Source organism: Amphritea sp., from assembly GCF_050300915.1.
In the GTDB taxonomy this organism is placed as follows: Bacteria; Pseudomonadota; Gammaproteobacteria; order Pseudomonadales; family Balneatricaceae; genus Amphritea.
In genome coordinates this window covers 1-56,572 of sequence record NZ_JBNKYN010000017.1, presented here as the reverse complement: position 1 = coordinate 56,572, position 56,572 = coordinate 1, and the positions used below count along the sequence as shown (strand labels likewise).

The 56,572-nt window shown below is 51.9% G+C and carries 57 protein-coding genes (1 of these 57 cut by a window edge); 43 read left to right on the top strand and 14 right to left on the bottom strand.

Features of this window, described 5'->3' with window-relative positions; translation table 11 throughout:
- On the bottom strand, positions 1–928 hold the 5' portion of the coding sequence (locus ACQY8X_RS06815) for a leucyl aminopeptidase (RefSeq protein WP_428034391.1). Its footprint begins 572 nt before the window's first position; the window shows 928 of its 1,500 coding nt (coding positions 1–928); its start codon is at positions 926–928; the stop codon falls past the left edge of the window.
- 179 nt (positions 929–1,107) lie between these two features.
- On the opposite strand from ACQY8X_RS06815, the gene lptF reads away from it, so the two are divergent.
- The gene (gene lptF / locus ACQY8X_RS06810) at positions 1,108–2,211 is read left to right on the top strand and encodes an LPS export ABC transporter permease LptF (protein ID WP_428034390.1); all 1,104 of its coding nucleotides are present in this window, start codon (positions 1,108–1,110) and stop codon (positions 2,209–2,211) included.
- Positions 2,201–3,262 (top strand): LPS export ABC transporter permease LptG, encoded by a 1,062-nt coding sequence (gene lptG, locus ACQY8X_RS06805; protein WP_428034389.1) that lies wholly within the window; start codon positions 2,201–2,203, stop codon positions 3,260–3,262. Before lptF ends, lptG begins: the two co-directional genes overlap by 11 nt.
- A gap of 393 nt (positions 3,263–3,655) precedes the next feature.
- Here lptG and ACQY8X_RS06800 read toward each other — a convergent pair whose 3' ends face one another.
- From ACQY8X_RS06800 to gloA, 3 genes are all read right to left on the bottom strand, one after another.
- On the bottom strand, positions 3,656–4,096 hold the full coding sequence (locus ACQY8X_RS06800; RefSeq protein WP_428034388.1) for an RDD family protein: 441 nt from the start codon (positions 4,094–4,096) through the stop codon (positions 3,656–3,658).
- Between the two features lie 178 nt (positions 4,097–4,274).
- Positions 4,275–5,081, bottom strand: a complete 807-nt coding sequence (locus ACQY8X_RS06795; protein WP_428034387.1) for a tetratricopeptide repeat protein — start codon at positions 5,079–5,081, stop codon at positions 4,275–4,277.
- Positions 5,082–5,328: 247 nt separating this feature from the next.
- A complete protein-coding gene (gloA, locus tag ACQY8X_RS06790) occupies positions 5,329–5,709 on the bottom strand; it encodes a lactoylglutathione lyase (RefSeq protein WP_428034386.1) in 381 nt (126 codons plus the stop codon).
- A gap of 126 nt (positions 5,710–5,835) precedes the next feature.
- On the opposite strand from gloA, the gene ACQY8X_RS06785 reads away from it, so the two are divergent.
- Positions 5,836–6,165, top strand: coding sequence for a phasin family protein (locus ACQY8X_RS06785; RefSeq protein WP_428034385.1), 330 nt, complete (start codon positions 5,836–5,838; stop codon positions 6,163–6,165).
- A 37-nt stretch (positions 6,166–6,202) separates the two neighbouring features.
- Positions 6,203–6,721 (top strand): flavodoxin FldB, encoded by a 519-nt coding sequence (gene fldB, locus ACQY8X_RS06780; RefSeq protein WP_428034384.1) that lies wholly within the window; start codon positions 6,203–6,205, stop codon positions 6,719–6,721.
- A gap of 57 nt (positions 6,722–6,778) precedes the next feature.
- Here the strand turns inward: fldB and nhaD are convergent, their stop codons facing one another.
- Complete coding sequence (gene nhaD, locus ACQY8X_RS06775; RefSeq protein WP_428034383.1) at positions 6,779–8,224, bottom strand: sodium:proton antiporter NhaD; 1,446 nt, start codon at positions 8,222–8,224, stop codon at positions 6,779–6,781.
- Positions 8,225–8,437: 213 nt separating this feature from the next.
- Between nhaD and prfB the strand changes: the two genes are divergently transcribed.
- The 4 genes from prfB (at position 8,438) to ung (ending at position 12,547) form a co-directional block, all read left to right on the top strand.
- Positions 8,438–9,532: a peptide chain release factor 2 gene (prfB, locus tag ACQY8X_RS06770; protein ID WP_428034382.1), complete on the top strand. Its 1,095-nt coding sequence runs from the start codon at positions 8,438–8,440 to the stop codon at positions 9,530–9,532.
- A gap of 252 nt (positions 9,533–9,784) precedes the next feature.
- Positions 9,785–11,287, top strand: coding sequence for a lysine--tRNA ligase (gene lysS / locus ACQY8X_RS06765; RefSeq protein ID WP_428034381.1), 1,503 nt, complete (start codon positions 9,785–9,787; stop codon positions 11,285–11,287).
- A 102-nt stretch (positions 11,288–11,389) separates the two neighbouring features.
- The gene (locus tag ACQY8X_RS06760; protein ID WP_428034380.1) at positions 11,390–11,839 is read left to right on the top strand and encodes a hypothetical protein; all 450 of its coding nucleotides are present in this window, start codon (positions 11,390–11,392) and stop codon (positions 11,837–11,839) included.
- A gap of 18 nt (positions 11,840–11,857) precedes the next feature.
- Positions 11,858–12,547 (top strand): uracil-DNA glycosylase, encoded by a 690-nt coding sequence (ung, locus tag ACQY8X_RS06755; protein WP_428034404.1) that lies wholly within the window; start codon positions 11,858–11,860, stop codon positions 12,545–12,547.
- A 120-nt stretch (positions 12,548–12,667) separates the two neighbouring features.
- On the opposite strand, the gene ACQY8X_RS06750 is transcribed toward ung, so the two are convergent.
- A complete protein-coding gene (locus ACQY8X_RS06750; protein ID WP_428034379.1) occupies positions 12,668–13,192 on the bottom strand; it encodes a MarR family winged helix-turn-helix transcriptional regulator in 525 nt (174 codons plus the stop codon).
- A gap of 512 nt (positions 13,193–13,704) precedes the next feature.
- Between ACQY8X_RS06750 and ACQY8X_RS06745 the strand changes: the two genes are divergently transcribed.
- From ACQY8X_RS06745 to ACQY8X_RS06735, 3 genes are all read left to right on the top strand, one after another.
- The gene (locus ACQY8X_RS06745) at positions 13,705–14,673 is read left to right on the top strand and encodes a TauD/TfdA family dioxygenase (protein WP_428034378.1); all 969 of its coding nucleotides are present in this window, start codon (positions 13,705–13,707) and stop codon (positions 14,671–14,673) included.
- Positions 14,674–14,696: 23 nt separating this feature from the next.
- Positions 14,697–15,476, top strand: coding sequence for a class II aldolase/adducin family protein (locus ACQY8X_RS06740; protein ID WP_428034377.1), 780 nt, complete (start codon positions 14,697–14,699; stop codon positions 15,474–15,476).
- Positions 15,477–15,639: 163 nt separating this feature from the next.
- Positions 15,640–16,194 carry a hypothetical protein gene (locus tag ACQY8X_RS06735; RefSeq protein WP_428034376.1) on the top strand — a complete coding sequence of 185 codons (555 nt, stop codon included), beginning with the start codon at positions 15,640–15,642 and terminating at the stop codon, positions 16,192–16,194.
- A gap of 173 nt (positions 16,195–16,367) precedes the next feature.
- Here ACQY8X_RS06735 and efpL read toward each other — a convergent pair whose 3' ends face one another.
- The 6 genes from efpL to rsgA form a co-directional block, all read right to left on the bottom strand.
- Complete coding sequence (gene efpL, locus ACQY8X_RS06730; RefSeq protein ID WP_428034375.1) at positions 16,368–16,934, bottom strand: elongation factor P-like protein EfpL; 567 nt, start codon at positions 16,932–16,934, stop codon at positions 16,368–16,370.
- Between the two features lie 138 nt (positions 16,935–17,072).
- The gene (locus tag ACQY8X_RS06725; RefSeq protein ID WP_428034374.1) at positions 17,073–18,113 is read right to left on the bottom strand and encodes a YgfZ/GcvT domain-containing protein; all 1,041 of its coding nucleotides are present in this window, start codon (positions 18,111–18,113) and stop codon (positions 17,073–17,075) included.
- A gap of 139 nt (positions 18,114–18,252) precedes the next feature.
- Positions 18,253–19,098 (bottom strand): archaetidylserine decarboxylase, encoded by an 846-nt coding sequence (gene asd / locus ACQY8X_RS06720; protein WP_428034373.1) that lies wholly within the window; start codon positions 19,096–19,098, stop codon positions 18,253–18,255.
- A gap of 91 nt (positions 19,099–19,189) precedes the next feature.
- A complete protein-coding gene (locus ACQY8X_RS06715; RefSeq protein ID WP_428034372.1) occupies positions 19,190–20,017 on the bottom strand; it encodes a sulfurtransferase in 828 nt (275 codons plus the stop codon).
- Complete coding sequence (locus ACQY8X_RS06710) at positions 20,014–21,783, bottom strand: HDOD domain-containing protein (protein ID WP_428034371.1); 1,770 nt, start codon at positions 21,781–21,783, stop codon at positions 20,014–20,016. The genes ACQY8X_RS06715 and ACQY8X_RS06710 overlap by 4 nt, the downstream gene beginning before the upstream one ends.
- A gap of 28 nt (positions 21,784–21,811) precedes the next feature.
- Positions 21,812–22,834 carry a small ribosomal subunit biogenesis GTPase RsgA gene (rsgA, locus tag ACQY8X_RS06705; RefSeq protein WP_428034370.1) on the bottom strand — a complete coding sequence of 341 codons (1,023 nt, stop codon included), beginning with the start codon at positions 22,832–22,834 and terminating at the stop codon, positions 21,812–21,814.
- Between the two features lie 97 nt (positions 22,835–22,931).
- On the opposite strand from rsgA, the gene orn reads away from it, so the two are divergent.
- The 3 genes from orn (at position 22,932) to ACQY8X_RS06690 (ending at position 26,520) form a co-directional block, all read left to right on the top strand.
- Positions 22,932–23,474: an oligoribonuclease gene (orn, locus tag ACQY8X_RS06700; RefSeq protein ID WP_428034369.1), complete on the top strand. Its 543-nt coding sequence runs from the start codon at positions 22,932–22,934 to the stop codon at positions 23,472–23,474.
- 98 nt (positions 23,475–23,572) lie between these two features.
- A complete protein-coding gene (locus ACQY8X_RS06695; RefSeq protein ID WP_428034368.1) occupies positions 23,573–25,393 on the top strand; it encodes an EAL domain-containing protein in 1,821 nt (606 codons plus the stop codon).
- Positions 25,394–25,527: 134 nt separating this feature from the next.
- Positions 25,528–26,520 carry a patatin-like phospholipase family protein gene (locus ACQY8X_RS06690; protein ID WP_428034367.1) on the top strand — a complete coding sequence of 331 codons (993 nt, stop codon included), beginning with the start codon at positions 25,528–25,530 and terminating at the stop codon, positions 26,518–26,520.
- A 56-nt stretch (positions 26,521–26,576) separates the two neighbouring features.
- On the opposite strand, the gene queG is transcribed toward ACQY8X_RS06690, so the two are convergent.
- The gene (gene queG, locus ACQY8X_RS06685) at positions 26,577–27,701 is read right to left on the bottom strand and encodes a tRNA epoxyqueuosine(34) reductase QueG (RefSeq protein ID WP_428034366.1); all 1,125 of its coding nucleotides are present in this window, start codon (positions 27,699–27,701) and stop codon (positions 26,577–26,579) included.
- Between the two features lie 46 nt (positions 27,702–27,747).
- Here queG and ACQY8X_RS06680 point away from each other — a divergent pair, with 46 nt between their 5' ends.
- The 12 genes from ACQY8X_RS06680 (at position 27,748) to ACQY8X_RS06625 (ending at position 40,708) form a co-directional block, all read left to right on the top strand.
- Positions 27,748–29,250 (top strand): NAD(P)H-hydrate dehydratase, encoded by a 1,503-nt coding sequence (locus tag ACQY8X_RS06680; RefSeq protein WP_428034365.1) that lies wholly within the window; start codon positions 27,748–27,750, stop codon positions 29,248–29,250.
- An 11-nt stretch (positions 29,251–29,261) separates the two neighbouring features.
- Positions 29,262–29,732, top strand: a complete 471-nt coding sequence (gene tsaE, locus ACQY8X_RS06675; RefSeq protein WP_428034364.1) for a tRNA (adenosine(37)-N6)-threonylcarbamoyltransferase complex ATPase subunit type 1 TsaE — start codon at positions 29,262–29,264, stop codon at positions 29,730–29,732.
- An 88-nt stretch (positions 29,733–29,820) separates the two neighbouring features.
- Complete coding sequence (locus ACQY8X_RS06670; protein ID WP_428034363.1) at positions 29,821–31,173, top strand: N-acetylmuramoyl-L-alanine amidase; 1,353 nt, start codon at positions 29,821–29,823, stop codon at positions 31,171–31,173.
- Positions 31,174–31,195: 22 nt separating this feature from the next.
- Complete coding sequence (gene mutL, locus ACQY8X_RS06665) at positions 31,196–33,091, top strand: DNA mismatch repair endonuclease MutL (protein ID WP_428034362.1); 1,896 nt, start codon at positions 31,196–31,198, stop codon at positions 33,089–33,091.
- The gene (gene miaA, locus ACQY8X_RS06660; RefSeq protein WP_428034361.1) at positions 33,057–34,034 is read left to right on the top strand and encodes a tRNA (adenosine(37)-N6)-dimethylallyltransferase MiaA; all 978 of its coding nucleotides are present in this window, start codon (positions 33,057–33,059) and stop codon (positions 34,032–34,034) included. Before mutL ends, miaA begins: the two co-directional genes overlap by 35 nt.
- A gap of 118 nt (positions 34,035–34,152) precedes the next feature.
- Positions 34,153–34,389 carry an RNA chaperone Hfq gene (gene hfq / locus ACQY8X_RS06655; protein ID WP_091361235.1) on the top strand — a complete coding sequence of 79 codons (237 nt, stop codon included), beginning with the start codon at positions 34,153–34,155 and terminating at the stop codon, positions 34,387–34,389.
- Between the two features lie 8 nt (positions 34,390–34,397).
- Positions 34,398–35,717 carry a ribosome rescue GTPase HflX gene (hflX, locus tag ACQY8X_RS06650; protein ID WP_428034360.1) on the top strand — a complete coding sequence of 440 codons (1,320 nt, stop codon included), beginning with the start codon at positions 34,398–34,400 and terminating at the stop codon, positions 35,715–35,717.
- A 55-nt stretch (positions 35,718–35,772) separates the two neighbouring features.
- Positions 35,773–36,963 (top strand): FtsH protease activity modulator HflK, encoded by a 1,191-nt coding sequence (hflK, locus tag ACQY8X_RS06645; RefSeq protein WP_428034359.1) that lies wholly within the window; start codon positions 35,773–35,775, stop codon positions 36,961–36,963.
- Positions 36,963–37,844 (top strand): protease modulator HflC, encoded by an 882-nt coding sequence (gene hflC, locus ACQY8X_RS06640; RefSeq protein ID WP_428034358.1) that lies wholly within the window; start codon positions 36,963–36,965, stop codon positions 37,842–37,844. Before hflK ends, hflC begins: the two co-directional genes overlap by 1 nt.
- Positions 37,845–37,972: 128 nt before the next feature.
- Complete coding sequence (locus ACQY8X_RS06635; RefSeq protein ID WP_428034357.1) at positions 37,973–38,170, top strand: DUF2065 domain-containing protein; 198 nt, start codon at positions 37,973–37,975, stop codon at positions 38,168–38,170.
- A gap of 23 nt (positions 38,171–38,193) precedes the next feature.
- A complete protein-coding gene (locus ACQY8X_RS06630) occupies positions 38,194–39,378 on the top strand; it encodes an ATP phosphoribosyltransferase regulatory subunit (protein WP_428034356.1) in 1,185 nt (394 codons plus the stop codon).
- A gap of 34 nt (positions 39,379–39,412) precedes the next feature.
- Positions 39,413–40,708, top strand: coding sequence for an adenylosuccinate synthase (locus tag ACQY8X_RS06625; protein WP_428034355.1), 1,296 nt, complete (start codon positions 39,413–39,415; stop codon positions 40,706–40,708).
- Positions 40,709–40,868: 160 nt separating this feature from the next.
- Here ACQY8X_RS06625 and ACQY8X_RS06620 read toward each other — a convergent pair whose 3' ends face one another.
- Positions 40,869–41,681, bottom strand: coding sequence for an inositol monophosphatase family protein (locus ACQY8X_RS06620; RefSeq protein WP_428034354.1), 813 nt, complete (start codon positions 41,679–41,681; stop codon positions 40,869–40,871).
- Between the two features lie 129 nt (positions 41,682–41,810).
- Here ACQY8X_RS06620 and trmJ point away from each other — a divergent pair, with 129 nt between their 5' ends.
- The 17 genes from trmJ to der all read left to right on the top strand — a co-directional run bounded on the left by trmJ (position 41,811) and on the right by der (position 56,461).
- A complete protein-coding gene (trmJ, locus tag ACQY8X_RS06615; RefSeq protein ID WP_428034353.1) occupies positions 41,811–42,545 on the top strand; it encodes a tRNA (cytosine(32)/uridine(32)-2'-O)-methyltransferase TrmJ in 735 nt (244 codons plus the stop codon).
- Between the two features lie 134 nt (positions 42,546–42,679).
- Entirely contained in the window at positions 42,680–43,165 is a 486-nt protein-coding gene (gene iscR / locus ACQY8X_RS06610) for a Fe-S cluster assembly transcriptional regulator IscR (protein ID WP_428034403.1), read from the top strand.
- Between the two features lie 32 nt (positions 43,166–43,197).
- A complete protein-coding gene (locus tag ACQY8X_RS06605; protein WP_428034352.1) occupies positions 43,198–44,412 on the top strand; it encodes an IscS subfamily cysteine desulfurase in 1,215 nt (404 codons plus the stop codon).
- 35 nt (positions 44,413–44,447) lie between these two features.
- Positions 44,448–44,837, top strand: a complete 390-nt coding sequence (gene iscU, locus ACQY8X_RS06600; RefSeq protein ID WP_428034351.1) for a Fe-S cluster assembly scaffold IscU — start codon at positions 44,448–44,450, stop codon at positions 44,835–44,837.
- 33 nt (positions 44,838–44,870) lie between these two features.
- Positions 44,871–45,194: an iron-sulfur cluster assembly protein IscA gene (iscA, locus tag ACQY8X_RS06595; RefSeq protein WP_428034350.1), complete on the top strand. Its 324-nt coding sequence runs from the start codon at positions 44,871–44,873 to the stop codon at positions 45,192–45,194.
- A gap of 72 nt (positions 45,195–45,266) precedes the next feature.
- Positions 45,267–45,809 (top strand): Fe-S protein assembly co-chaperone HscB, encoded by a 543-nt coding sequence (gene hscB, locus ACQY8X_RS06590; protein WP_428034349.1) that lies wholly within the window; start codon positions 45,267–45,269, stop codon positions 45,807–45,809.
- Between the two features lie 6 nt (positions 45,810–45,815).
- Complete coding sequence (gene hscA, locus ACQY8X_RS06585; RefSeq protein ID WP_428034348.1) at positions 45,816–47,690, top strand: Fe-S protein assembly chaperone HscA; 1,875 nt, start codon at positions 45,816–45,818, stop codon at positions 47,688–47,690.
- The gene (gene fdx / locus ACQY8X_RS06580; protein ID WP_428034347.1) at positions 47,690–48,028 is read left to right on the top strand and encodes an ISC system 2Fe-2S type ferredoxin; all 339 of its coding nucleotides are present in this window, start codon (positions 47,690–47,692) and stop codon (positions 48,026–48,028) included. Before hscA ends, fdx begins: the two co-directional genes overlap by 1 nt.
- 45 nt (positions 48,029–48,073) lie before the next feature.
- The gene (gene iscX, locus ACQY8X_RS06575) at positions 48,074–48,268 is read left to right on the top strand and encodes a Fe-S cluster assembly protein IscX (RefSeq protein WP_428034346.1); all 195 of its coding nucleotides are present in this window, start codon (positions 48,074–48,076) and stop codon (positions 48,266–48,268) included.
- A gap of 165 nt (positions 48,269–48,433) precedes the next feature.
- Positions 48,434–48,841 (top strand): nucleoside-diphosphate kinase, encoded by a 408-nt coding sequence (ndk, locus tag ACQY8X_RS06570; protein WP_428034345.1) that lies wholly within the window; start codon positions 48,434–48,436, stop codon positions 48,839–48,841.
- Between the two features lie 53 nt (positions 48,842–48,894).
- Positions 48,895–50,028, top strand: a complete 1,134-nt coding sequence (rlmN, locus tag ACQY8X_RS06565) for a 23S rRNA (adenine(2503)-C(2))-methyltransferase RlmN (RefSeq protein WP_428034344.1) — start codon at positions 48,895–48,897, stop codon at positions 50,026–50,028.
- 40 nt (positions 50,029–50,068) lie between these two features.
- A complete protein-coding gene (pilW, locus tag ACQY8X_RS06560) occupies positions 50,069–50,830 on the top strand; it encodes a type IV pilus biogenesis/stability protein PilW (protein ID WP_428034343.1) in 762 nt (253 codons plus the stop codon).
- A complete protein-coding gene (locus ACQY8X_RS06555; RefSeq protein WP_428034342.1) occupies positions 50,827–51,810 on the top strand; it encodes a RodZ domain-containing protein in 984 nt (327 codons plus the stop codon). Before pilW ends, ACQY8X_RS06555 begins: the two co-directional genes overlap by 4 nt.
- 60 nt (positions 51,811–51,870) lie before the next feature.
- Positions 51,871–53,109 (top strand): histidine--tRNA ligase, encoded by a 1,239-nt coding sequence (hisS, locus tag ACQY8X_RS06550; protein WP_428034402.1) that lies wholly within the window; start codon positions 51,871–51,873, stop codon positions 53,107–53,109.
- 42 nt (positions 53,110–53,151) lie between these two features.
- Positions 53,152–53,799 (top strand): YfgM family protein, encoded by a 648-nt coding sequence (locus tag ACQY8X_RS06545; protein ID WP_428034401.1) that lies wholly within the window; start codon positions 53,152–53,154, stop codon positions 53,797–53,799.
- Between the two features lie 3 nt (positions 53,800–53,802).
- On the top strand, positions 53,803–54,951 hold the full coding sequence (gene bamB, locus ACQY8X_RS06540; RefSeq protein ID WP_428034341.1) for an outer membrane protein assembly factor BamB: 1,149 nt from the start codon (positions 53,803–53,805) through the stop codon (positions 54,949–54,951).
- 94 nt (positions 54,952–55,045) lie between these two features.
- Positions 55,046–56,461, top strand: coding sequence for a ribosome biogenesis GTPase Der (gene der, locus ACQY8X_RS06535; RefSeq protein ID WP_428034340.1), 1,416 nt, complete (start codon positions 55,046–55,048; stop codon positions 56,459–56,461).
- Positions 56,462–56,572: the final 111 nt, after the last annotated feature.

Genomic DNA, 56,572 nt, shown 5'->3' with positions numbered 1-56,572 from the left:
CGTTAAGGTCCAGGCCCAGTTGTGTCAGTGCTTCCATGGCACCCATGACACTGGCGGCACCGCACATATCAAACTTCATCTCGTCCATCTTCAGACCCGGCTTCAGGCTGATGCCGCCAGTGTCGAAGGTGATCCCTTTGCCCACCAGTACATGAGGCTGCTGGTCTGGTTCGCCACCCTGGTATTCCATGACAATCAGCTTGGACGCTTCGGAGCTGCCTTTGCCGACCGACAGCAGCGAGTGCATGCCCAGTTGTGCCATCTCCTCTTCGTCGAGGATAGTGGTGGTCAGCTCTTCGCATTCGGTTGCCAGTGCCAGCGCTTTCTCGGCCAGGTAGGATGGGGTGCAGATATTGCCCGGCAGGTTGCCCAGTTCGCGGGCGGTGTCGATACCGTTGGCGATGGCAGAACCATCACTAATGGAAAACTCGCCCAGCTCGGCGTCATCATGGCTTAGCAGAAACGCGATGCTTTCAAGGCTGAGTGGGTCAGCTTTTTTGCTCTTGGTTGCGTCATACTGATACAGCTCGGCGCTGGCCCATTCGGTGTTGTGACGCAGCTGACGGTAAAGGTCCTGATCCGCGCTTTCCTGGCCATCCAGCGCGATGACGGCGGTTTTGCAGCGGATCGCTTTCAGATTGCTCATGATGCTCTGGATTATTTTGACCTGATTGCGGTCGCTGCGTTCCTCTTTTTTGCCCAGACCGATTAACAGAACACGGCTGGCGCTGATGCCCGGAACCTTGTGCAGCAGCAGGGTTTCGCCGACTTTGCCCTGGTGATCTCCCAGCACCTCTTTCAGATAACCCGCTGATGCCTGGTTTATCAGATCCGCAGAGGGGGCAAGCTCGCCACCCGGGGCGACGCCGACGATTAAACAGTCAGTTTCAAGGGATTCTACTGAACCGGTAACGATTTCAAATTCCATGCTTTCTCCACACAAGACATCGTGCTTGGTTTATAAGATAATGACGCACCTGCTCAACCTGTATCTGTTGGGCCGATTTTAAATTGATACCCGGATTTTATCCTAATGCCGCAGAAACAAAACCCTGTTTTCGGTATCAGAGAGAATTCTTTATCTGCAATTACACAGGATATGGCAGTTTGATTATCTTTCGCTACCTGGCCAAAGAGGTGTTGATCAGCATGGCCGCAGTCACTCTGGTACTGCTGTTGATCATTATGAGTGGCCGTTTTATCAGTTATCTGAGTATTGCCGCCGCCGGTGAAATACCGATGGAGGCGGTATTCTACTACCTTCTGTTCCGGATGCCCGGTTTTCTTGAGCTGATTTTGCCGCTGGGGCTGTTTCTCGGTATTTTGCTGGCTTATGGTCGTCTGTATCTTGAAAGCGAGATGGTGGTGTTGCAGGCCACTGGCATGAGTCAGCGTCGCCTGACAATGTATACCCTCGGGCCAGCGCTGTTGACTGCGCTGCTGGTTGCGCTGATGAGCCTGTATCTGTCGCCTGTCGGGGCTAACCAGACCGAAATTATGCTGCAGAAGCAGCGTAATATTGGTGAGTTTGATGTGATCACCGAAGGGCGTTTTCAGACGATGCCCCGGGGTAACCGGGTTACCTATATTGAGAATCTGGATAAAACCAGTGGCACGATGCAAGGGGTGTTTATCTCCGAAAAAGTGACGCTGGATGACCGGGAGAAGGCGGTGATGGTGGTGGCTGAAAAAGGCCGCAGCTATACCAATCCGGACACCGGTATCCGCTATCTGGTGCTGGATAATGGTTATCGCTATGAGGGCAATCCCGGCGAAGCGGATTATCGCCAGATCGCCTTTGAAGAGTACGGCATCCGCCTGCCGGACCAGCAACCGATTCAGCAGGTGAATGAACTCTACTCGCTGCCCAGCTGGAAGCTTATCGATGGTAATGCGGCGGAAAAAGCCCAGCTGCACTGGCGTTTATCGCTGCCGATGCTGACGCTGATTGTAGCGCTGCTGGCGGTACCGCTAAGCCGGACTAATCCACGTCAGGGGCGCTATGCCAAGCTGATCCCCTCGATCCTGCTGTATATGGCCTATCTGATGCTGTTGACCAATGTGCGTAAATATATAGAACGCGATGGTGGTGAGGTGATTCTGCTGTGGCTGGTACACCTGCTGTTCTTCGCACTGGCAATGGGGTTATTAAGTACGGATGGTAAGTTGAAGAGACTGCTGAGCCGGCGGAGGGTTGATCATGCTGCTTAAGCTGGATCGCTATGTCGGTAAACAGGTTTTAATCAGCATTATGGTGGTGATGCTGATTGTTGTTGGTCTGGACTTTCTGTTTCAGGTGATCGACGAAATGTCGGAGCTGAATGAAGGCTATACCCTGTTGATTATGCTGGGGTATTCCGCGCTGAATATGCCCGCCGCCTTTTATGAATATCTGCCACTGGGGTGTCTGGTCGGCTGTCTGCTGGGCCTGGGAGGGTTGGCCAGCGGCAGTGAGCTCACGGTGATGCGGGCGGCAGGGGTGTCGGTCTGGCGGATGGTGGGGATGGTGTTGAAGCCGATCATCGTGTTGGCGGTTCTGGCACTGTTTCTGGGTGAGTATGTTGCGCCATATGCCGGTGCACTGTCAGAGAGTATTCGTGCACAGCACCTTAACCGGGGGACAATCTCTGCCCGCACCGGGGTCTGGCATCGGGAGAACGGCGAATACGTTCATATCAACGTGGTGACACCGGCTGGCGATATACAGGGGGTGACCCGTTTTGGTCTCGCCGCTGATAGCAGTCTGTCTTACAGCAGCTATGGCAAAACCGGTCACTATGCGAATGGCGTCTGGGTGCTGAAAGATGTGGTGGAAACCCGTTTTATCGACAACCGAACAGAGACCACCCATTATGACTCTCAGGAGTGGCGCATAGAGTTGAATCCGCAACGCCTTAAAGTGTTGCTGGTGAAGCCGAAAGAGATGTCGACCAGCGAGTTGTATCAGTACAGCCGCTATCTTGCCGAGCAGGAGTTGGATAACGACCGTTATATGCAGAGTTTCTGGCGCAAGGCTTTGCAGCCGTTGGCCATTATCGGTCTGGTGCTGGTGGCGGTGTCGTTTATCTTTGGCTCACTGCGCAGCGTCTCTTCCGGACAACGCATTATCACCGGCGTGGTGGTGGGGATGATCTTCAAAATCAGCCAGGATATCCTCGCGCCGATGAGCAGCCTCTACAATGTTGACCCGGTGTGGGCGGCATTGGTGCCGATCATGATCTGCATGATGCTGGGTAGTTGGTTGATTAAACGAGCAGGATAAATTGCGCAGCAATTTATCCTGCTCGTCAGACCGCCGAACAAGTTCGGCTAGCTAGACGTCACTGCGTGACTTGCTAGTGGTTAGAACGCTGCGCTTGCTAGAAAAAGATCAAAGCCACTCCGTGCTATTGCTCTTAATCTTTGCTTTTTCTAGCGAGCAACGCAACTACTAGCAGGAAGCGAAGCTTCCGTTCTAGACGTCACTGCGTGACTTGCTAGTGGTTAGAACGCTGCGCTTGCTGGAAAAAGATTAAAGCCACTCCGTGCTATTGCTCTTAATCTTTGCTTTTTCTAGCAAGCAACGCAGTTGCGTCTAACTACTAGCAGGAAGCGAAGCTTCCGTTCTAGCAACTTTATATTTAACATCCAGTTAACCCCGAAAAGCGTTCTTACTTCAGTTTTTAGGAAGGAGAACAATCTGCGTTTCTGAGAAGCTGTCATGCCAGGTGGCTTTGTTGGATGAAAACAGCATCCAGAAGAAGCCCAGGCCTAAGCAGGCGAATGAGACGATGGCGGTCATAAAGCGGATCAGGGCCTGGCGCAGGCTGATGTGTTTGCCATCCAGCGTCTGCACCCGTAGTTTCCAGGCTTGCATTCCGAGGGTCTGGCCCAGACGAACCCAGAAGTAGGCAAAAAAGGCGAAGGTCAGCAAAAAGAGCACGGTCTGGAACAACGGCCCGCTGACGGATTCTCCATGATTCAGGCCGACTGCTGCAAAGCCGGTACACATCCAGATAGCCACCACCAGAAAACCGTCATAGATCATCGCGGCAAAACGGCGCAGAAGGCTTGGTTGGCGCAGTTCGCCTTCAAGTTCAGGGAAAGGTATGCTCATCTTAATTCTTACTGTCTCTTGCTGCTTGGTCATGACTGGCTATGCCTGCATCGCGGATGCTGTTGTGGCATAACCCAGTGAACTGCGCAGACTATACCACCAAAATATGCTGTGTTGTTACCGGCAAAGGCATAAAAAAACCGGACGCCAGGGTCCGGTTTTCTGAAGCGTTTCGTGCTTACTTGAACGGTGTAACAAACTTATCTTTGTACTCTTTCGCCAGTGCCTTCGCTTGTTCCAGCTCGGCATCAGAGAGTTTCATCACGATCCGTGACTGGATTGCAGCGGCGGTTTGATTGCCCAGCTCCAGAGCGTTTTGTAACCAGGCATAAGCGATGATGTTGGTCTGCTTATCATTCTCTTCGCCGTGGTCATTGGAGTAGAGTGCGCCGAGGAAGAACATCGCATCCATGTGCCCCTGCTCAGCTGCTTTGCGGTACCAGTTTTCAGCCTGGGCAAAATCCTGCTGAACACCAGTGCCGAAGTTATATGCCCGGCCCAGGTTGTGTTGCGCGAGCACCAGGCCCTGATCGGCAGCCAGGGTGTACCATTTGATCGCCTGGGCTGCATCGCGGTTGACCCCATAGCCAAACTCATACATCTCGCCGAGACGGTTCTGAGCGGTCGGATCGCCGGATTCAGCGGCGGGCTCAACGGTTTTCAGCTCAACTTTGTAACCTTTGTTTTTGTAAGCGCGCAGACTGTTAACACAGTCCAGATGGCCCTGCATGCTACAACGATTATAAAGTTTCAAAGCTTGCTGTTCGTCGACTTCAACGCCCAGACCGAATTCGTACATCTGACCAACGATATTCATCGCGTCCAGATTGTTGTCATTGATCAGTGGCTTCAGCTCAGTCATAGCAGTGCTGTAGTCCTTGGCTTCAAAGGCTTTCAGACCTTTTGCCAGACTGGCGGCATATGCGGAGGCTGTGTTGAGAGTCAGTAGCAGCCCGGTCATGGCCAGTAGTAGTTTCTTACTCATCGAGTTACGCCCGTATGGTTAAAGGTAAAAATTTGGCGCCCATTATAGCGGCCTGCTTTCCGAAGTTGATAGGGACAAAACGGATCTTTTTGGCAGGCACTGTTGGCGCAGATCAGCAAATAGCTTAATTAGCAAGGTCTAATGTTGGGCGCATTCTACATGATCGGGGTTAAAAAATCATGACTTTGGTGAAAATTGCTGGCAGGTGCGGGGCCGGATAAGCTCGCAGACTGTTCCGGCGGCAGGCCTAATTGCCCAGCAGTTCGATCATATAGCCGTCAGGGTCGCGGACAAATGCCAGGATGGTCGAGCCATGCATCATCGGGCCGGGTTCCCGGACAACCTGTCCTCCGAGAGATTTTATTTTTTCACAGGAGGCGTATACATCTTCTACTTCGATGGCAATATGGCCGTAGGCGTTGCCCATTTCATAGCTATCGGTTTCCCAGTTATGGGTTAGCTCCAGTACGGTGTTGTCAGACTCAGGGCCATAGCCGAGAAAGGCGAGGGTGAACTTGCCGTCAGGAAAGTCCTTGCGACGTAACAGTTTCATATTCAGTATCTCAGTATAGAATGAGATTGATTTCTGCAGATCGGTAACTCTGAGCATGGTATGCAATAGTCGCATTTTGAGATCTCCTGTTTGTGGCCGGACAGTGGTTCATCGTAAACTATTCATCTGGCAGATTAAATCATACAGCGTGTAATATTTGGCTTTCTAAAGCACTGCCGAGTGGCGAGTGAGGATATTGTTATGTTTCAAGATATGTCTAAAGTATTGAGTCAGTCTATCGGTCCATTCAAAGAGCTGGTGAATATCCAGACAAAAATGCTGGAAGAGCTTACCCGGCAGCAGATGGAGTGTACTAAGGCTTGTATTGACGCCACTGTGGCACAAACCCGGCAGATGCAGAACTGCAACTCTGCCGAGGAGCTGATCCGGTCGCAGCAGGAATATGCTGCCCAGCTTGAAGAAACACTGAAACAGGCGAATGACAGAAATCTCAAGGCACTGCATAACGCCCGGGAATCGGTTGAGCGGCTGGCGGGTGATGCCTTCGATGCGTTTGCTCCAAAGCGATAATTGTTCTGCTCTGATCTGATGAATTAAGTGAGACGCAATGAGTAAAGAGGTAGGGCTTTTTTACGGCTCAACAACAGGAAACACGGAAAGCTGTGCGGAGCTGATAGCGGCTTACGTTGGCCTTGAACGGGTGAATATTCATGAGTTGGCCGCCGAAGGGGTGGAGCAACTGACTGCGTATCGTTATCTGATTCTGGGGATTCCCACCTGGGATTACGGTGAGCTTCAGGAGGATTGGTCTGATGTGTGGGCTGAACTGGATGACGTTGACCTGAAAGGGGTTAAATGTGCACTGTTTGGTCTGGGTGATCAGGTTGGCTATGGTGAGTGGTTTCTCGATGCGATGGGGGCACTGCATGACAAACTGGTTAGTCGGGGTGCCACTATGTGTGGCTACTGGCCGATCTATGGTTACAACTTCGAGGAGTCTAAAGCGCTGAATGCCAGTCAGGATTACTTTGTCGGCCTGGCACTGGATGAAGATTGTCAGAGTGAGCTGACCGCTGACCGAATCGCCCAGTGGGTACCCCAGGTGATGGAAGCGTTTGCGCTCTGAACGCTGAACAATATAGATAATCCGGGCGTCTTGATTTAATTAACTGCCGGGTAGCCGTCAGGCGCCATTCAGCCACAGGTGGGCGGCGATACTCAGCAGATATCCCAGCCCGATAGCCCAGCTCCATTTAAGATGGGTGTAAAAGGTATATACCCCCTGCGCCTGTCCCATCAGGGCGATACCGGCAGCAGAACCGATGGATAACAGTGAACCGCCGATGCCGGTCGTCAGGGTGACCAGCAGCCACTGATTGGTCGACATCTCGGGCTGCATGGTCAGGACGGCAAACATCACCGGAATGTTATCGATCAGTGAGGAGAGTATCCCGATCAGGCTGTTGGCCAGGGTCGGGCCTAAACTGCTGTAAATCAGATCTGAGAGTAAGCCCAGATATCCCAGCGTTGCTAATCCCCCCACCGACAGTACCACGCCATAGAAAAACATCAGCGTATCCCAGGATGAGCGTTCCACCACCTTAAAGATATCAAAGCGGCGGATAACATCGGTGTGATCGCCTTTCATCTGCCGCAGGTCGGTCAGATTATCAATGTGGTGATTATGGATATGGCCGGTATCACGGATGTTGGTGTCAAAGCGGCTGAGGTAATAACCATACAGTTTCAGAATGCCCAGTCCGGTCATCATCCCCAGCACCGAGGGCAGGTTAAGGACACTGTGGCTGCTGATCGTCAGTAGAATGGTGAGCAGAAAGAGTAGCAGAACCTGGAGCGCGCCGGGTTTCATACTGCGCTTTTCATTACGCTGTTCTGGCGGTGGGCTGGCTTTTTCGATGGCAAATGACATCAGGCCAGCGGGCACCAGCCAGCTGATAATGGCGGGGATAAACAGGAGGAAAAAACCACCGAACCCGATCACTCCTTTCTGCCATACCATCAGCGTGGTGATATCGCCAAAGGGGCTGAAGGCCCCGCCCGCATTGGCGGCTACCACGACATTGATACAGCCTACGGTAACAAACTTGATATTCTGCTGCCCCACGGCCATGACCACGGCGCCCATCAATAGTGCCGTGGACAGGTTGTCGGCGATAGGCGAAAGGAAAAACGCCAGTGCCCCCGTCGCCCAGTAGATCTGCACCAGCGTGAGTTTGCAGGAGATCAGCCAGGAGCGCAGGGCGGCAAACAGCTGTCGCTCTTCCAGGGTAGTGATAAAGGACATCGCCGCCAGCAGAAAGAAAAACAGTTCAGCATACTCAAGCAGGTTGTGTCGGAACGCTGCGGCGGCGGTTTCTTTATCTCCTTGCAGGGTAAAGGCCAGACCAATGAGCAGCCAGATCAGGCCTGCGGCAACAATCACCGGTTTCGATTTGCGCAGGTGAAAATACTCCTCGCCGAGTACAAACAGGTAACTGATCAGAAAAATGCATACACAGATGATGCCGATAAAACTATCGGTATAAGCGTGACCCCCCCCATCGGCGGCCATCAGGGAGGTCGGAAGTAAAGAGAAAAGCAGGCAGAACAGGATCGTCAGGGGATACATATTGTTATCGATTATCTCAAGGTTCCCTTTGGAGGCCCTAATTCTTGCTGATAAACGGGGCGGAAGTCGAGTTTTTTCAGTCCTTTGGATACACAGCTGCCGGGGAATCGGGTAAAATATGCTGCCTTTTTAAACGGTCCCGCTTTGGTGCAGAAGCCGCCCCGGTGCAGATATAGCGCAGTCAGCGCAGATAGAGAGAGTAAAGCGATTACGATGGAAATCAATCCGATCATCAACAGCCTGAAAGATATAACCGAACGTACCGAGGTGCTGCGTGGCTATCTGGAATACCCGGAGAAGCAGGAACGCCTGGAAGAGGTCAATCGGGAGCTGGAAGATTCTGCTGTCTGGAGTGAGCCCGAGCGGGCGCAGGCGCTGGGTAAGGAGCGCGCGATGCTGGAAGGTGTGGTGCAAACCATTGATGATCTGACCGCTGGGGTAACCGATGCTCGTGAACTGCTGGAGATGGCGGTTGACGAAGATGATGAAGATACCGTCGAGGAAGTACGCAGCGAAGTTGCCAAGCTGGAGGAGTTGCTCAACCAGCTGGAGTTCCGTCGGATGTTCTCTGGCGAAGCGGATGCTAACAACGCCTATCTGGATATTCAGGCGGGCTCCGGTGGTACTGAAGCGCAGGACTGGGCGGAGATGATGCTGCGGATGTATCTGCGCTGGGGCGAAGACAAGGGTTTCAAAACCGAGTTGCTGGAATGTTCGGCCGGTGATGTGGCCGGTATTAAGTCCGCGACTATCAGTTTTCAGGGCGCTTATGCCTTTGGCTGGCTGCGTACCGAGACCGGGGTTCACCGTCTGGTGCGTAAATCACCATTTGACTCCGGCGGTCGTCGTCACACCTCGTTCTCTTCGGTGTTTGTCTCCCCGGAGATCGACGACAATGTAGAGATCGATATCAACCCCGCCGATCTGCGGGTGGATGTGTACCGCGCTTCTGGTGCAGGTGGTCAGCACGTCAACCGGACTGAATCCGCAGTGCGTATTACCCACGGGCCGTCAGGCATCGTCGTGCAGAGCCAGAGTCAGCGCTCGCAGCACCAGAACAAAGACACCTGTATGAAGCAACTGCGGGCAAAACTGTACGAGATGGAGATGCTGAAACGCTCCGAAGCCGCGCAGGAACAGGAAGATAACAAGGCCGATATCGGTTGGGGCAGCCAGATCCGTTCTTATGTGCTGGATGACCAGCGGATTAAAGATCTGCGTACCGGTGTACAGAGCAGTAACTGCGATAAGGTGCTGGATGGCGATCTGGATCTGTTCATTGAGGCTAGTCTGAAGGCCGGACTTTAAGTTTTAAACACTGAGAAAGCTATTGCGCTTGTGCTGACGGCGTTAAAAACGCGCTCAACATGCTCACCTGCAGTCGTAGGCTCCGCTGTTTCGCATGTTTTTGCCTTGTCAGCCCTGCGCTTATAACGCTTTCACCGCGTTTAAGTGGCTGCGCTCGCTGGCGTAACGCTTAAGCGATTTAGCAAATATGAAGAGATTGTGATTTAGCGATCTCTGGAATTAAAGATTTAACCATTAAAGGTTGCACATAAAATGTCTGAAACTATTCAGCCGCAAGATGAAAACCGCCTGATTGCGGAGCGTCGTGAAAAACTCAACACGCTGCGCGAAGCGGGTAACGCTTTCCCAAACACTTTCCGTCGTGACAGTTATGCTCAGGATCTGCAGGATCAGCATGGCAATAAATCGAAGGAGGAGATTGCGGAAGAGGGCATTACCGTCAGTATTGCGGGCCGGGTGATGCTCAACCGTGGTGCCTTTGGTGTACTGCAGGATATGACCGGGCGGATTCAGTTTTATGTCAATAAAGAAGCACGCGCGTTTGCCAAGTCGCTCGATCTGGGTGATATCATCGGTGTGACCGGTGTGCTGCATAAGTCGGGTAAAGGCGACCTGTACGTTGACCTGGGTGAGTATCAGTTGCTGACTAAAAACCTGCGGCCACTGCCGGATAAGCACAAAGGTCTGCAGGATACTGAGATGCGCTATCGTCAGCGCTATGTTGATCTGATTACCAACGAACACTCACGCAAAGTATTTGAAACCCGCTCGAAAATCGTAGCCGGTATTCGTAACTTCCTCACGGAAAAACGTTTTATCGAAGCGGAAACGCCGATGCTGCAAGTGATTCCTGGCGGTGCGAGTGCACGTCCGTTTATTACCCATCACAATGCGCTGGACCGGGATATGTTTTTGCGGATCGCGCCGGAGCTGTATCTGAAGCGTTTGGTTGTCGGTGGTTTTGAGCGGGTGTTTGAGATCAACCGTAACTTCCGTAACGAAGGTCTGTCGACCCGTCACAACCCTGAATTCACTATGATTGAGTTCTATCAGGCGTATGCGGACTACCATGATCTGATGGACCTGACCGAAGAGATGCTGCGCACCGTGGCGCAGAACGTACTGGGCACCACGACCATCGTCAACACTGTGCGCAACGAAGATGGCGAGATTCTGGAAACCTTTGAATACGATCTTGAGAAGCCGTTTACCCGTCTCAGCGTATTTGATTCTATCCTCCACTATAACCCGGATATCACCGCAGAAGCCCTGGCGGATGACCATGCTGCCCGGCAGATTGCTGAGCGTATGGATATCGATGTGAAGGACAGCTGGGGCTTGGGTAAGGTGCAGATCGAGATTTTCGAAATGACCGTTGAGCACCGTCTGCAGCAACCAACCTTTATCACTGAGTATCCGACTGAGGTATCACCGCTGGCTCGTCGTAGCGATGCCAATCCGTTTGTGACCGATCGCTTTGAGTTCTTTGTTGCTGGCCGCGAGCTGGCCAATGGTTTCTCCGAGTTGAATGACTCTGAAGATCAGGCGGAACGTTTCCAGGCACAGGTGGCTGAAAAAGATGCCGGTGATGATGAAGCGATGCACTACGATGCCGACTACATCAACGCCCTGGAATATGGTTTGCCGCCAACCGCAGGTGAAGGTATCGGTATCGACCGCCTGGTGATGTTGTTCACCGACTCTGCATCGATTCGTGATGTTATCCTGTTCCCGGCGATGCGTCCCCGCGGCTGATGCGTCTTTGAACCGAACCGGTTAATCTATAAGGGCTGCCCACGGGTGGCCCTTTTTTCTTCAGGAATTTGTCGTCAGGAATATGCCTTCAGGAATATCTGTATGAGCTGGTTAATACCGCAACAGAAACGCCATCTGCCCGGTAAACGCTGGATCAGCATTATACTGCGCTCATTACATCTGGTGGGAATTGCCGGGCTGGGTGGTGCCTATCTGTTTCATCAGCCGCAGACGGTCTGGTTGCCCTACCTGATTGTTGGTGTTGGTAGCGGCATACTGATGGTGCTAAAGGAGCTGTACGTTGATGCTATCTGGCTGTATCAGTTGCGTGGCCAGCTGGTGTTGTTCAAATTGATATTGTTGGTGACCGGTATTTACTGGTTTTCCCAGCCCCAGGCCTGGATCTACATTCTGGTCATCCTGATCTCTGGAGTCATCTCCCATGCGCCGGGTAAAGTACGTTATTACTCGGTTATCTATGGTAAAACCCTGACTCGCGAAATATGGCAGGGTCAGGTTAATATAAAAATTCGTGACTGTGGTGATAACTGAATGAGTGAGGATTGTGTGATGGCACTGGAAAATGCCCCCAGCTGGCAACCCTGGTTAAATGCTGAGTTTGATGCCCCCTATATGCAACAGCTGAAACAGTTTTTACAGCAGGAGAAAGCGGCTAAAAAAATTATCTATCCCCATTCAAGTCACTGGTTTCATGCCCTGGAGGCAACGCCTCTGGATGAGGTGAAAGTAGTGATTATCGGGCAGGACCCCTACCATCAGCCGGATCAGGCCCATGGACTCTGTTTTTCGGTACGTCCGGGTATCAAAACACCCCCCTCGCTGGTGAATATCTATAAAGAGTTGCAAAGTGATCTGGGCGTTACACCGGTAAATCATGGTTATCTGGAAAGCTGGGCAAAGCAGGGGGTGTTGCTGCTGAATGCTGTGCTCACGGTTGAGGATTCACAGGCGGCCTCCCATCAGGGACGGGGCTGGGAGCAGTTTACCGACCGGGTGATCGCTACCGTGAATGAACAGTGTGAACATGTGGTCTTTCTGCTGTGGGGTAGCTATGCGCAGAAAAAAGGCGCCGTCATCGATCCGCAGCGTCATCTGGTGTTGAAATCTGCTCACCCTTCGCCGCTGGCCGCTTACCGCGGCTTCTTTGGCTGCAAACATTTTAGTCAGGCGAATGGGTATCTTGCGGCTCATGGTCGTCGCCCGGTTGACTGGCAGCTCCCGGGGGACATTAGCAGCTAGACGCGATTTCGTCGCTTGTCAGAACAGCGCTGCGCGCCTGCTGGTGGCTTTTCACGGCTAGAAAGAGCGGTAATAGGGCGTTACGTTAAGTTGAATTATTGCACTTCGAACTACGGCTTGTTAAGGCTGCATTATCGTGGAGGTGGTGTAATCGATGGCGGGATCTTGCTTGTCGCTATTCATTTTTTGTAATCGATTATTTGCACTTGCTTGTAGCTTATCGAGTATTTCAAAGAATATTGTTACTTCGCCGGGTGATAGAGAGGCTAAAGCGGCTTCATTTCTTAATCTGAGCGACTGACTGATTTCATCATAGATCGCCTGGCCTTTTTTACTCAGGGTCAGGGGGTTGCGACGAGCGTCAGATGGGTCGGTCTTTCTTATTATAAGTCCCTGATTTATAAGTTTTTTTATATTTCTGCTGGCGGTTGCTTTGTCAAAATTCATTGCTTTGACGATATCTACAGCAGAGGCTTCTTTTCTTGCTCCTAAGATAAGCAGATAACGTGCATCGTTCAGGTTTGTTTCTGGGAAAACTTCGGAATAATAATAATTGCTGAAATGATCCAGAGTGCTGCTGATGCGAGTCAGCTTTGCCGCTAACATCTGTTCCAGATCAAGTGGGCTTTGGTATTTATCTTTCATCTACGATGATACTTGAGTCGGTTTTTAATTAACTCAATAGTAATTGAGTACAAGTCGTTAGGATAAAGATTATTCGTTTTAAGTAAAGCGTGAACAGCTTCCTTTTAGCGGGTTTATGCGGGCAGCTGTAGGTGCCGATATTCTTGATGCGTCTTTTGACTATTCAATTGATCGTCTATTTGACTATGTGTAGAGCTTTTATGTTTTATATGAAACATAAAATTTCATAGGTGTTTTGCATAAATTTGCAATCCTTCTTGTTTTTGTGGGTTTTATCGACATGCTGCCTTATTTTTTTGCTTTTTAGGTCGATATTCTACTCTCAGGTATTTCTAAAATAGTTGCATGTGAAACTATATTTAATTATGGTTCGCTTGTCAGTTCTCACTTTCCAATGGGAGCAGGTTAATGCCAGCCCATGTTGTTTGGTCGGTGTGGGCTTTTGTTACATGGACTCAAGCCGGTATGTAGGAGCGTCATGCGCCGCATTTTGAATACTGAAGGAGTATTTTATGATTAATCGTTATGGGCAGAAAATTAATGGGCAAGCTGCCTGGGATGGGGATAGCCTTAAATCGAACCTGTCGTGGGTCTATTTGCTTTCAGAAAAGGAGCAGGAGGTGCTTGATCTGGCGCTGAAGCACCTGAATGATCAGGGCATTAAGGCGCCGATGTTTGAAAAAAGTGACTTCCCCATTGCTGAAATGCAGGAAGGCATTGAGCGCATTCTGGATGAGTTAGAAGAGGGGCGGGGGTTTATCCTGATAAGAGGGCTAAATGCGGATCGCTATGATGAGAGTGAGCTACAGTCTATCTATTACGGTCTGGGCTTACATCTTGGCCAGGCTGTGAAGCAGAATCCTAAAGGCGACCTGCTCGGTATGGTGATCAATGTCGGTGATCTTAACGACAAGAATACCCGGGTTTATGAGACCAACGCCTATCTGCCTTACCACACAGACCTGTCCGATGTGGTAGGGTTGTTGTCGATTAAAAAAGCCAGGGAGGGAGGGATGAGCAGCCTGGTCAGTGCGGCAACTATCTATAATACGATCCTGGATGAGGCGCCTGACCTCCTGGATGTGCTGTATCAACCGTTTTATTTTGCTCACCTGGGTGATGAAAAACCAACGTTGTCGCCTATCTTCAGTTATCACAAAGGCAAGCTCAGTTGTCGTTACTTACGCCAGTATATTGAGCTTGGACACGATATTGAGGGCGTGCCCTTGAGTCAGAAGCAGATTGAAGCGATGGATCTGTTTGACGATATCATGCACCGCAACGAGGTTAAGCTCGACATGATGCTGGAGCCGGGCGATATCCAGTTTGCTAACAATTACATGGTGCTTCACTCTCGAACCGGGTTCGAGGATTATGAAGAGCCTGATCGATACCGCAAGCTTGTCCGTCTCTGGCTGAAAATGCCCAATGCGCGAGAGCTTGCCCCTTCTTTTCCAGGCCGGAACGGCTTTTCTGATTAACTCTGTATCTAGGAAGTAATGCCATGTATAAAACTGATGATGTGGATGTCAGATTCGCTTGCCCGGAAGGTATGTCGGCTGGCGAATGGGAGCTAAGGGTAAAGCTGGCATATTGTTATCATTTGGTAGATTTTTTTGGGTGGACAGAGACCATCTTTAATCATATATCCGCTCGTGTTCCGGGTGAGGAGGGCTGCTATTTAGTTAATCCCTTTGGTCTTAACTACACAGAAGTCTCGCCGCAAAATTTGCTTAAAGTTGACCTGGAAGGAAATAAGGTTGAACCTTCTGAATATGACGCGAATCCGGCAGGTTTTGCCCTGCACAGCGCCATCCACGGAGCGCGTAGCGATATCCACTGTGTAGTGCATACTCATACCAATGAGGTTTCTGCCATAGCACAGAAAGTGAGGGGGTTTGGGCATGATGATTTTTATGGTGCGCAGCTATATAACCGGGTTGGTTACCATGAGTTTGAGGGTATTACTTTATTCAGGGAAGAGCGGGAGCGTATGCTCAAAAGCTTAGGTGATAAGCACATTTTAGTGCTTCGAAACCATGGTGTTGCGGTAGGCGAAGCGGATATTGAGCGAACCTTTTTCTTGCTCTGGACGGTACAGCGTGCGGCAGAAATTCAGTTGGCTGCTGGTGCTCTTGGTGGCGAAGATAATCTGCTTTTGGATGAGGTTAAGTCCCGGTGTGCGAGCTTGACTCAGCAGTTGATCTCGGAAAGTGGCTTTGCAGTCAAATTTTACGATGCAATGGTGCGAAAGATGATTGCTGAAAGGGGGGCATCTTGGTGAAGCCAGACCGGACGGCGCTTTTTGCCTGTTGGTGGCTGGGAAGATCAGGAACTTTAAAAAACGGATACAGTAAACTGCTGATTGTGTTACGCTTTTTCTAGCCACTAGCCACTAGCCACTAGCCAGCGGCGAAGTTTGTCTGTCGACTGAAAGGAGACTCCCTATGCCTGAGACGGTTCGTTTGAAAGTATTCCATCTGGATACAGATGCCCTGGAGACTCTTTCCCAGTTACTGGATCTGCGTCTGGATGAGATCTGGGCGGGTGGCTTGCATACCTGTCTGGGGCAGGATATGAACCGCGCCTGCTGGTTGCGATTCCGGTTGAGCGATGAACAGTGGATTGAGGTGAGCGTTGAGCGGCACCCGTTTGCCGATGGTTTTACTGTCGGCAGTCTGGTGGTTAAGGAGGTTGACGCGGTTGTCCCACGCCCTGAACAGTGCAGCTGGATCAGTCTGCCTGCGGCTGCCAGGGTCTCCTCTATTGATCTCTATGAGCAGCGGGAACTGATCGACATTGTCGCAGCAGAACTGAATATTCCCTCAGAATCCCTGAACTATGATGCGTTGCTGGTGCTGCATCTGGATAACGCTTCGGCGATTATGCTGGGGATGGAGCAGGACTTTGTCGATGGCGAGCTGGTTATTTTGCAAACACCTCACCCGGAAGCTCAGGTTGGGCCCAGTATGCGCCTCAGGCGTAAACTGGGAAGGAGTTAGAAACTTGCTAGTCTTGCTAGAACCAGCCTGTTAAGGCTGTTTTGCTCACCTCTGCAATCGAAAGGCCTATAGGAAAGTGCAACGCTGTATTTGCAGAAAAGGTAAAATCCAGGGGGCTACTCAATAGAAAAAAACCGCCTGATTCGGCGGTTTTTTATTAATGCATTATGTGATCAGGCGCGGCCGGTAAATTTACGCTCTTCGACATTAACCTTGATGCGGTCGCCGGTGGAGATATGTTCCGGTACCTGCACTACCAGTCCGGTAGACAGTTTCGCTGGCTTGGTGCGGGCCGTAGCAGAACCACCTTTAATTGATGGGTCGGTTTCGATGATTTCAAGCTCGACAATGCCAGGTAGGTCCAGGGCCACGGGTACATCGTTCAGTACCATCACATGCATCCCCTGCAGATCTTCGGTAATGAACAGCAACTCATCTTCAATCGCTGATCTGTTCATGCTGTAGGAGGTGTAATCTTCACTGTCCATAAAGACATACTCATCGCCGTCAGCGTAAGAGAAGGTGGCCGCGCGACGGCTCAGATCAGCCAGCGTCAGCATATCTGAATCTTTAAAGGTCTCATCTATCTTGGCATTGGTGGCAACATTGTACATCCGCATACGATAGAGACTGCCTCCGGCACGCCCCTGAGGAACCGAGCGCTCGATATCCCTAACAATATAGGCTTCGCCGTTAATTTCGATGGCGGCATTTCTTTTTATTTCGCTAGCTTTTGGCATGATCTGTTGTTCCAGGATAAAAATGTAAGCGTAGTATAATCAGGTCTTCAGTTGGAAAAAATGGGGCGGCAAACATTTTCTGCATAAAGATGATCTCTGCCCGGCAGGTTGTCGGGGTTTGTCCACTGGTGTTGCCGCTCAAAGTCGCTGGGGCCGCTCAAAAAGCTCAGGGTCGAGCTCATAGGGCAGGTCCAGTCGTTCCAGTGGCTGTTCGTTGTTCTCCAGCGTCAGTATGACACTGTCATCATCAACGCTGCTTTTCAGAATCACCGCCAGCAGTTCGCCTCCATTGTCTGTGCTCATTGCTGCGCTGACCACGGTGCCGACGCCAGCACGGTCTGGTGTATTGATTGCCGTCCCGGCGGCGGGAGCCTGATCCGCGGTAAACGCCAGTCGGTACATCGGCCGGTTGAGCTTGCCCCGGTGTTGCAGGCGGGTGACAACTTCCTGGCCGGTATAGCAGCCCTTGGAGAAGCTGACACCTTCAAAGACCTGCAGATTGGTCATCTGGGGGATAAAGGTTTCCAGGGTTTCTGTCTGCAACGAGGGGATACCGCTGCGAATCTCTGCCAGCTTCCAGCTGTCGGTATCTGTCAGTGATGCCGCTGTTAATAGCGAGGTTAACAGGGGGCCTGCCTCGGTTGCTGGCAGCCACAACTCAAACCGATCTCCCGGCACCCTGATTAGCACGCCACCTTTAGCAGGGGTCGTATCGTCGTTTGCGGCGGGGATGCTCAACCCCTGAGCAGAGAGCAGCGCGCTGGCCTGTGCACCACTGATTCCCAGGCCAACGATCTCATCTGAGCGGTCCTGGCTCTGTGCTTTGGAGAAGATCATATACTTTTTCAGATTGGCCATCGCGGTGTCCAGAATCGACCGCTCGGTGCGTAGCCAGAAGCCACCTGCAACCGGCATCAACCGGCTCAGGCTAACCATACTGCCTTTGATATTGCAGTGCGAACCCAGCAGGCTTTTACCCGCGCTGACTTTTTTTACATCACAGGAGAGTTGACCCTGAAGAAATTTCTCCGCATCCGGCCCGATCACATCAAACAGACCCAGATGGGTCAGCGGGGTGATCGTGACTGTCGCATCGCTGTTCTTTGCGGCTGAAACCTGGTAGTTTCCCCGCTCATCAACCTGAACACCCAGCGCATTAAGCGTTTCTAACCAGCTCATAATATAACCTGAAAAAGTGTAAGTTTGTGTATGTAAGCGCTTGCTAACCTATAGTGGCTTGTTTAATCTTTTTCTAGCCACCAGCAAGCGGCGAAGCCGCGTCTAGCGAGTCACGCAGTGACGTTCTTGAACGGCTTGTTCACGAGCCGCTTATCGCCTGTCCCAGGCGAACCGGATCGTCCGCTTTCAGTGTTTCTGACCACTCTATTGCGTCTTTGCCAAACAGCAGAATAACGGTAGAGCCCAGCTTAAAACGCCCCATCTCCTCACCCTGTTGCAGTATAACGGGCTCAACCGGTTTTTGATGGTCGATACGCCAGCTGTTTTTCTTTACCGGGGCGACCTGACCGCCCCATACCGTTTCAATTCCGGCGACGATCATCGCCCCGACCAGTATCATCGCCATCGGTCCCAGCTCGGTATCAAATATTGCCACCAGTCGTTCATTGCGGGCGAACAGGTTGTCGACCCCTTTAGCGGTGGTTTGGTTGACTGAATACAGGTCTCCGGGCACATAGATACTTTCCCGCAGGGTGCCGGTGACCGGCATATGTACCCGGTGGTAATCGCTGGGTGAGAGGTAGATGGTGGCAAAGTGGCCGTGGATAAACTGCTCCGCCAGGTCAGCGTGCCCGCCTAGCAGGGTGCTGAGTCCGTAACCGCGGCCTTTTGCCTGCAGAATACGGCCATATTCGATTGCACCGATCTGACTGATCGCGCCGTCGGCGGGGGATACCACTGCGGCGTCATCCAGCGGGCGCATGCCGGGTTTCAGTGCGCGGGTGAAGAAGGCGTTAAAGTTGTCAAACTGATCCAGGTCTTCGATCAGTGCTTCGGACATATTTACCCGGTATTGTTTGGCAAATAGCTTAATAAAAGGGCGCTTGATCCAGTTGCAGCGGCTTTCAGCCAGATAACCTACCGCCCGTGACAGCAGATGTTGAGGCAAAAGGTGTTGCAGCAGAATAAACAGGGAATCTTTCACAGTCTGGTTTCCGAAATATCGTCCGATAAAAATAGAGTTTTATTAATAAGTGTTCTGAAACGGGTTTGTCACGGTTGTGCTGGCCTAAGGCTCAGGATTCTATTGGGGTGTCTTCCTGATTGCCCCACTCAAACCAGGAGCCATCGTAGCAGCGTACCTTGTCGAACCCAAGGTGTTTTGTGAACAGATAGCTTAGTCCTGAACGGCGGTGGGTCTGGCAGTGGGTTATCACGGTTTTATCCGGGGTAACGCCAAGGGCTGCCAGCTCGGCCATTATCTCCCCGGCGGGGCGCAGTTGCGGGGTTTCAGCAGACACCAGCGCGCGGGTCCACTCATAGTTGACCGCGCCGGGGATATGCCCACCCCGTTTCGCGTTAATGACTTTTTCACCGGTGTATTCTTGCAACGAGCGGACATCCAGCACGATATGGCCGGGATCTTCAAGGTGGTCGGTGATGTAGGGTATATCTGCGAGATAATCGGGCTTCAGTACTACCGGATAGTGGCTGGGTTGGGCCGTATTTATCGCTGTTTCGGTGGCGAAGCCTGCGTTAACCCAGGCTGGCAGATGGCCGTTAAGAAACGAGCAGCGTTGGTGGCCGATACTGTGCAGGGTCCAGATCATCCGTCCGGCCCAGGGCCCCATCTGATCATCGTAGACGACAACATGTTTATCTGCGGTCAGGCCGATCTCACTTAGCAGGGCGCTGAGCTGATCTGCTTCAGGCATCTTGTTGGGCACATTGCCATGGCCGCGCAATAATCTGGCCGGATCCAGATGGATGGCCCCAGGGATATGCGCTGCGTGATAGTGCTCTGCAGAGGAGAGGTCAACGATCAGCAGCTCTGTGTTGGGCGCATCATCGTGCGTTAGCTGGTTAAATAGCTGCTGAGCAGAGATAACTAGGGGCAGGCTCATTTATTGGCTCCGGCGCGTAATTTATAAACATGATCCAGACAGCGCCCGGCGCTACGACACAGATCTTTAAATTTTTGATGGTGGAAATCCTGCACCCCTTCCGCAGTGCCATCCCGGTCAGCGTAGATAATTACCACCGATCTGTTCGAAGCAAACAGAGATATCATCAGATAGTTCTGGTCACTGACATAGGGGATAAAGGTGCTGGGTAGCATCGCTTTGATCTGCTCACGGTTACTCTGGTTGACCAGTAAACAGGCGGGCTTTTCATTGAGTCGGCTGAACAGGCTTTTAGGTCCCAGGGCGTGAGTGGAATTCAGCAGGCTGTGACTACCCCCGAAACCTGCGGTTTTTACCACTTTAATGGTTTTACTTTTGGGCGGCAAAATAATCAGTGCAGCCCGTTTGATGCCCAGGCCACTGACTAAACCTTTTAACAGATCACTCAGCACCTGGGTGCCTTGAGAATAGTAATCCCCCAGTTCGTTAAAGCGCTGCAGATACTGGCGGTAAGTATCCTTATCGATAAAATCATCAGCCGGGTTGGGGGTGTCTGCTGCCGGGGGGCTTGTCTCTGAAGCCGAGTCGCTTATCTCAATCACGAAATCGTCGGCGTTGTCTTTGTTTATATCATCTGCCGAAAGGTTAGCCGCCAGACTGTTAGGTGCATCAGTCGGGCGAGTGGGCGCGGCCGGGATATTTACTGCTTTTGCCGGGGCGGTTTGTTGCTGCGCGGTTGCTGGCAGGTTGAATAGTTTTCGATCAACGGCTGTCAGCCGGTAGTTTGGCGCCAACTCGGAATCCAGCATCAGCATCTCTGTAGCGGGAGACAGTATCCCCGCTACATGGTAGTTGCGCGCCGCTAACACGCAGTTCTGATGCAGGAACGCCGTGGTGTGGTCCAGCTCTGCCCGCAGGTAATCATTAATGATATCGATCAGGTGGAGCGTTGCTTCGTTACCCCAGCCATAGTTCGCTGCCAGTGCCAGCCAGTTGCCCAACTTAACGGGGAAAAACTTTTGTTGGGTCAGATGGTTCAGTTGACGAAGCTGGTCGCCATCCAGGCGGGGGTCGCTTAAGGCGCGCTGGTGAAGCTGGAGAATCATCTGCCGGTTCAGGGGCGTGCTGTTTTCCAGTGTGACTCTGGCCAGGTTGCTAGCGGGCCAGTGGGTTAGTAAGCGTTTGGAAATGCCGTCAATGGTACAGCCGAGAATGCGGGTTTCAGCCAGTTCCGGGCTGGCCTTCTTTTCGCGGATCATGATCTGAATTTTGCTCATGTGCAGCGGTGCGAAATACCACAGCATCCAGTGACCGATAGAGTAAAACAGGGCTGCCAGGTAGCTCTCTTCTGCAAACATGCCACCGCGGCACTGCTTTAACCACTGCTGTACCTGTGTTGCTGCATGGTGACTGTTTGCCACTGAGCGGAAGTACATTTTCTGCGCCGTGCTGGTCGGGTTCAGACGGGTCGTGGGCAGGCTATTGATCAGCTCATCCAGTTTGTGTAACCCGAGAGAGCCGATGGCGTGATCAATACCGGTGATTTCCGATTGCTTTTCGTGGTGCAGCGTACCGGCGGCGAGTGCGACATGAAAGCAGAGCAAAGGGTCACTTTTGATCAGTTTGCTCAGCTGGATGACCGAGCAGCCGGGTTCGCTCAGCTTGCCCTGCAACCGTTTGATCATGCTGAGCCTGACCGGCGGCAGCTTGTCGCTCAGAAAGCTATACCACTGTTCAGCATTCTGTGGATTATTTGGTTCGGTCATCCGTCCTTACTGTCCCTTACTATCGGCATCAATCCTGGTTAAGGGTATTCAGAATATGTTTGTAGCTGTTTACCCGCTGTGCGCTGATCTTACCCTCTTCTATCGCTGTTTTAATAGCGCAGCCGGGCTCCTGTTCATGATTACAGTCTCTGAATTTACAGTAGCCGATAAAAGGGGAAAACTCCCGAAAACCATCCAGAAGGTTGTCTTCGTTGATATGCCACAGTGCAAACTCACGGATTCCGGGGGAGTCGATCAAATCGCCACCCTCTGGAAAATGAAACAGCCGGGCGGTGGTGGTGGTGTGGGTACCCTTGCGGGTCGATTCAGACAAAGCCCCCACTTTGAGATCTATTCCTGGTAGTAGAGCGTTGATCAGTGAGGATTTACCCACCCCGGACTGGCCAACAAATACACTGATACGATCATTCAGCTGTTGTCGCAGGGGTGCAAGCCCCTCTTTATCTGTCGATGAGACCAGCATTACCTGATAGCCGATGCTGCGATAGAGATTGATCATCGCCTCAACCCGTGGCCGGTTTTCAGCATCAATCAGGTCGGTTTTGTTTAGCAGAATAATCGGTTCGATATCGCTGAGTTCGGCGGCGACCAGATAGCGGTCGATCAGATTGTAGTGGGCCAGAGGCTCAACGGCGATGGTGATAACGATCTGATCAATATTGGCCGCTACGGGCTTCAGCTCGCCATGGTTGTTGGGGCGTTGCAGAATTGATGTACGTGGTTGGGTTGCTACCACGACACCGTATTCGGCTCCGGCGCGCCAGATAACCCGGTCGCCGGTGACCAGCGTGTCCAGATTGGTACGCATATGACAGCGAAAGATCTGTCCGGCAGCTTCGCCATCCTGGGCTTCGACGTCAACCTGACGGCCAAAGTGGGAGATGATCTGGCCGTGCTGTTCCGGCCCCAGTTCGCCGCCCTCCAGTTGCTGGTCGATATCTGAGTCTTTGCGTGCCGCACGCTGGGTGCGCTCGTCCTGAATCTTTTGTACGCGCCAGGTTTGGCGCCGGGTAAGCTTTCGTTTCGACATTTATCAGCTAAATCAGGTGTAGGGGTGAATTTTTACAGCCTGCTAAGGTATTCTATTAAGCAATAAATTTACAGTACTGGTACTAAGGAATACACATATGTCACGGCAGAACAACCTTATCTGGATCGATCTTGAGATGACCGGTCTGGATCCGGAGCATGACAGAATCATCGAGATCGCAACCATCGTAACAGATTCTCAGCTGAATATACTGGCTGAAGGGCCAAATCTGGTGGTTCATCAATCTGACGAGCTGTTGGCGGGGATGGATGAGTGGTGTACCAAACAGCATGGTCAGTCTGGTCTGACACAGAAGGTACGGGATTCCCTGATCAGTGAACGGCAGGCAGAGCTTGATACGATAGAGTTTGTCAGCGAATATGTGGATAAAGGGGCGTCACCTATCTGTGGCAATTCCATTGGTCAGGATCGGCGTTTTCTGGTGAAGTATATGCCCGAGCTGGAAGCGTTTTTTCACTACCGCAATCTGGATGTCAGTACGATCAAAGAGCTGGCCCGGCGCTGGTCCCCCGGGGTGTTGGATGGCGTGGTGAAAAAGGGCAGCCATCTGGCGCTGGATGATATTAAAGATTCGATTAATGAGTTACAGCATTACCGTGAAACATTTTTTAACGTATAAATTAGAATAATACTGTGAGTGTAAAGTCTTGAGGTGGTTGAAGGCCTATACATTTTCTGCCATTTCTATGTTGGCGGAGCGGAATCGGATAAAGACTCATGATTGATGAAATTGATAGCGTAAACTCATTTGGTCTGCCGCTTGCTGCTGAAGAGCGGGAGATGTCGGTTGATGAGCTGGACAGGATTCTCAGTTTACAGCAATCTATTTTTTCTCAGGTCGCCAGTAATGTGTCCTGTGCCGATGTGTTGAATGCCTTGTGCCGGATGGCAGAGCAGTTGCTGCCCGCTTCTGTTGCCTCGATCATGCTGCGGGATGAACAGAGTGGCTTGCTTAATGTGTTGGTAGCACCGAGTGTGCCTCAAAGCGGCATTGAGGCATTGCAGGGGTTGTCTCCCGGTCCGGGCAGCGGCTCCTGCGGTAATGCGGTGATGCGTAATGAGCCGGTCTTCGTCAGAGACACTTTCAATGATCCCCGTTGGCAGGACCTTCGGCAGTTAGCTATCGATTTCAATCTGTGTGCCTGCTGGTCGATGCCCGTGCGCAATAATAACGGAAAGGTGATTGGCTCTTTTGCGCTCTCCTCATTTGAACACCGTTCGCCCTCGGCTTTTCATATTCGTTTATTGGATGTCGCCGCTTCGATGGCGAATATTGTTCTGGCAAAGCAGTATCAGGAGCAGGTGCTGGAAGAGCAGCGCAAGCAGCTGATTACTGCCCTCGAATACGATAGTCTGACCTCTCTGCCGAACCAGTCGAAGTTGAAACTGCAGCTGAAAAGCTGTATCTCGATGCAGTCGTTGCTGCTGATTAACCTGGATAACTTCCGTTTTATCAACACCGCTTACGGTCCATCATTTGGTGATCGCTTTCTCTGCAAGGTTGCCGAGCTGCTGGGGCAGCAGTTTCCAGACGCAGAGCTGTACCGTATCAATGCGGATGAGTTTGCCCTGTCTTACCGGCTGCCGGTAGACCTGCAACAGCAGATTGAACAGTTCAGAGCCTATCTGCTGAGTCACTCGCTGAAGATTGATGATCAGCTGTTTAGCATCACCTTTACTGCGGGTGGTGCCAGGGCACGTAAAAATCTGCTCGAACAGGCGGTGCAGGCCATGAGTCAGGCGAAAGCGCTGGGTAAAAATCGTTATCATATCTACAACGCTGAACGGGACGAACCTGATCAGGCGTTGCGCAGGGAGTATCTCCGTTGGAATGCGATGCTACATCAGGCTTTGAATGAGGGACGTGTAAAACCTTTTTTTCAGGGTGTGCGTGATAACACCAGTGGTGAAATTGTCAGCTATGAAGCGCTGGTCCGTCTGGAAGACAGCGGCACTATCTATACCCCCTATCATTTTCTCAATGCGGTTAAGCTGTCTGGTTTGTTTCCCACCATTAGCCGTCTGATGATAGATAGAGGTTTGGCGAAGATTGCCGGTACCGGGCTGACCCTGTCGGTCAATATCACAGAAGATGACCTGTTGATGGAGTATCTGGAAGGCTATCTGACAGAGAAAACCGCTGAATATGCCGTTGCGCCGCAGCAGGTCGTACTGGAAATACTTGAGGGTATCAGCGCGGCGGGCAAGAAAAATCATATTGCCCAGTTAAGCCGGCTTAAAGCACTGGGCTACAAACTGGCCATTGATGATTTTGGTACTGAGTATTCCAATTTTGAACGCATTCTTGAGCTGCATGTTGATTTTGTCAAAATCGATGCGAAGTATATAAAAAATATTGATAGCGATAGCAAGAGCTATGAGATTACCCGGGCAATTGTCTTCTTTGCCCGTAATTCCGGCATTAAAACAGTGGCTGAATTTGTCCATAATGATGCGGTGCAGCAGGTGGTTGAGTCGTTGGGGATAGATTATTCTCAGGGCTATCTGTTCAGCGAGCCCTCTCCTGATATTCTTTAGAATCAGGCGCTTCAGCAGCTGAATCCTGGCATTGCCAGCGTGTGTATTGTCCCTTCCTAAGAAAAGTATTCATCTTTAATTCATCTCTTTTGTGCTAGTTTTTGATGCGATGCACAATAATCTGAGAGGTGTTTATGAGGCCGGTTTCAATCAATCTTGCGTTGCAGGGCGGCGGTGCTCATGGGGCATTTACCTGGGGCGTGCTGGATCGTTTGCTGGAAGAGTCCTGGATCAGTTTTGATGGTATCAGTGGCACCAGTGCCGGGGCGATGAATGCGGTGATGCTGGCTGAGGGCTGGCGTCTGGGAGGTCGTGCTGGCGCCCGCCAACAGCTGGAAGCGTTCTGGCTGGCGGTGGCATCCAGCGATTACTCTATTCGCCTACCGGAGCAGCTTGAAGGGGCAGTCACCCGTTTCTGGTTGCATGCGATGCGCTATCTGTCGCCCTATGATGTCAATCTGCTGGATATCAATCCTCTTGAAGATCTGCTGAAAAAACAGGTGTGCTTTGAACAGTTAAGACTGGACTCGCCTTTTAAGTTGTTTATCGCGGCGACCGAAGTGGCCAGTGGCAAACTGAAACTGTTTAGTGAGCAGGAACTGGATCTGCCTCGTCTGCTGGCATCAGCCTGTCTGCCGAATATTCATAAAGCGATTGAGATTGATGGCGCGCATTACTGGGATGGAGGTTTTGCCGGGAATCCGGCGGTTTTTCCGCTGATCTATGAGTGTGCAGCGGATGATGTGCTGATCGTTCTGTTGCAGCCATTACTGCAGGAAAGCCTGCCTGTTTCCGCTGAGGATATTGCCGGGCGGGTTACGGAGTTAGGCTTTCAGAGCACTTTTATGCGCGAGATGCGGGCGGTGAGCAATATTCGTAAATACAGTTCAGGCTGGCGCTGGCGTCAGGGCTGGGCCGAGCGCAAAGTTAATGGGATGCGGTGTCATATAATGGCGAGTGACCCGCTGCTTGATGGGCTTAGTCGATCCAGTAAATATGATAACAGTAAGCAGTTTCTGACCGGGCTGATGATGGCCGGACGAGAAGCCTGTGATCACTGGTTACACGCGAATCAGAACGATCTGGGTAAGCGGGAGAGCTGTGATCTTCAAGGAATTTTTAGTTAAGCCTGCCGGGTTGCACTATGCCTGTTCATTATTTAAACAGGTTGAGTGGATATATATCAGTCCGGTAGCTTGCCTGCCCGGGGGTGGTTAAGAATGGGAGTACTGTTGACGGTGGTGTCGCTTTGCAGCTGAGCCAGTGCCCAGAGCGCGTGTTCTCTCACCAGCGCATCCTCGCCATCGGCCATTGTCTGCAGGGCGCTGAGAACGGCTTGCCCGCCACGGCTGTTACCCAGCGCAACGGCGATATTTCGCTGCCAGCCACGGTAGCCAGTACGCCGGATCGCTGAGCCTTCGGTACGTTTGAGAAAGGTTGCCTCATCCCACTGCTGCAGTTCCAGCAGTGAGACAGTGTCCAGGTGGTGACGGGGGCTGAAATCAGCTTCATCGCTGTATTTGGCAAAGCGGTTCCAGGGGCAGATCAGCTGGCAATCGTCACAGCCAAAGATACGGTTGCCGATCAGTGGCCGAAACACTTCGGGAATCGAGCCTTTCAGCTCTATCGTCAGATAGGAGATGCAGCGGCGGGCGTCCAGCTGATAGGGGGCTACGATTGCCTGAGTGGGGCAGATATCGATACAGGCCTGGCACTGACCGCAATGCTCCTCGCTGTAGGGGGCGTCGACGGGTAGTGGCAGATCAACGAACAGCTCGCCCAGCAAAAACCATGAGCCCGCTTCCCGGTTTAAAATCAACGTATGTTTGCCCTGCCACCCCAGTCCGCTGTTGCGTGCCAGTGGTCGTTCCAGAATCGGTGCGCTGTCAACAAAGGCGCGATAACCAAACGTTCCGGTCAGGCTTTCTATCTCTTTGCCCAGCTGGGTGAGTTTTTTTCGCATCACTTTATGATAATCACGGCCCAGCGTATAGCGGGATATATAGGCCTGATCCGGGTTCTTCAGTACCCGAACCGCTTGTGTGTCCGGTGGCAGGCAGTTCATCCGAACGCAGATAATACGCTGGGTGCCCGGCGTTAGCAGGGCGGGGTTGATGCGCTTCTCAAAATGATTTTCCAGGTAGGTCATCTCGCCCTGATAGCCTTTATCCAGCCAGGTTTGCAGTGGCTGTGCTTCCGCGCTCAGGTCCGTACTGGTGATACCGCACTGCTGAAACCCCAGCGATGAGGCGAGTAGTTTGATCTGATCAGCCAGATTTTGCAGTATTTCAGGGTCGTATTGAGTCATCGGCACTATATAATAAAGTTAGGAAAAGCCTTTCAGAGAACATGTTATGTCACATTCTGACCTGCCGGCGTCATTATACACAGCGGAACAGACCCGCGCTCTTGATCGCACTGCGATAAATTCCGGGGTGCCCGGTTTTAAGCTGATGCAGCGCGCTGGTCATGCAGCATTTGACCGGCTACGACAACGCTGGCCTGAGGTGCGCAAACTGACACTGCTTTGCGGTGGCGGCAACAATGGTGGTGACGGTTTTATCGTGGCAGTATTGGCGCAGCGCCAGGGGATGCAGGTGCAATTGCTCTGCGTTGGCGGGGATGATTTTGTCGCACGCTTATCTGGAGAGGCGTTGCAGGCCTGGGAGTGGTTGCAGGCTGAGTCTGTTGCCTGGCAGCTCTATCAGGAGCAGCCCTTTATTGGTGAGCTGATTGTTGATGGGCTGCTGGGTACCGGCATCGCCGGAGAGGTGCGCGAGCCTTACCGTCATGCGATCAGACAGATCAACCGGTCGGGTTTGCCGGTGATTGCTCTGGATATCCCCTCGGGGCTGTGCAGTGACACCGGTGCAGTATTGGGGAGTGCGGTCCGGGCGGATATGACGGTTACTTTTATCGGTGTAAAACGTGGATTACTCACCCATCAGGGGCCGGAGTTTACCGGGGAGCTGCTATTTGATGGCCTGCGGGTGAGTGATGATGTTTATGAATCGGTCGATGTTGCCGGGTTTATCACCGGTGCCGATGATGTTAGTCATCTGCTGCCTCCCCGGGATAAAACGGCCCATAAAGGCAGTTGCGGGCATGTCCTGGTGATTGGTGGTGACAGCGGAATGGGCGGCGCGGCGATTATGGCAGCACAGGCAGCTGGTCGTTGTGGCGCAGGGCTGGTGACGGTGGTCACCCGGACTGAACATCTGTCCGCACTGTTAACCCGCTATCCGGAAGCGATGGCGGTGGGCGTCCGCTCCGGTCATGAACTGGACCCTTTTATCGAGCGTGCCGATGTCCTGGTAGTGGGGCCGGGGCTGGGGAAAAACGCCTGGGGTGAACAGCTGCTGGTGCGGGCGCTGAGTTCAGATAAACCGTTGGTGCTGGATGCGGATGCGTTGAATCTGCTGGTGATGCGGCGGGAGTTTGGCCAGCGTAATGGCGACAACTGGGTGATCACCCCGCATCCGGGTGAAGCTGCCCGGCTACTGGGTTGCAGTGTCGCGGAGTTGCAGGCTGACCGGTTTGCCGCAGTGGTTGAACTGCAGTCTGCCTTTGGCGGGGTCGCGCTGCTGAAAGGGCCGGGTAGTCTGAGTTTTGATGGTGACGCACTGCACCTTAATCCTACCGGCAATCCGGGGATGGCCAGTGGCGGTATGGGCGATGTACTGAGCGGTGTGATCGGTGCACTGATTGCTCAGGGGCTGTCAGCTGCTGATGCCACCCGGCTGGGTGCCTGGCTACATGGTGCGGCGGCCGACCGCAGCGCACAACGCTATGGCGCCCGAGGTATGCAAGCGACTGATCTGTTGGCACAATTACGCTTATTGGTTAATGGTTTATGAGGACGGGCAGAGTGCCAGAGGAATCTGATTACAGTGTTTTCGTTGCCGATGAAGCTGCGATGGTGATGTTTGGGCAACAGATCGCCCGTGCCACCACTGGTGGCGAGGTGATTTTTCTCAACGGTGACCTGGGGATGGGGAAAACGACCCTGAGTCGGGGGGTATTACAGGGCTTTGGTCATCAAGGTTCGGTTAAGAGTCCCACTTATACACTGGTTGAACCCTATGAGTTGGGCGATTTAACGGTTTACCATTTTGATCTGTACCGGCTGGGAGATCCTGAAGAACTCGAATATCTGGGGATTCGGGATTACTTTACCGACCAGAGTCTCTGTCTGATTGAGTGGCCTGAACGGGGTGATGGGGTGCTGCCGCAGGCTGATCTGCTGCTAACGATAAGTGTGGAGCAGCGTGGTCGGCGGATAAATTTGCAGGCACAGACTGCAAAAGGCCGGCAACTGGCCGATAAACTTAAGGGTTGAGGCTGTTGGTATGAAGTCTTCAGGCAGTGTATGTTGTATGGGTTGAGGTTTTAAGGGCGTAGGTTGTAACGGCACGATGAGAAACAGAATGATACGACGATCAGGGCTGATAATACTGTTGATGAGCTGCTGGCTTGGTGCGGTAAACAGTTATGCTGCTGAGGTTCACAACGTGCGGGTATGGATCGCCCCGGATCATGCCCGGCTGGTGTTTGATCTGTCTGCGGCCGTGCAGCATAAGCTGTTTACGCTGAAAAAGCCTGATCGCATCGTCTTGGATGTCGCCGACGCTACCCTCTTATCCGACCTGCAGGCCGTTGATCTGACGAACAGTCCGGTATCGCTGATGCGCTCGGGCAGTCGCAACGGAGGTAAAGATCTGCGCATCGTGCTGGACCTTAAAGAGCAGGTGAAGCCTAAAAGTTTTGTCCTTAAACCCAATGATCAGTATGGCAATCGGCTGGTGGTCGATCTGTATCGGGATGTAGCGCCTGAAGCACCTCAGAAAAGCGCAGTTGCGACAGCGGATGACCCGGCAACCCTGCGGGATATCGTGATTGCGATTGATGCCGGGCATGGTGGCGAAGACCCGGGAGCGATAGGTCCCGGCCGGGTGAAGGAGAAAACCGTAGTGCTGGCAATCGCCCAGGAACTGAATGAACTGCTGAAAAAAGAGCGTGGTTTTCAGCCCCGCCTGACCCGGGACGGTGATTACTATATCAGCCTGCGTAGTCGTACTGAGCGGGCCCGCAAGATGAATGCGGATATGTTTGTCTCGATTCATGCGGATGGCTTTCAGGATCACCGGGCCCGGGGTGCCTCGGTATGGGTATTATCCCCCCGTGGTGCCAGTAGTGAGATGGGCCGCTGGCTGGCGCAAAAAGAGAACAGCGCCGACCTGATTGGCGGTGTTGGTGGGGTCAGTCTGGAAGACAAAGATGATGTGCTGGCAAAGGTGTTGCTGGATATGTCGATGACCGCCAGTCGCAGTGATAGCCGTGATATTGCTCGAAGTATTCATCGCAACATGAGTAAGTTTGCCAAAATGCATAAGACGCAGGTGGAGCAGGCGGGCTTTGTGGTGCTTAAATCGCCGGATATACCCTCGATTTTGGTTGAGACCGGTTTTATCACCAACCATGATGAGGCGGCCAAACTTAAATCGAAAGCCTACCAGCAGAAAATGGCGCAGGCTATTTTTGCCGGTATTAAAGCGCATTTTTCAGCCAAGCCCCCGGCGCTCACCTGGCTGGCCTGGCAGAAAGAGGGGCGCGGTGCAGTTAAAGCGGCGCCCTCCAGCTATAAGGTGGTCAGTGGGGATAGTCTCTCTGTTATTGCCAACCGGAACGGTGTATCGTTGTCGGCTTTACTTAAGGCGAACGGTTTGGGTAACGCTGACACCATTATGGTGGGCCAGGTGCTGAAGATCCCCGCCAGTTAATCCATTATTTGTAATCTGTGATATGTCCCGAATACACCTGCTGACTCCCCGGCTTGCGAACCAGATCGCTGCTGGTGAAGTTGTTGAACGTCCCGCTTCGGTTGTGAAAGAGATTCTGGAAAATAGTCTGGATGCCGGGGCGGGGCGGATTGAGCTGGATATCGAACAGGGCGGCGTCAAGCTGATTCGTTTGCGGGATGATGGTCAGGGGATCGAAAAAGATGATCTGCCGTTGGCGCTGAGTCGGCATGCTACCAGTAAAATCTATAATCTGGACGATCTGGAAGCGGTACAAAGTCTTGGCTTTCGTGGCGAAGCCCTGGCGTCCATCAGTTCGGTTTCCCGTTTGACATTGACCTCCCGTACCGCTGATCAGGAGGCGGGCTGGCAGGTGCAGACCGAGGGGCGGGATATGACGGCTGAGGTCTCTCCTGCGGCTCATCCTCAGGGCTCGACCGTTGAAGTGCGTGACCTGTTTTTTAACACCCCCGCGCGCCGTAAATTCCTGAAAACTGAAAAAACTGAGTTTAAACATCTTGAAGAGGTGGTTAAACGGCTGGCACTGAGCCGGTTTGATGTCGGCTTTACCCTGCGCCATAACCAGAAAGTGATCCATCAACTGCGTCCGGCTGGCAACCAGGCAGAACAGGAGCGGCGTATATCGACGTTGCTGTCTCCGGCATTTATTGAAAATTCGATGAAAGTAGATGTCTGCGCAGAAGCGTCAGGGTTGCGGCTGTGGGGTTGGGTTGCATTGCCAACGTTCTCTCGCAGCCAGGCAGACCTGCAGTATTTCTTTGTTAATGGCCGGATTATCCGCGATAAGGTCGTCGCCCATGCGTTGCGTCAGGCCTATCAGGATGTGCTCTATCATGGGCGTCATCCCGCCTATGTACTCTATATGGAGCTGGACCCTAAGCTGGTGGATGTGAATGTGCATCCGACCAAACATGAGGTGCGTTTTCGCGAGACCCGTCTGGTGCATGATTTTATTTTCCGCACCACCCATCGGGTGATTGCTGATATCCGCCCGGAGCAGGGCAGTGAACCGGCTATCTCCGGAGCCGCAGCCAGCAGTTTGTTGAGTGCTACACCGGGGCAGCCGCTGACACCGCAGAGCTTTGAGCAGAGTCGCATGCCGCTGCATCAGATGCAGGGTGAGGCTGGCGGTGGAGGGGGTGCAGGGTTTATAGCTTCGCGCAGCTATCAGTCTGAGCGCCCGGTTGCCGGTCAGATTCGTGATCAGATATCCGCTTACGGGGCACTGCATCCGCAACGGGATTCCGCTAGTGTGCTGCCCGCAGCGCCGATGCCTGAGGCCGATGATACGGAATGCCCGCCGCTGGGATATGCGATCGCTCAGCTGCACGGGGTGTTTGTGCTGGCGCAGAATGATGCCGGTCTGGTGGTGGTGGATATGCATGCGGCCCATGAACGGGTGGTATATGAGCGCATGAAGCTGGCCTATGAGGCCGAAGGGGTGCGCAGTCAGCCGCTGCTGGTGCCGGTGAGTATGGCGGTCAGCTCGATGGAAGCTGACTGCGCTGAAGAGCAGGCAGAGGTGTTCTCTAAGCTGGGCTTTGAGATCGCCCGGATGGGGGAGGAGACCCTGGTCGTGCGGCAGGTTCCGGTGGCGCTCGCCAGTGCTGATATCAGTAAACTGATACTCGATGTGCTGGGGGATATGACTCAGTTTGGCAGCAGTCAGAAAATTCAGCAGCATACGAATGAGCTGCTGGCGACCATGGCGTGTCATGGGTCGGTGAGAGCCAATCGACAGCTGACGATTCCGGAGATGAATGCGCTATTGCGGGATATGGAACGCACCGAGCGCAGCGGACAGTGCAACCATGGTCGCCCGACCTGGACGCAGATGTCGATGCATGACCTCGATAGCCTGTTTATGCGGGGGCAGTAAGTTGAGTAATCAGCTGTTACCACCGGCCATCTTTCTGATGGGGCCAACCGCCTCGGGTAAAACAGATCTGGCGATGGCGCTGTGTGACCGGTTGCCCTGCGACATCATCAGTGTCGACTCGGCAATGATCTACCGGGAGATGAATATCGGTACGGCTACGCCGGATGCTGAGTTTTTGGCCCGTTATCCGCATCGGCTGGTGGATATTCTGGATCCGGCTGAGAGTTACTCAGCGGCGGATTTCAGAGCCGACGCCCTGCGGGAGATGGCGGAGATCTGTGCGGCAGGCAGAATTCCGCTGCTGGTAGGCGGTACGATGCTCTATTATCAGGCGCTGTTGCAAGGCCTTGCTACCCTGCCGCCGGCGGATCAGGCTATTCGTGACCGCCTGGTGAGAGACGCGGAACAGCACGGCTGGGAGTCTCTGCATCAGCGTTTGCAGCAAGTTGATCCTCAGGCCGCGCAACGAATTCATCCGAATGATCCGCAGCGGATGCAGCGGGCGCTGGAAGTTTACGAACTGACCGGGCGTTCGATGACCGAGTTATGGCAGGAGCAGGAAGCGCAGCGACTGTCCTACAATGTCACTCAGATCTGCGTGATGCCTGCTGAGCGAAAAGTCCTGCATGAGCGGATTGAGAAACGTTTTCACAGCATGTTGGAACAAGGCTTTGAAGCTGAGGTCAGAGCACTGTGGCAACGCGGCGATCTGAACCTGCAGATGCCTTCGGTCCGCTGTGTCGGCTATCGGCAGATGTGGGAGTATTTTGATGGCCTGTGGGATTACCCGACAATGATCGAAAAAGGTGTCATTGCCACGCGCCAACTGGCGAAACGGCAGGTCACCTGGCTGCGTAGTTGGGATAATCTGCACCATTTTGAATCTGCAGACCCTAATTTAACCAATAATGCCTTGAAATTGTTGGATGGGATCATTATATAATGCAGTACTGAAAAATAATTTTTGGGCTGTCCGGCTTTTTTGTGACAGCGTTATGTATCGTCGGATAAAATTATACTTCTGAAACGGTGCACCACTTACTCATGGGAAGGAGCTTCCAATGTCAAAAGGGCAATCATTACAAGACCCTTATCTGAACGTACTGCGTAAAGAACGCGTACCTGTTTCGATTTTTCTTGTAAACGGTATCAAACTTCAAGGGCAGATCGAGTCATTTGATCAGTTTGTTATTCTGCTGAAAAATACTGTCAGCCAGATGGTTTACAAACACGCTATTTCTACTGTGGTTCCAGCCCGTCCGGTAAAACTACCGCAGGGTGATGAATCGACTGACTGAGGTATTCATTGTTCTTTGAGCGCCCTGAGTCTGGCGAATGCGCCATTCTTGTTCATATCGATATGGCAGATGAGGTGGACCGTGAAAGTCCGAAAGAGCTCGAAGAGCTCGCCCTGTCTGCTGGTGCAGATCCGGTAGCCTTTCTTACCGGGTCTCGCAGTCTCCCTAACCCCCAAACGTTTATCGGCTCTGGTAAGGTTGAAGAGCTGAAAGATCTCGTGCGCCTGCATGGTGCTGAACTGGTGATTTTTAATCACAGTTTAAGCCCCGGTCAGGAGCGCAACATCGAACGTGAAATTGAGTGTCGGGTGCTGGATCGTACCGGTCTGATTCTGGATATTTTTGCCCAGCGTGCCCGCACCCATGAAGGTAAGCTTCAGGTCGAACTGGCACAGCTGGAGCATATGTCGACCCGTCTGATTCGCGGCTGGACCCACCTGGAACGACAGAAGGGTGGTATCGGTCTGCGGGGGCCGGGTGAAACCCAGCTTGAAACCGACCGTCGTCTGTTGCGGGCAAGAATTAAAAGTATTCTTAAGCGGCTGGAGAAGGTGCGCAAGCAGCGGGAACAGGGGCGTCGGGCCCGCAGTCGCTCTGCGGTACCCACAATCTCGCTGGTAGGTTATACCAACGCGGGTAAATCCACCCTGTTTAATCGTATCACTGACGCTGAGGTGTATGCCGCAGATCAGCTGTTTGCGACCCTTGATCCAACGCTGCGGCGTATCGATCTGACCGATGTCGGGCCTGCGATTCTGGCTGATACCGTGGGCTTTATCCGTCACCTTCCTCACAAGCTTGTCGAGGCATTCCGTGCTACTCTGCAAGAGACTACGGAAGCCGAGCTGCTGCTTCATGTTATCGACGCATATGATGAAGACCGGCAGTCGCATATGGATGAAGTACACTCGGTGCTAAAAGAGATCGGCGCGGATGAGGTGCTGACGCTCGAGGTGTATAACAAAATCGATATGCTTGAACGGGCGGAGGCCCGCATCGACCGTAACGATGAGGGCAAACCTGTACGAGTATGGGTGTCTGCTGTATCGGGTGCGGGTGTTGATCTGCTGTTTCAGGCGATCACTGAGTTATTGGTTGATGATATTTTTCATGAGCAGTTAAGCCTGAGGCCCGATGAGGGTGGTTTGCGTGCTCAGCTGTATGCTCAGGGCGCTGTTTTGAATGAAGCGGTGGATGAGCAGGGTGTCATTGATCTGGAAGTACGCATGCAGAAAAAAGATCTGCTGCAGCTGTTAAGCCGTATGAACATTGCACCGGAAAGATACCTCGGCGTTAATGTTAACAAACCCGAGTGGTTGCATAGTTAATCTATGCTACTTACAATTTTTCAACGATCTAAACAGTTCTATAACGGAGTACAGTATGGCTTGGAATGAGCCTGGTGGTAACGGGAATAATCAGGATCCCTGGAATAGCGGCGGTGATCGCCGTGGTGGTAAAAAGGATCAGGGGCCACCTGATCTGGATGAAGCGCTGCAAAAGCTGCAGGAAAAGCTGAACGGTATATTTGGTAAAAGCGGCGGTAATAAAGGTAACGGCGGCTCTGGCTCCGGACCTTCTGGCGGCTCTTCTGCCGGGTTGCTGGCTGTTGTTGTGGTTGTGTTGCTGATCGGCTGGGCGGTGATGGGCTTCTATACTGTGGATCAGCAGGAGCGTGGTGTGGTGCTGCGACTGGGTAAATATCATGAAACGGTGATGCCGGGCCTGCAGTGGAATCCGCCGATGATCGATGATGTTATGACGGCCAATGTCACCCGGGTAAGCGCCTATGAGCATCGCTCGCTGATGCTGACAGAGGATGAGAATATCGTTGATGTGAGTATGACTGTACAGTACGTCATCTCTGATCCGGTTAACTATGCTCTGAAAGTTCGTGATCCGAATCTGAGTCTGCAGCATGCCTCTGAATCGGCGCTGCGTCATACCGTAGGTTCATCTGAGATGAACTCTATTCTGACGGCCGGCCGTGAAGTGCTGGGTAATGACGTAAAAATGCGTCTCCAGGGTTATATGGATGACTACCAGACCGGTTTGCGCATCACTCAGGTGAATATTAAGGAGGCGAAAGCGCCTTCTCAGGTTCAGGATGCCTTTGATGACGTGATCAAGGCGCGTGAGGATGAGCAGCGCTCAATCAACCAGTCTGAGTCTTACCGTAATGGTATTGTCCCTGAGGCGCGAGGTAATGCTCAGCGGATGAAAGAGGAAGCGAGCGGTTATCGCGAGCGGGTTGTAGCTCAGGCAGAGGGTGATGCGAAACGTTTCACTTCGTTGCTGGCCGAGTATAGCAAAGCGCCGGAAGTCACCCGTGAACGTCTCTATCTTGATGCGATGGAAACCGTGCTGGCTAATAACTCTAAAGTGCTGATTGATGTTGAAGGTGGTAACAATATGATGTACCTGCCGCTGGATAAGCTGGTTGAAAACCGGCCCCGTACAGCAACCGGTACTAATACCAGTCGGTTGAGCAGTTCTGAGCTACGGGATGTAACCAATCAGGTAGTTGAACAGCTTCGTCAGCGCCAGCAAACGACCCCACGGGAGACACGCTAATGTCAGGTAAATCTATGGCGGGTGTAGTGATCGCGTTGTTGCTCATCGTGGTTGGTTTCAACACCCTGTATATTATTAAAGAAACTGATCGGGCTGTACTGTTGAAGTTCGGTGAGATTGTTAATCCGGATGTCAAACCGGGCTTACATATCCGCTGGCCGATTATCAATACGCTGCGTAAGTTTGATGGGCGGGTGCAAACTCTGGATGCGCAGCCTCAGTCATATCTGACCGTTGAGAAGAAGCGTCTGATCGTTGATTCATTTATCAAATGGCGTATCACTGATCCGCTAAAATACTACACCGCAACATCGGGTGATGAGTATAAAGCGGCTGAGCTGCTGCTGCCCAACGTCGATGCCGGCCTGCGTAATCAGTTTGGTGAGCGGACGTTGACTGAAGTGGTTTCCGGTGAGCGTGATGAGCTCATGCTGGAACTGGTCAGTTCATTGAGTGTTCAGACTCAGGAAGAGCTGGGTATTGAGCTGATCGATATTCGTGTTAAGAAGATCGATCTGCCACAGGAGGTGTCTGCTTCAGTGTATGAGCGGATGCGGACTGAGCGTGAGCGGGAAGCCCGTGAACTGCGTTCTCGTGGTAAGGAGCTTGCAGAGGGTATCCAGGCGGATGCTGATCGTCAGAAGGCGGTTATTGAGGCGAATGCCTATCGTGATGCGCAGCAGGTGCGTGGTGAAGGTGATGCCAAGGCTGCCAGTATCTATGCTGAGGCCTACACTAAAGATCCTGAGTTTTACGCTTTTTATCGCAGTCTGAATGCGTATAAAGAAGCGTTTAATCAGCAGGGCGATATTATGGTGCTCAAGCCTGACAGTGATTTCTTCCGCTATCTGGGTAATTCCAATGGCAAGACAGCGGAATAAGCCAATTGTCGTATAAAAAATCCGCGGAATAGGCTGCACTAAAGCGTCTGTTCCGTGGTAGAATTCCGTAACCGGGTTTTGACCCGGTTTTTTTATGTGGCGGCTGTGCCGTTGTGTTGAGGTGGGTAATGCATTCTGAACTCTGGCACCAGTTACTGATCGGTTTCTGCCTGATGCTGGTGATGGAGGGTATTATGCCTTTCCTCTATCCGCAACGCTGGCGTAACCTGGTTCATCAGTTGGCGCTGGTGAGTAACCGCGGCCTGCGCATAACCGGTTTTGTAAGTATGATGGCTGGCGTCATCCTGCTTTATATATTTAACTGATCCACTGTATTTCGGAGAGTTACATGTCGTTGGCAGAACGCTGGTTGTTACCAGACGGCGTCAAAGAGGTGCTGCCGCCTCAGGCACAAAAGGTGGAGGCGGCGCGTCGTCGTTTGCTGGATCTCTATGATACCTGGGGCTATGAGTTGGTGATGACCCCGCTGATCGAGCATCTTGATTCCCTGTTGGTGGGGGTTGGCCGCGATCTGGAACTGAACACCTTTAAAGTCACCGATCAGCTGACCGGCCGGATGCTTGGCATTCGCGCTGATATTACCCAGCAGGTGGCCCGCATTGATGCGAATCATCTGAGTAATCAGGGGCCGGTGCGTTTTTGTTATTGCAGCACGGTGCTGCACACCCTGCCAGCGAATCCGCTGGCGTCTCGAAACCCGCTACAGGTGGGTGCTGAACTGTTTGGTCATTCCGGTGTTGCCAGCGACGTTGAGATTATCTCGCTGATGGTGGAAACCCTGAATGCGATGCAGGTTAATCAGGACTTGAGTCTCGATCTGGGCCATGTGGGTATCTACCGTGGTTTGATGGGCGAGGCCGCATTAACGGCTAATCAGGAAGCAGAGTACTTTGAACTGTTGCAGCGTAAGGATATGCCTGAAATTGCACGCTTCCTGGCATCGTCTGGTCTTTCTGAAGTAGTTAAGTCACACCTGGCTGTGCTGCCAACCCTGCACGGTGGTCGGGAGGTGCTGGAAAAAGCACGCAGCTGTTTCGCTGATGTTGAAGCATCGATTATTGACGCGCTGGATTATCTGGATGCCCTTGCGGAGCAGATATCGCGGCGTTATCCGCAGCTTGATCTGTATTTTGATCTGAGCGAGCTGCGGGGCTATAACTATCACACCGGTATGGTTTTCGCTGCCTATGTTCCGGCATTTGGGCAGGCGGTTGCCAAGGGTGGTCGTTATGATGAAGTGGGGCGCGATTTTGGTCGTGCCCGTCCGGCAACCGGATTCAGTGCTGATCTGAAAACTCTTGTAGAGTTGTCTGCAGCACAGCAAAAGCCAGCACGAAAGGTTGTGCGGGTTCCGGCTACCGAAGATTCTGCGGCTCTGGATGCTGTGGCTAAGCTGAGAGCTCAGGGGGAGCGTGTTGTGCCGTTGCTGGATGATGCTGTGGTGGAAGATGCACAGCAGTTTACTCACCAGTTGGTGCAGCAGGATGGGGCTTGGGTTCTCGAGAGCCTGTAACTTTTTTTGATTGATTAATCGCTAGAGACAACCAATGGGCAAAAACGTAGTTGTTTTAGGAACGCAGTGGGGCGACGAAGGTAAGGGTAAAATCGTCGACCTGTTAACAGATCAGGCTACTGCTGTGGCACGCTTTCAGGGCGGTCATAACGCAGGGCACACACTGGTAATTGATGGTGAGAAGACCGTTCTGCACCTGATTCCATCCGGTATTCTGCGTGATAATGTACTCTGTCTGATCGGTAATGGCGTGGTGCTTTCACCGGAAGCGTTACTGAAAGAGATTGACGAGCTGGAAGGTCGTGGGGTGCCGGTACGCGAGAGATTGCGTCTGAGTCCTGCCTGTACTCTGATTCTGCCATACCATGTAGCGCTGGATCAGGCGCGTGAGCTGGCGCGCGGTGAAGCAAAAATCGGTACCACCGGTCGGGGTATTGGTCCTGCGTATGAAGACAAGGTAGCGCGCCGCGGTCTGCGTCTTGATGACCTGATGAATCCAGAGCGCTTTGCTGTGAAGCTGAAAGAGGTGATGGAATATCACAACTTTATGCTGCAAAACTACTACAACGTTGAAGCGGTTAGTTATGACGCGGTGCTGAAAGAAGCGCTGCAGATGGCTGAAATCATGCGTCCGATGGTTGCTGATGTGACGGCGCTGCTGCATGACTATCGTGTACGCGGCGAGAATATTATGTTCGAGGGGGCTCAGGGGTCTCTGCTGGATATCGATCATGGTACTTATCCGTACGTAACCTCTTCCAATACTACTGCGGGCGGTACTTCTACCGGTAGTGGTTTTGGTCCGCTGTATCTGGATTATGTGCTGGGAATTACCAAGGCCTACACGACTCGTGTGGGGTCAGGTCCTTTCCCGACTGAGCTGGGTTGTGCTGTGGGTGCTCGTCTGGCTGAGCGGGGTCATGAGTTTGGTGCAACGACCGGTCGTGCCCGCCGTTGTGGCTGGTTTGATGCAGTGGCCTTAAAACACGCGATTCAGGTTAACTCTGTTTCCGGTATCTGTCTGACTAAACTGGATGTGCTGGATGGTCTTGAGACCATCGAGATCTGTATTGGTTATAAAGATGCAGAGGGTAATGTTGTTACCTCTCTGAGTGGTAGTGAAGATTATGAGGCGGTAACTCCGGTTTATGAGTCGATGCCAGGTTGGAGTGAGTCAACTCTGGGGGCTAAAACTCTGGATGAGCTGCCTGCTGCTGCGGTTGCTTATATTAAGCGTCTGGAAGAGTTGACCGGTGCACCTATTGATATCATCTCTACCGGGCCGGATCGGGTTGAGACAATCGTATTGCGCCACCCATTTGATGCCTGATAGTTGCATGTAACGTAACTATCGGCAGTCATAGTGCTTGAGACAAAACCCGGCTTTTTCTGCCGGGTTTTTTGTGTCTGCTAGAAATATCTGGCTGTTCGGTGGGGTGTGCAGCGAAAAAAAACCGGGCATCGCCCGGTTTCATATGTGCTGCAAGCGTTTACTTGAGCGAATCGTTCAGTGCTGGACGAATATTCTGTAGCAGTGCTTTGAGGATTTTCGGATTACCGGCTACCAGATTGCCTGACGTCATGTAGGTGTTGTTACCGGTGAAATCTGACAACAGTCCGCCAGCTTCCTGGATCATCAGAATGCCTGCTTCCATCTCCCATTGATTCAGACCGATCTGGAAAAAGCCATCCAGACGTCCGGCTGCTGTGTATGCCAGATTCAGGGCGGGTGAGCCGCCGCTGTAGATGCTGCCGCTCTCAAGGGTGATGTTTTTAAAGATTTGCTGGAAGCTGTCCAGATGGGCTTTGTCGCTGCTGCGACCAAAGAATCCGCTACCGATCAGGGAGTTATCCAGGAGTTTACGGTTGCTGACCCGCAGGCGCTTACCGTTCAGCTGAGCGCCGCGTCCCCGGCTGGCGGTAAACTCTTCACCGGTAACGGGGTTAAGAATGATCGCATGCTCAAGCTTACCGCGTTGATGGCAGGCGATGCTCAGGGCAAATACCGGCAGGGCGTTGGAGAAGTTTTGGATGCTGTCAATCGGGTTGACTGTCCAGATAACATCGCAAGCCCGGTCTTCAGGCTTGTGTGTACCAGTATATTCGCCGTTGATCTGATGCTCCGGATACGCCTTATGGATCGCGTTAACGATAGTGCGTTCAGCTTGTTTGCAGGTGTCTTCGAGAAATTCGATCACACTTGTTTGTTCGGATTTGATCAGATCGAGTCGTTCGACTGAACGGGTGATCTGTTCACCTGCGACGCGAGCCCCGCGAAGGGCGATATTAACCATCGGTTGCATCTGTAAATACCAGTAAGGGAAGCAAAACGCGCATTATACAAAACAGTTGTCATATAAAGAACAGTCCGGGATTAATAGTTGGCAAATATCTGATAAAATATGCCCCTTTTTTGAGTGAGTGGGTTAAAGATGCTGGAAAATATCCGAATCGTGTTGGTTAATACCACTCATCCTGGCAACATCGGTGGTGTCGCCCGGGCGATGAAGAATATGGGATTGTCCGATCTTAGTCTGGTGAAACCGAAAAAGTTTCCCCATGCGGATGCTCTGGCCCGGGCATCAGGTGCAGACGATATTCTGGCTCGGGCGCAGGTTGTTGAGACCCTGGATGACGCACTGGCTGATTGTCACCTGGTGGTAGGGACTAGTGCGCGTAGCCGGACGATACCCTGGCCTCTGGTAAATCCACGGGAGTTGGCGGCGATTGTAACACCGCTGCCGCAAACTACCCGGGTGGCTATTGTGTTTGGGCGGGAAGACCGGGGGTTAACTAATGATGAGTTACAGCGTTGTCACCAGCATGTTCATATCCCGGTAAATGAGCAGTTCAGCTCGCTGAATCTGGCTGCTGCTGTTCAGGTGATTACCTATGAGTTGCGCATGGCTAATGTGTTTGATGTGACTGCCGCCAGGCCTGACTGGGGAACTGACTGGGATGTGGAGCTGGCGGAAAGTCGCGAGCTGGAGTTGATGTTTGATCACCTTGAACAGATGCTCACAGAGGTTGAGTTTCTTGACCCAGAGAAACCGCGAAATCTGATGCCCCGGCTGAGGCGTCTGTTTCTGCGCGCGGTGCCCGATAAGATAGAGGTGAATGTGCTGCGGGGAATGTTGTCGGCGATTCAGAAGCGCTGCCGAGATTAAGGCGCCTGGGGCGGCAATAGAGAAAGGGTTAATAGTTGACTGTTTTAGTTGGTTTAATAGTTGACCAAAAAGGTTGGGTATTGCATAATGCATCAAGCTTCCTTGAAGCACAAAGAATGACGGAGAGGTTGGTGATGCGATTAACGACTAAAGGCCGCTATGCGGTAACAGCAATGCTTGATCTGGCGATACATGCCGGAAAGGGACCAGTCAGTCTGGCAGATATTTCCGAGCGTCAGGGCATCTCCCTGTCCTATCTTGAGCAGTTGTTTGCTAAGCTGCGCCGCAATGAACTGGTTCGTAGTGTACGTGGTCCTGGCGGCGGTTACCAGCTTAACCGGGAGCAGCAGGATATTGATGTGGCTCAGGTGATTGATGCTGTTAATGAATCAGTCGATGCCACGGGCTGTGGGCATACTGGTAGTTGTCATGATGGTAATGTGTGCCTGACGCATCATCTGTGGTGTGATCTGAGTAGTCAGATTCATGATTTTTTAAGTCAGATATCGCTGGCTGACCTGATGGAAAGAAATGACGTTCGCAGTGTAGCTGAGCGCCAGGGGCGTGTGCATATCGCCCCATTTGAGGATTCACGTATTTCCGCAAAAGTAACGGCCTGAGTTGCGACTCGGGATTTGGAGAAGTATAGACAATGAAATTACCAATCTACTTTGATTATTCTGCAACGACGCCGGTCGATCCGCGGGTTGCTGACAAGATGATTGAATGTCTCACTATGGACGGTAATTTCGGTAACCCGGCATCCCGTTCACATGTGTATGGCTGGAAGGCCGAAGAAGCTGTTGAAACGGCCCGTCGTCAGGTTGCTGATCTGCTGCATGCCGATCCGCGAGAGATCGTCTGGACCTCCGGCGCGACAGAGTCTGATAATCTGGCAATTAAGGGTGTGGCGCATTTTTATCAGAAAAAAGGCAAGCACATCATTACCTCTAAGATTGAGCATAAGGCGGTACTGGATACCTGTCGTCAGCTGGAGCGTGAAGGGTTTGAAGTGACCTATCTTGATCCGGATAAAGAGGGCATTATCCAGCCGGAAGCCATTGCAGCGGCGTTACGCGAAGATACTATTCTGGTGTCTGTGATGCATGTGAACAATGAGATCGGTGTAATCAATGATATCGCTGCTATTGGCGAGATTACCCGGGCAAAGGGTGTACTGCTGCATGTTGATGCTGCCCAGAGTGCCGGTAAAGTGGATATCGATGTTGAGCAGATGAAGGTCGATCTGATCTCTCTCTCAGCACATAAAATGTACGGCCCCAAAGGGATGGGGGCGTTGTATGTGCGGCGTAAGCCCCGGGTTCGCCTGGAAGCACAGATGCATGGCGGTGGTCATGAGCGTGGTATGCGCTCCGGTACACTGGCGACTCATCAGATTGTCGGTATGGGTGAAGCTGCGGCTATTGCCAAGGCTGAGATGCATCAGGAGAAAGAGCGGATTACCGCTCTGCGCAAGCGTTTTTGGGATGGTCTGTCCGATATGGAAGAGATCTATCTGAACGGTTCTGAACATCAGCGCTACATCGGTAATATGAACGTCAGTTTCAACTATGTTGAAGGTGAGTCTCTGCTGATGTCACTGAAAGATCTGGCAGTATCTTCAGGTTCTGCCTGTACCTCTGCGAGCCTTGAGCCCTCTTATGTGCTGCGGGCGTTGGGGCTGAATGATGAGATGGCGCATAGTTCTATTCGCTTCTCCATTGGTCGGTTTACGACGGAAAAAGATATTGATGAAGCTGTTGTTGAGATTCGTACAGCAGTTGGGAAACTCCGCGAACTTTCTCCTTTGTGGGATATGTATAAAGACGGTGTTGATTTAAGCAAAGTTGAATGGGTTCACCACTAATCTTCATTCGGTGGAAACTGCTTTAGGAGGTCGTTATGGCTTATAGTGAACAGGTTATCGATCATTACGAAAATCCTCGTAATGTCGGCAAAATGAATGATCAGGATGATAACATCGGTACAGGTATGGTGGGTGCGCCTGCCTGTGGTGACGTTATGCGGCTGCAGATTAAGGTGAGTGAAGACGGCATTATTGAAGATGCTAAGTTTAAAACCTATGGCTGTGGTTCGGCGATTGCCTCCAGCTCCCTGGTGACTGAGTGGGTGAAAGGGATGACTCTGGATCAGGCGCAGGAACTGAAGAATACTAAGATCGCTGAAGAGCTGGCATTGCCGCCGGTTAAGATTCACTGCTCAGTGTTAGCAGAAGATGCGATTAAAGCGGCGGTTGCCGACTACAAAGAAAAGCAGGCGAAAAAGCAATAACAGGGCTAATGGCTCAACGGAGTAAACGGATTCATGGCAATTACAATGACACCGGCAGCGTCTGATCATGTCAGTAAATATCTTAAGACCCGGGGACATGGGTATGGCATTCGTCTGGGGGTTCGCACCTCTGGTTGTTCCGGTATGGCTTATGTGTTGGAGTTTGTTGATGATGTTCAGGATGAAGATCAGGTGTTTGAGTCTGGCGGTGTGAGTGTTGTGATTGATCCTAAGAGTCTGCTTTATCTGGATGGTACCGAGCTCGACTTCGTTAAAGAGGGTCTTAATGAGGGGTTTAAATTTAATAACCCTAACGTCAAAAACGAGTGCGGTTGCGGCGAAAGTTTTAATATTTAGCGCCGAGTTATTAAAGTGCCTGAAGACCTGGGCGCTTTAATACGGTTAACCTCCTTTTCACTTGCTGGTTGAATGATGGATATTACCCAGAACTATTTCGAGTTTTTAGCTCTGCCGGTGACGTATCAGCTGGACCTGCAAGCCCTGTCTGAGCGAAGCCGGGAGTTGCAGAAAACCCTGCATCCTGATCGTTTTTCACATCTTTCTGATCGCGAACGTCGGCTCTCAGTCCAGTACACTGCCTATTTGAATGAGGCGGTCTCGACACTGAAAAATCCTCTCTCCCGTGCTCAATATCTGTTGAAGCTGGACGGTATTGATACATTCTCTGAAACTCAGGTGCAGCTTGATCCCATGTTCCTTATGCAACAAATGGAGTTGCGGGAGTCGCTGGAAGAGGTTGCTGGTTCGGCAGATCCAGAGGCGGATCTTGCGGTATTGCAGCAAACGGTTGATCAGGAGATGAACTCTTTGCGTGATCAGTTTGATAGATACTACAAACAGTCGACGCCTTCAGCACTGGAGGCTGCCGCAGTGTGTGTCAGAAAGATGCAGTTTATTGATAAGCTGGGCCGTGAAATCGAGGCTCTTGAAGATCAACTTTTCGACGAATAAATAAATATGGCGTTATTGCAGATAGCAGAACCGGGACAAAGTCCTGAACCCCACAAGCGTAAGCTTGCGGTAGGCATCGATTTAGGTACTACCAATTCGCTGGTCGCTACCGTACGCAGTGGCGAATCATCCACCCTGCCTGATGAAGGGGGTAGCCACCTGCTGCCCTCTGTGGTGCGTTATACCGAGCAGGGAGTGGTGGTTGGCCAGGCAGCGCTGTCGAAAGCCTCGGTTGACCCGTTTAACACAATTGTATCCGTAAAGCGTCTGATGGGGCGTGGTATTGATGATCTGAAAGGGCTTGAAGGCGAGGCTGTGTATCGCTTTGCTGAGCGGGATGGCGGCATGCCCTATTTGCAGACGGTTGCAGGGGATAAAAGTCCTGTTGAAATCTCTGCGGAAATTCTGAAAACCCTGAAGGCGCGTGCCCGGGCGAGCCTTGAAGGTGAGCTTGAAGGTGCGGTGATAACGGTTCCCGCTTATTTTGATGATGCCCAGCGTCAGGCGACTAAAGATGCCGCGCAGCTGGCAGGAATTAAAGTTCTGCGGTTGCTGAATGAGCCGACTGCTGCTGCGGTTGCTTATGGTCTGGATAAAGCGGCAGAGGGTGTCATTGCGGTTTATGACCTTGGTGGTGGTACTTTTGATATCTCTATTCTGCGCTTGAATAAAGGGGTGTTTGAGGTGCTGGCGACCGGTGGCGACAGTGCTCTGGGTGGCGATGACTTCGACCTTGCATTGGCACAATGGTTTCTTGAACAGCTAGGCGGTAAAGAGGTGGTTGCGGGCGAGTCGCGCTATCTCACTGAGAAAGCCCGCTGGGTGAAAGAGCGTTTGACTGATAATCCGACGGTTGCTGTGGACCTGGATCATGCAGGTCAGAAAATCTCGTTAGAGGTGTCCCGGGAGTTGTTTGATAGTCTGGTTGAGTCTCTGGTAAGTAAAACCATCCGTGCTTGTCGTCGGGCATTGAAAGATGCGGGGGTTGCTATCGAAGAGGTTCAGGATGTTGTCATGGTTGGTGGCAGCACCCGGATGCCGGTTGTGCGCAGTCGCGTTGAAGCTTTTTTTGCACGTGCACCGCGAATTGATATCGATCCGGACCGCGTAGTTGCGGTTGGTGCTGCTATTCAGGCGGATGTGTTAGCGGGTAATAAACCTGATAGCGAGATGCTGTTGCTGGATGTGCTGCCCCTGTCGCTGGGGCTTGAGACCATGGGGGGGCTGGCTGAGAAAGTTATCCACCGGAATACATCGATTCCGGTTGCCAGGGCGCAGGAGTTTACCACCTATCAGGATGGTCAGACGGCGATGATGATCCATGTGGTGCAGGGAGAACGGGAGCTGGTTGATGACTGTCGCTCGCTGGCTCAGTTTGTGCTGCGGGGTATTCCGCCGATGACGGCTGGTGCTGCTAAAATCAGAGTCGCTTTTCAGGTGGATGCGGATGGCCTGCTGGGGGTGTCGGCGAAAGAGTTGTCTAGTGGAATTGAGAGTGAAATTCAGGTTAAGCCCTCTTATGGTTTGGATGACAATGAGATTGCAGAGATGCTGAAGGCCTCTTACAGCTTTGCTGAAGATGATATGGTGCTGCGCAATTTGCGTGAGCAACAGGTTGAGGCGGATCGCTTGTTGTTGTCGCTGGAACAGGCGATACAGGCAGACGGGGATGTTCTGCTAACCCCGGAAGAAGTTGAGCATCTGCGTGAGCAGATGGATCGTCTGCTGATGCTGCGCAACGGAACCGATACATCGGCAATTGAGAATGGTGTGAAGGTCTTGTCTCAGGCCAGCGATTTTTTTGCGGCCCGGCGAATGGATCAAAGCATTAGAAAGGCGCTTAAAGGTCATAGTATTAACGAGATTGAGGGAGGTGCCTGATGCCACAGATTATTTTTCTGCCCCATGAGGAGCTATGTCCAGAGGGCAGGGTGATTGAGGCTGAAGTGGGGGAAACTGTCTGCGATGCTGCTTTGCGGGAAGGAATTGAGATAGAACACGCCTGTGAAAAGTCCTGTGCCTGTACCACCTGTCATGTGATTGTTCGGGAGGGCTTTGGTTCGCTGGCAGAGTCTGATGAGCTTGAGGATGATATGCTGGATAAAGCCTGGGGGCTGGAGCCCGAGTCCCGCTTGAGTTGTCAGGCGGTGGTTGGTGAGGATGACCTGGTGGTTGAGATACCAAGGTATACGATTAATCAGGTTTCTGAACGTCATTGAAACCTGAGTTTAATACCTGAGCTGTAGAATAGACCGGAGGCGGTTATGAAGTGGGTAGATGTTTACGATATCGCAATAGAGCTGGATGAGGCGTATCCGGATACGGATCCACTGACAGTTAGTTTTCCCCAGTTGTACGAATGGGTAATGGGGCTGGATGGCTTCGATGATGATCCTGAACGGTGTGGTGAGAAAGTGCTGGAAGGGATTCAGATGGCCTGGATTGAAGAACGTCAGTAGCTAATGCTGAAAAAGCCCGCAAATGCGGGCTTTTTCGTGGTTGGAGGCGCTGTTCAGTCAGGATAGCTTAGCGTATAATTGCGCGTTTCATTTTTCTGGCAAGTCTGCGACTTTAGTCGGCAGGCTTTAAACGGCCCTGAACTTTACACAGAGGATTAATAGCACATGGCTATCGAACGTACTTTTTCTATCATCAAGCCTGATGCAGTTGCAAAGAATGTTATCGGTAAAATCGTTTCCCGTTTTGAATCCAACGGTCTGAAAATCGTTGAGATGCAACTGAAGCAACTGACCCGTGAAGAAGCTGAAGGCTTTTACGCTGAGCACAAAGAGCGTCCTTTCTTCGGTGATCTGGTTGAATTCATGACCTCTGGTCCTGTTGTTGTTCAGGTGCTGGAAGGTGAAAACGCTATCGCTCTGAACCGTGAACTGATGGGTGCGACTAACCCACAGGAAGCGGCTGAAGGTACTATCCGTCGTGATTTCGCTCAGTCTATCGATGCGAACGCTGTACACGGTTCTGATTCTGCAGCGTCTGCAGAACGTGAGATCGCTTACTTCTTCGGTAAGTAATCCCAGCGGGCCGCTGACCGGCGGCCCGTCATTTCATGAAAGTTGAGACCCTTATGACTGAATCCACTCCTAAAATTAACCTGCTCGGATTCTCTCCAAAGAAATTGGAAGAGTATTTTGTGAGCATCGGCGAAAAACCGTTTCGCTCGACTCAGGTGCTGAAATGGATTCATCAGTTTGGTGCCAGCAGCTTTGATGAAATGACCAATATCAGCAAGTCGCTGAGGCAAAAGCTGAGTGAAGTGTCTGAAATTCGCGAGCCTGAAGTGCTGGTGCAGAATATTTCCAAAGACGGTACCCGTAAGTGGGTTATTCGTCTGGATGGTGGCTCTGCGGTAGAAGCGGTGCTGATTCCAGAAAATGGCCGGGCGACGCTGTGTATTTCATCCCAGATTGGCTGCTCGCTGGACTGTAGTTTCTGCTCAACGGGTAAACAGGGTTTTAACCGCAACCTGAGTGCTGCAGAAATTATTGGTCAGGTACGGGTTGCGATCCGTTCATTCGGCCCGTTTGACCCCAACGGTGATCGCCGTGTTACCAATGTGGTGCTGATGGGAATGGGTGAGCCGTTGATGAATTTTGACAATGTCGTCGACGCGATTCATCTGATGATGGATGATAATGCTTACGGTTTGTCCAAGCGCCGTGTTACTTTGAGTACCGCAGGTGTGGTGCCGCAGATCGATAAGCTGAGTGAGGTCACGGATGTGTCGTTGGCGATCTCTTTGCATGCACCAACCGATGAGCTGCGTGACCAGTTAGTGCCGATCAATAAGCGCTATCCGATCGCTGAGCTGGTGGATGCCTGCAACCGTTATATGGCAAGCCTGAAGGATAAGCGGGTTATCACCGTCGAATATACTCTGATAGCCGGTGTAAATGATCACCCAAGTCAAGCAAAACAGCTAGTTAAGCTGTTAAAGCGTTTACCCTGCAAGCTAAACCTAATACCATTTAACCCGTTTCCGAACTCAGACTACCGGCGCCCGTCTGAAGATGCGATCCAGGCGTTTAAGATGGTGATGGTTAAGGCTGGTGTTGTTACGACTGTTCGCCGCACCCGGGGGGATGATGTAGATGCGGCTTGTGGACAGTTGGTTGGACAGGTAATGGACCGTACCCGTCGCAGCGAAAAGTATATCCCGCTTACGGACGCGAGCGGGGTGCAACAGGAACCGCCCCGTTAATTCAGACATGTGACATTAATCTCGCCAGGAGTGCATACGATTGAAAGGTTATCTGATATTACTGATTAGTCTATTGATAACTGGATGTGCGGGGCAGCAAGTCTCGACAGCAGAGCAGGATGTTCCTAAGGCGGTTCAGGCATATAACTCGTTAGGTATGCAGTATTTACGTCGGGGTGATACCGGCAACGCAAAACTGGCGTTTCAGCGCTCTATTGAGATTGATGCGGATTCTGCCCAGGCGTATAACGGCCTGGCGATGGTGTTCCAGATGGAAGAAGATGTGTCGTTGGCAGAAAGCTACTTTAAAAAGGCGATTAAAGTAGCGCCTGACAGCGCCATGATGCATAACAACTATGGCGCTTTTCTCTTTAGTATTAAGCGTTACCCTGAGGCCTGTAAAGAGTTGGCCCGGGCCACTGAAGATCCCTTTTATAATCAGCGCAGCCAGGCGTTTGAAAACCTTGGCCGGTGTTATTTGCTGATTGATCGTCTGGATGCTGCAGAGCATGCCTTTAAGCGTAGTCTGACATTGAATCCGAAAAGGCCTCTGGCCATTTTGCAGCTGTCTGATGTGATGATGCAGAAAGGCGATCAGGCAGAAGCGATTAGTTTGTTTGATCAGTTCAGCGCGATGGTGGATGCAAAACAGGTTCAGCATAGCGCTCAGAGTCTGTGGCTTGGGGTGCGGATATCCCGGTTGAAGAATAGCGGCGTTGATGCTGCGACCTATGGTCTGATCCTGAAAAATATGTTTCCGGATTCAGAAGAGTATCAGCAGTATAAGGAGTCTACTCCGTGAGTAATGAGCAGTTGCTGAATCAAGAGGATGAAGGGCTCGAAACCGCGTTTCCGGCTGGGGAGTTGGCGGCTGCCAGGGAGCAACAGGGGCTCACCAAGAATGATGTTGCCCGTGAGTTAAGACTGTCAGAGAAATATATCGATTCACTGGAGCGTGGCGCTTTCAATGAACTGCCAAGTATGGTGTTTGCCCGGGGATATGTTCAGTCATATACCAAACTGCTGAAGCTGGATTCTGTATACTATCTGGGATTGTTTGATCGTCTTTACGGACGCACTGGCGTGGGTGCTGCACCTCAGTTCCGTATCGCTCCTGGGGTGCAGTCCACGGCCAAACTGGGGGATCCGGTTATTAAGTGGTCTGCCTGGATTTTTGTGCTGGTAATTATTGCCGCCACGGTCTGGTGGTGGAAAACTCAACAGGGCGTTGATCAGCCAGTTTCCAAGTTGCCGGTGTCTCAATCGGTAGAGGTTGAATCCGTTGATGGCAGCACATTGATTGTTCCGTCTGGCATCACGGAAAACATTGAGCAACCCTATGGACAGTCGTCAGAAACCGATCCGGCCATGCCGGCTATCGTTGCTGAAGATGAACAGGGCAGCGCAGCAGATATCGGCGTCGACAGCTCTGTAGCGGTTATAGCCGAGGGCACGGCTGAAACAGCTGATACGGTAGAAGCGCCTGTTGCTGAAGATGAGGTTGTCGAAGCGTCTGATCAGCAGCCACTTGGTGAGAATGATGCTTCCCTGCGGATCACCTTTACCGATGAATGTTGGGTGAGTGTTGAAGATCATACCGGTAAGGTGCTGGCGATGCGGGTTAAGCCCGCCGGAAGTGAACTCAGTGTCGTTGGCGAAACGCCGATAAAGCTTCTGCTGGGCAGGGTTGAGGCCGTGGGAGAGGTTTTTTTCAACGGTTCGCCGGTAGAGTTTAATCGCGACAGTCGTTCAGGCGTAGTACGCCTGACACTGCCGCAATAGTTAATAAAGCAGTAACAGATCAGGTAACGAACATTGGCCAAGATTAACGCCATACGCGGAATGAATGACATCCTGCCAGACCAGACACCGGTCTGGCATTTTCTTGAGAAGAGTGTGAAGTCGGTACTCAGTGCTTATGGGTATTCTGAGATCCGTATGCCGATTGTTGAGCAAACAGATCTTTTTAAACGTTCTATCGGCGAAGTGACCGACATCGTTGAGAAAGAGATGTACACCTTTGAGGATCGCAACGGTGAGAGCCTGACATTACGGCCTGAAGGTACTGCCAGCTGTGTACGTGCTGGTGAAGAGCATGGGTTGCTGTTTAACCAGGCCCAGCGGTTGTGGTATCAGGGGCCGATGTTTCGCTATGAAAAGCCGCAGAAGGGACGTTATCGTCAGTTTCATCAGATAGGTGTAGAAACTTTTGGTATGTCCAGTGCCGATATTGATGCTGAAGTAATTATGCTCAGTGCGCGGTTGTGGAAGCAACTGGGTATTCTTGATGACGTTACTCTGCAACTGAACTCCCTTGGCAGTAATGAGGCCCGCAGAGAGTATAAAGAGGCATTGGTCGCCTATCTTTCGGCGCGTAAGGATCAGTTGGATGAAGACAGTCAGCGCCGCTTGAGTAGTAACCCGCTGCGGATTCTCGACAGTAAAGATCCGCAAACCCAGTCGTTGCTGGATGATGCGCCATCGCTGAATGAGTATCTGGATACGGAGTCCCGTGAGCATTTTGCTGAACTGTGCGCAATGCTTGATCAGGCAGGTATCGCCTATGAGCTGAATCCACGCCTGGTTCGTGGGCTGGATTACTATTGCAAAACAGTGTTTGAGTGGGTCACCGATAAGCTTGGTGCTCAGGGTACTGTGTGTGCCGGTGGGCGTTATGATGGGTTGGTGAAGCAGCTCGGAGGGCGGCCTACTCCTGCTGTCGGTTTTGCCATGGGTGTTGAACGTCTGATTCTGTTACTGGAAACACTCGAAGTAATTCCGGCTGAGGTTAAACAGCCGTTTGATCTCTATCTGGCTGCTGAACATAAAGGCTTACAGCAATCGCTGATGTTGTTGGCAGAACAGTTGCGCGATCAACTGCCCGGGTTGCGCGTTCGGGTGCATTGCAGTGGTCTGAAAAATATCAGTAGTAAAGCGCGACAGACAGGCGCGCCCTGGGTGGTGCTGGTTCGTGAAGAAAACGAGTCTCTGCTTGCCAACCTGTGGTATAACTCTGAACCAACCTATGATGTTCAGGTCAACCACCTGAGTAGCTTGCTGCAACAACAGCAACAGGCATAATAAATAAATTGAGAAGGCGATTAGGAGCAAGCTGTGTCGGATATGCGCACTGAAGAAGAACAGGTTGAAGCGTTAAAGAACTGGTGGAAAGAGAACGGTAAGTCTCTGGTTTTGACTATTGCTCTGGCGCTGGCCGTTGTCTTCGGCTGGAAGGCCTGGCAGAACAATCAGCGTGTGACGGCAGAAAACGCAGCCGCCATGTACCAGAACTTGGTACAGGCCGTATCTCTGGCGAGTGCGCCGCAAGCGACTGACGCCCAGCGGGCGACTGCTGCACATCTGGCGAAGACGCTAAAAGCTGAATATGGTGACACCGCTTATGCCCGTTTTGGCGCTCTGTTCAGTGCGCGTCTGTTTGTTGATGCTGGTGACTATCCGGCAGCGTTGAGTGAGCTGGACTGGGTATTGGCTCAGTCCGATGACAGTGTTATGCAGGCGGTCGCTTCGATGCGCAAAGCGCGGGTAATGGCCGCGATGGGTGATCTGGACAAGGCGGTTGCGCTTCTGGAAGGACTTAAAGAGCCGAGTTTCAGTGTCAGCGTAGCTGAGTTGAAAGGGGACCTCTATCTGCAGATGGGAGAGGTTGATAAAGCGCGCGCTGCCTATCAGGCCGCTATCGCGGATGCACCTCAGGGGGGGCGTCCACTCCTCAGCCTTAAGCTTGAAAGCCTGGCCGTTAAAGGAAGTTAACAGATGAAACAGCTGTGCAGAGTGTTACTGCTTGCTATTACCACACTGACTATCAATGCCTGCGGTTGGTGGGGCGGTGAGGTTGAAGTTGAGCCAGCTGAGCTGGTGGACTTCCAAGCTGAAAAAGAGGTTAAAGTTCTCTGGAGCCGTTCAGTCGGGGCGGGCCTTGGAGCGAAGTTTAATAAACTGAGTCTGGCTATCAACGCGGACGTGATCTATGCCTTGGATGTTGAGGGTAAAGTTTTCGCGTATGAGCGTAAAGATGGTAAACCCATCTGGGAACATGATCTCGATACTCCACTGTTAGGAGGTGTGGGCGTCGGGCCAAACCATGTTGCTGTTACCACTGAATCCGGTGAGGTCGTTATGCTCAGTGCCACTGATGGTGCTGAGATGTGGCGCCAGCAGCTCAGTAGTGAAACACTAAGTCCCATCCAGATGAATAGCGATATTGCGGTTGCGCAGCTGCAAAACGGCAAACTGGTGGCTATGGATATCAGTAGCGGTAAGCGCCTCTGGAGTTACGATAGTCAGATCCCCCGGCTCACTTTGCGCGGCACAAGTTCGCCTATCGTTGCATCAAATGTGACCATTGCTGGTTTTGCCAACGGTAAACTGGTTGCTTTGCGAAATGATAGTGGTGCTGAGTTGTGGGAGCGTCAGATTACTGTTCCGGAAGGTAAAACCGAGCTGGAACGTCTGATCGATATAGATGCGCGTCCACTGTATATTAATGGTGTTATCTATATTGTCAGCTATCAGGGGAAACTGGTTGCGGTTAGTGCGCAGGATGCTCAGATTCTCTGGTCGCAGAATGCATCGAGCTATCAAAGCCTGACCGCAGGATTTGGCAACGTGTATGTCAGTCAGGCGGATGGATTTATTGAGGCGTTCGATCAGCGTAGTAGCGCTAGTGTCTGGCGGCAGACAGCACTTGAAAATCGCCAAACAACTGCTCCAATGGCGTTGGGCACCACGGTTGTTGTCGGAGATTTTGATGGTTACCTGCACTTCATGTCCCAGGTTGACGGGCATTTTGTCGCTCGTTATCAGGTCGATAGTGACGGCGTTCGTGGCGATATGGCCGTTGTAGATGATGTACTGTACGTGTTAGGTAATGGTGGGCGTCTGGTTGCGCTACAGCTGAACTAATCACTGCATGGGTATTCAGGCGGCTATCTGTTGTGTCAGGTAGCCGCCATTTTGTTTTATATGAAAACGTTTTTTAAAAGTTGGTAATAAAAATATGCTTCCGGTAATTGCACTCGTCGGCCGTCCAAATGTGGGCAAATCGACACTGTTTAACAGGCTGACAAAAAGTCGCGATGCGCTCGTTGCTGACTATTCAGGTCTGACACGTGACCGGAAGTATGGGGAAGGGCGGCTGGGTGAGCGGGACTATATTGTAGTCGACACCGGTGGTATCTCCGGTGACGAAGCAGGGATAGACTACAAAATGGCGGAACAGTCGCTATTGGCGATTGAAGAGGCTGATATTGTTCTGTTTCTGGTTGATGCCCGTGCAGGCCTTAATCCTGCGGATGAGATGATTGCGGATCATCTGCGTCGCTCAGAAAAGGAAAGCTATCTCATTGTCAACAAGACCGATGGTCTTGATCCTGATGTTGCGACCGCTGACTTTTTCGGTTTGGGGCTCTCAGAGCCGCTGCCTATCGCCGCATCTCATGGTCGTGGTGTTACGCAGTTAATCGAATATGTGCTGGCAGAGCTTCCTCTTCGCGAAGAAACTGAAGAGGATGAAGAGCGTCAGCGGCAAAAGAAAATAGCCATCATTGGACGCCCTAATGTAGGCAAGTCGACCCTGGTGAACCGCATTCTTGGTGAAGATCGCGTCGTTGTGTTTGACCAGGCAGGCACCACCCGGGACAGCATTTATATCCCGTTTGAGAGAGATGGTGACCCCTACACTCTGATCGACACGGCAGGTATCCGTCGGCGTAAAAATGTTACGGAAGCGGTGGAAAAATTTTCCATTATCAAGACTCTGCGCGCAATTAACGATGCGAATGTCGTGGTGTTGGTCATTGATGCCCGCGAGGGTGTTTCTGATCAGGATCTGCATCTTTTGGGATATGTGCTCGACTCAGGCCGTTCGCTGGTTATCGCTGTCAATAAATGGGATGGTATGTCAGGAGATGAAAAAGAGGTCGTGCGTGAACAGCTGCGTCGTCGTCTTGAATTTGTCTCTTTCGCACGTATGCATTTCATCTCAGCGTTGCACGGTAGTGGAGTGGGTAATCTGTTTGCGTCCGTCGATGAAGCTTACGGTTTTGCGATGGCCAAATGGGCGACCAATAAACTAACCCGTTTACTGGAAGATATCGTTGCTGATCATCAGCCGCCAATGGTTAATGGTAACCGTATCAAATTGCGCTATGCGCATCAGGGGGGATCTAACCCGCCTATTATCGTGATCCACGGAAACCAGACGGCAGCAATACCCGGCTCGTATAAGCGCTATCTGGAAAATAAATTCGCCAAAGTCCTGGGCATAAAAGGAACACCTCTGCGGTTTGAGTTCAAGAGCAGTGAAAACCCTTTCAAAGATAAGAAGAATGAACTGACGAAACGGCAGGTAATGAAAAAACTGCGCCAGAAACTGCATAATGATAAGCAGAAAAAGAAAGGAAGAAAGCGGTAAGGTTCTACAGGAGCTAGACGCGACTTCGTCGCTTGCTAGGGCGAGAACGGAAACTGCGTTTCCTGCTAGAAAAAGCAAAGACAAAACATAAAACCGCCGTGAGGCGGTTTT

Bases quoted from the DNA above. Each gene is read 5' to 3' on its own strand.
- iscU (WP_428034351.1), top strand. From the start codon at position 44,448: ATGGCTTATAGTGAACAGGTTATCGATCATTACGAAAATCCTCGTAAT.
- ACQY8X_RS06750 (WP_428034379.1), bottom strand. From the start codon at position 13,192: ATGAAAGATAAATACCAAAGCCCACTTGATCTGGAACAGATGTTAGCG.
- hisS (WP_428034402.1), top strand. From the start codon at position 51,871: ATGAATGACATCCTGCCAGACCAGACACCGGTCTGGCATTTTCTTGAG.
- miaA (WP_428034361.1), top strand. From the start codon at position 33,057: ATGACCTCGATAGCCTGTTTATGCGGGGGCAGTAAGTTGAGTAATCAG.
- rlmN (WP_428034344.1), top strand. From the start codon at position 48,895: ATGACTGAATCCACTCCTAAAATTAACCTGCTCGGATTCTCTCCAAAG.
- hfq (WP_091361235.1), top strand. From the start codon at position 34,153: ATGTCAAAAGGGCAATCATTACAAGACCCTTATCTGAACGTACTGCGT.
- prfB (WP_428034382.1), top strand. From the start codon at position 8,438: ATGGAAATCAATCCGATCATCAACAGCCTGAAAGATATAACCGAACGT.
- ACQY8X_RS06670 (WP_428034363.1), top strand. From the start codon at position 29,821: ATGATACGACGATCAGGGCTGATAATACTGTTGATGAGCTGCTGGCTT.
- ACQY8X_RS06785 (WP_428034385.1), top strand. From the start codon at position 5,836: ATGTTTCAAGATATGTCTAAAGTATTGAGTCAGTCTATCGGTCCATTC.
- orn (WP_428034369.1), top strand. From the start codon at position 22,932: ATGTCACGGCAGAACAACCTTATCTGGATCGATCTTGAGATGACCGGT.
- ACQY8X_RS06635 (WP_428034357.1), top strand. From the start codon at position 37,973: ATGCATTCTGAACTCTGGCACCAGTTACTGATCGGTTTCTGCCTGATG.
- ung (WP_428034404.1), top strand. From the start codon at position 11,858: ATGGCACTGGAAAATGCCCCCAGCTGGCAACCCTGGTTAAATGCTGAG.
- hscB (WP_428034349.1), top strand. From the start codon at position 45,267: ATGATGGATATTACCCAGAACTATTTCGAGTTTTTAGCTCTGCCGGTG.
- iscR (WP_428034403.1), top strand. From the start codon at position 42,680: ATGCGATTAACGACTAAAGGCCGCTATGCGGTAACAGCAATGCTTGAT.
- ndk (WP_428034345.1), top strand. From the start codon at position 48,434: ATGGCTATCGAACGTACTTTTTCTATCATCAAGCCTGATGCAGTTGCA.
- ACQY8X_RS06725 (WP_428034374.1), bottom strand. From the start codon at position 18,113: ATGAGCTGGTTAGAAACGCTTAATGCGCTGGGTGTTCAGGTTGATGAG.
- lysS (WP_428034381.1), top strand. From the start codon at position 9,785: ATGTCTGAAACTATTCAGCCGCAAGATGAAAACCGCCTGATTGCGGAG.
- ACQY8X_RS06735 (WP_428034376.1), top strand. From the start codon at position 15,640: ATGCCTGAGACGGTTCGTTTGAAAGTATTCCATCTGGATACAGATGCC.
- ACQY8X_RS06545 (WP_428034401.1), top strand. From the start codon at position 53,152: ATGCGCACTGAAGAAGAACAGGTTGAAGCGTTAAAGAACTGGTGGAAA.
- ACQY8X_RS06760 (WP_428034380.1), top strand. From the start codon at position 11,390: ATGAGCTGGTTAATACCGCAACAGAAACGCCATCTGCCCGGTAAACGC.
- fdx (WP_428034347.1), top strand. From the start codon at position 47,690: ATGCCACAGATTATTTTTCTGCCCCATGAGGAGCTATGTCCAGAGGGC.
- ACQY8X_RS06710 (WP_428034371.1), bottom strand. From the start codon at position 21,783: ATGACCGAACCAAATAATCCACAGAATGCTGAACAGTGGTATAGCTTT.
- ACQY8X_RS06745 (WP_428034378.1), top strand. From the start codon at position 13,705: ATGATTAATCGTTATGGGCAGAAAATTAATGGGCAAGCTGCCTGGGAT.
- nhaD (WP_428034383.1), bottom strand. From the start codon at position 8,224: ATGTATCCCCTGACGATCCTGTTCTGCCTGCTTTTCTCTTTACTTCCG.
- ACQY8X_RS06800 (WP_428034388.1), bottom strand. From the start codon at position 4,096: ATGAGCATACCTTTCCCTGAACTTGAAGGCGAACTGCGCCAACCAAGC.
- ACQY8X_RS06715 (WP_428034372.1), bottom strand. From the start codon at position 20,017: ATGAGCCTGCCCCTAGTTATCTCTGCTCAGCAGCTATTTAACCAGCTA.
- ACQY8X_RS06740 (WP_428034377.1), top strand. From the start codon at position 14,697: ATGTATAAAACTGATGATGTGGATGTCAGATTCGCTTGCCCGGAAGGT.
- ACQY8X_RS06680 (WP_428034365.1), top strand. From the start codon at position 27,748: ATGTCACATTCTGACCTGCCGGCGTCATTATACACAGCGGAACAGACC.
- hflC (WP_428034358.1), top strand. From the start codon at position 36,963: ATGTCAGGTAAATCTATGGCGGGTGTAGTGATCGCGTTGTTGCTCATC.
- gloA (WP_428034386.1), bottom strand. From the start codon at position 5,709: ATGCGACTATTGCATACCATGCTCAGAGTTACCGATCTGCAGAAATCA.
- ACQY8X_RS06695 (WP_428034368.1), top strand. From the start codon at position 23,573: ATGATTGATGAAATTGATAGCGTAAACTCATTTGGTCTGCCGCTTGCT.
- iscX (WP_428034346.1), top strand. From the start codon at position 48,074: ATGAAGTGGGTAGATGTTTACGATATCGCAATAGAGCTGGATGAGGCG.
- ACQY8X_RS06625 (WP_428034355.1), top strand. From the start codon at position 39,413: ATGGGCAAAAACGTAGTTGTTTTAGGAACGCAGTGGGGCGACGAAGGT.
- efpL (WP_428034375.1), bottom strand. From the start codon at position 16,934: ATGCCAAAAGCTAGCGAAATAAAAAGAAATGCCGCCATCGAAATTAAC.
- hflK (WP_428034359.1), top strand. From the start codon at position 35,773: ATGGCTTGGAATGAGCCTGGTGGTAACGGGAATAATCAGGATCCCTGG.
- ACQY8X_RS06690 (WP_428034367.1), top strand. From the start codon at position 25,528: ATGAGGCCGGTTTCAATCAATCTTGCGTTGCAGGGCGGCGGTGCTCAT.
- mutL (WP_428034362.1), top strand. From the start codon at position 31,196: ATGTCCCGAATACACCTGCTGACTCCCCGGCTTGCGAACCAGATCGCT.
- ACQY8X_RS06630 (WP_428034356.1), top strand. From the start codon at position 38,194: ATGTCGTTGGCAGAACGCTGGTTGTTACCAGACGGCGTCAAAGAGGTG.
- ACQY8X_RS06795 (WP_428034387.1), bottom strand. From the start codon at position 5,081: ATGAGTAAGAAACTACTACTGGCCATGACCGGGCTGCTACTGACTCTC.
- hscA (WP_428034348.1), top strand. From the start codon at position 45,816: ATGGCGTTATTGCAGATAGCAGAACCGGGACAAAGTCCTGAACCCCAC.
- der (WP_428034340.1), top strand. From the start codon at position 55,046: ATGCTTCCGGTAATTGCACTCGTCGGCCGTCCAAATGTGGGCAAATCG.
- ACQY8X_RS06620 (WP_428034354.1), bottom strand. From the start codon at position 41,681: ATGCAACCGATGGTTAATATCGCCCTTCGCGGGGCTCGCGTCGCAGGT.
- rsgA (WP_428034370.1), bottom strand. From the start codon at position 22,834: ATGTCGAAACGAAAGCTTACCCGGCGCCAAACCTGGCGCGTACAAAAG.
- ACQY8X_RS06605 (WP_428034352.1), top strand. From the start codon at position 43,198: ATGAAATTACCAATCTACTTTGATTATTCTGCAACGACGCCGGTCGAT.
- queG (WP_428034366.1), bottom strand. From the start codon at position 27,701: ATGACTCAATACGACCCTGAAATACTGCAAAATCTGGCTGATCAGATC.
- iscA (WP_428034350.1), top strand. From the start codon at position 44,871: ATGGCAATTACAATGACACCGGCAGCGTCTGATCATGTCAGTAAATAT.
- fldB (WP_428034384.1), top strand. From the start codon at position 6,203: ATGAGTAAAGAGGTAGGGCTTTTTTACGGCTCAACAACAGGAAACACG.
- bamB (WP_428034341.1), top strand. From the start codon at position 53,803: ATGAAACAGCTGTGCAGAGTGTTACTGCTTGCTATTACCACACTGACT.
- trmJ (WP_428034353.1), top strand. From the start codon at position 41,811: ATGCTGGAAAATATCCGAATCGTGTTGGTTAATACCACTCATCCTGGC.
- lptG (WP_428034389.1), top strand. From the start codon at position 2,201: ATGCTGCTTAAGCTGGATCGCTATGTCGGTAAACAGGTTTTAATCAGC.